Origin of the sequence: Micromonospora sp. NPDC048930, assembly GCF_043197935.1 — a bacterium.
Taxonomy (GTDB): domain Bacteria; phylum Actinomycetota; class Actinomycetes; order Mycobacteriales; family Micromonosporaceae; genus Micromonospora.
This window is the reverse complement of the sequence record NZ_JBICUB010000014.1, coordinates 1-57671: the sequence shown is the minus strand read 5'-3', so window position 1 is coordinate 57671 and position 57671 is coordinate 1. Positions and strand designations below refer to the sequence as shown.

Annotated in this window: 41 protein-coding genes, 1 tRNA gene, 1 rRNA gene and 2 pseudogenes (1 of these 45 running past the window's edge); 12 read left to right on the top strand and 33 right to left on the bottom strand. The window is 73.4% G+C overall.

What is annotated here, in order from left to right:
• The 5 genes in view from ACGFI9_RS29105 to ACGFI9_RS29085 are tightly spaced (at most 31 nt apart) and all read right to left on the bottom strand, a layout consistent with a single transcriptional unit that may run on beyond the window.
• Nucleotides 1-10267, bottom strand: the 5' portion of a protein-coding gene (locus ACGFI9_RS29105) for an amino acid adenylation domain-containing protein (RefSeq protein WP_393182907.1). It extends 1385 nt beyond the left edge of the window; 10267 of the gene's 11652 nt are visible here — the first part of the coding sequence; its start codon is at nucleotides 10265-10267; the stop codon falls past the left edge of the window.
• Nucleotides 10264-10596 carry a phosphopantetheine-binding protein gene (locus tag ACGFI9_RS29100; protein WP_393182905.1) on the bottom strand — a complete coding sequence of 111 codons (333 nt, stop codon included), beginning with the start codon at nucleotides 10594-10596 and terminating at the stop codon, nucleotides 10264-10266. The genes ACGFI9_RS29105 and ACGFI9_RS29100 overlap by 4 nt, the downstream gene beginning before the upstream one ends.
• 31 nt (nucleotides 10597-10627) lie before the next feature.
• The gene (locus ACGFI9_RS29095) at nucleotides 10628-11341 is read right to left on the bottom strand and encodes a hypothetical protein (RefSeq protein WP_393182903.1); all 714 of its coding nucleotides are present in this window, start codon (nucleotides 11339-11341) and stop codon (nucleotides 10628-10630) included.
• Complete coding sequence (locus tag ACGFI9_RS29090; RefSeq protein WP_393182901.1) at nucleotides 11338-11475, bottom strand: hypothetical protein; 138 nt, start codon at nucleotides 11473-11475, stop codon at nucleotides 11338-11340. The genes ACGFI9_RS29095 and ACGFI9_RS29090 overlap by 4 nt, the downstream gene beginning before the upstream one ends.
• A complete protein-coding gene (locus ACGFI9_RS29085) occupies nucleotides 11472-13232 on the bottom strand; it encodes a non-ribosomal peptide synthetase (RefSeq protein ID WP_393182899.1) in 1761 nt (586 codons plus the stop codon). Before ACGFI9_RS29085 ends, ACGFI9_RS29090 begins: the two co-directional genes overlap by 4 nt.
• A gap of 563 nt (nucleotides 13233-13795) precedes the next feature.
• Here ACGFI9_RS29085 and ACGFI9_RS29080 point away from each other — a divergent pair.
• From ACGFI9_RS29080 to ACGFI9_RS29060, 5 genes are all read left to right on the top strand, one after another.
• Entirely contained in the window at nucleotides 13796-15007 is a 1212-nt protein-coding gene (locus ACGFI9_RS29080) for an acetyl-CoA carboxylase biotin carboxylase subunit family protein (RefSeq protein ID WP_393182897.1), read from the top strand.
• A 362-nt stretch (nucleotides 15008-15369) separates the two neighbouring features.
• Nucleotides 15370-16332, top strand: a complete 963-nt coding sequence (sbnA, locus tag ACGFI9_RS29075; protein WP_393182895.1) for a 2,3-diaminopropionate biosynthesis protein SbnA — start codon at nucleotides 15370-15372, stop codon at nucleotides 16330-16332.
• Nucleotide 16333: 1 nt separating this feature from the next.
• On the top strand, nucleotides 16334-17335 hold the full coding sequence (gene sbnB, locus ACGFI9_RS29070) for a 2,3-diaminopropionate biosynthesis protein SbnB (protein WP_393182893.1): 1002 nt from the start codon (nucleotides 16334-16336) through the stop codon (nucleotides 17333-17335).
• A gap of 41 nt (nucleotides 17336-17376) precedes the next feature.
• A complete protein-coding gene (locus tag ACGFI9_RS29065; protein WP_393182891.1) occupies nucleotides 17377-18324 on the top strand; it encodes an ornithine carbamoyltransferase in 948 nt (315 codons plus the stop codon).
• 466 nt (nucleotides 18325-18790) lie between these two features.
• Nucleotides 18791-19669, top strand: coding sequence for a hypothetical protein (locus tag ACGFI9_RS29060; RefSeq protein ID WP_393182889.1), 879 nt, complete (start codon nucleotides 18791-18793; stop codon nucleotides 19667-19669).
• A gap of 342 nt (nucleotides 19670-20011) precedes the next feature.
• On the opposite strand, the gene ACGFI9_RS29055 is transcribed toward ACGFI9_RS29060, so the two are convergent.
• Nucleotides 20012-20575 (bottom strand): dihydrofolate reductase family protein, encoded by a 564-nt coding sequence (locus ACGFI9_RS29055; RefSeq protein ID WP_393182888.1) that lies wholly within the window; start codon nucleotides 20573-20575, stop codon nucleotides 20012-20014.
• 456 nt (nucleotides 20576-21031) lie between these two features.
• Here ACGFI9_RS29055 and ACGFI9_RS29050 point away from each other — a divergent pair, with 456 nt between their 5' ends.
• Together ACGFI9_RS29050 and ACGFI9_RS29045 are read left to right on the top strand one after the other, a co-directional pair.
• Complete coding sequence (locus ACGFI9_RS29050) at nucleotides 21032-22078, top strand: IS110 family transposase (RefSeq protein ID WP_393182886.1); 1047 nt, start codon at nucleotides 21032-21034, stop codon at nucleotides 22076-22078.
• Between the two features lie 131 nt (nucleotides 22079-22209).
• Nucleotides 22210-22644: a hypothetical protein gene (locus tag ACGFI9_RS29045; RefSeq protein WP_393182884.1), complete on the top strand. Its 435-nt coding sequence runs from the start codon at nucleotides 22210-22212 to the stop codon at nucleotides 22642-22644.
• 51 nt (nucleotides 22645-22695) lie between these two features.
• On the opposite strand, the gene ACGFI9_RS29040 is transcribed toward ACGFI9_RS29045, so the two are convergent.
• Nucleotides 22696-22941, bottom strand: a complete 246-nt coding sequence (locus ACGFI9_RS29040; protein WP_393183104.1) for a DUF6086 family protein — start codon at nucleotides 22939-22941, stop codon at nucleotides 22696-22698.
• 44 nt (nucleotides 22942-22985) lie between these two features.
• Here ACGFI9_RS29040 and ACGFI9_RS29035 point away from each other — a divergent pair.
• Nucleotides 22986-23231, top strand: a pseudogene (locus ACGFI9_RS29035) (tyrosine-type recombinase/integrase); the annotation flags it as partial.
• A 69-nt stretch (nucleotides 23232-23300) separates the two neighbouring features.
• On the opposite strand, the gene ACGFI9_RS29030 reads toward ACGFI9_RS29035, so the two are convergent.
• The 9 genes from ACGFI9_RS29030 to ald form a co-directional block, all read right to left on the bottom strand.
• Nucleotides 23301-23374 (bottom strand) — tRNA-Pro (locus ACGFI9_RS29030).
• A 169-nt stretch (nucleotides 23375-23543) separates the two neighbouring features.
• Nucleotides 23544-24938 (bottom strand): ribosome biogenesis GTPase Der, encoded by a 1395-nt coding sequence (gene der / locus ACGFI9_RS29025; RefSeq protein ID WP_393183102.1) that lies wholly within the window; start codon nucleotides 24936-24938, stop codon nucleotides 23544-23546.
• Between the two features lie 8 nt (nucleotides 24939-24946).
• Nucleotides 24947-25627, bottom strand: coding sequence for a (d)CMP kinase (gene cmk / locus ACGFI9_RS29020; protein WP_393182882.1), 681 nt, complete (start codon nucleotides 25625-25627; stop codon nucleotides 24947-24949).
• Between the two features lie 188 nt (nucleotides 25628-25815).
• A complete protein-coding gene (locus tag ACGFI9_RS29015) occupies nucleotides 25816-26586 on the bottom strand; it encodes a pseudouridine synthase (protein ID WP_393182880.1) in 771 nt (256 codons plus the stop codon).
• Nucleotides 26576-27604: an SMC-Scp complex subunit ScpB gene (gene scpB, locus ACGFI9_RS29010; protein ID WP_393182878.1), complete on the bottom strand. Its 1029-nt coding sequence runs from the start codon at nucleotides 27602-27604 to the stop codon at nucleotides 26576-26578. Before scpB ends, ACGFI9_RS29015 begins: the two co-directional genes overlap by 11 nt.
• Before the next feature lie 5 nt (nucleotides 27605-27609).
• Complete coding sequence (locus ACGFI9_RS29005; protein WP_393182876.1) at nucleotides 27610-28614, bottom strand: segregation and condensation protein A; 1005 nt, start codon at nucleotides 28612-28614, stop codon at nucleotides 27610-27612.
• Between the two features lie 41 nt (nucleotides 28615-28655).
• Nucleotides 28656-29579: a ParA family protein gene (locus tag ACGFI9_RS29000; RefSeq protein ID WP_393182874.1), complete on the bottom strand. Its 924-nt coding sequence runs from the start codon at nucleotides 29577-29579 to the stop codon at nucleotides 28656-28658.
• Between the two features lie 194 nt (nucleotides 29580-29773).
• A complete protein-coding gene (locus tag ACGFI9_RS28995; protein WP_393183101.1) occupies nucleotides 29774-30754 on the bottom strand; it encodes a site-specific tyrosine recombinase XerD in 981 nt (326 codons plus the stop codon).
• 11 nt (nucleotides 30755-30765) lie between these two features.
• Nucleotides 30766-31881 carry an alanine dehydrogenase gene (ald, locus tag ACGFI9_RS28990; protein WP_393182872.1) on the bottom strand — a complete coding sequence of 372 codons (1116 nt, stop codon included), beginning with the start codon at nucleotides 31879-31881 and terminating at the stop codon, nucleotides 30766-30768.
• A gap of 291 nt (nucleotides 31882-32172) precedes the next feature.
• On the opposite strand from ald, the gene ACGFI9_RS28985 reads away from it, so the two are divergent.
• Nucleotides 32173-32427: a TM2 domain-containing protein gene (locus ACGFI9_RS28985; RefSeq protein WP_393182871.1), complete on the top strand. Its 255-nt coding sequence runs from the start codon at nucleotides 32173-32175 to the stop codon at nucleotides 32425-32427.
• A gap of 68 nt (nucleotides 32428-32495) precedes the next feature.
• Here the strand turns inward: ACGFI9_RS28985 and ACGFI9_RS28980 are convergent, their stop codons facing one another.
• The 9 genes from ACGFI9_RS28980 to recN form a co-directional block, all read right to left on the bottom strand.
• The gene (locus ACGFI9_RS28980; RefSeq protein WP_393182869.1) at nucleotides 32496-33101 is read right to left on the bottom strand and encodes an NUDIX domain-containing protein; all 606 of its coding nucleotides are present in this window, start codon (nucleotides 33099-33101) and stop codon (nucleotides 32496-32498) included.
• A 76-nt stretch (nucleotides 33102-33177) separates the two neighbouring features.
• Complete coding sequence (locus ACGFI9_RS28975) at nucleotides 33178-34938, bottom strand: CTP synthase (RefSeq protein WP_393182867.1); 1761 nt, start codon at nucleotides 34936-34938, stop codon at nucleotides 33178-33180.
• A 150-nt stretch (nucleotides 34939-35088) separates the two neighbouring features.
• Nucleotides 35089-37437 carry a hypothetical protein gene (locus ACGFI9_RS28970; protein ID WP_393182866.1) on the bottom strand — a complete coding sequence of 783 codons (2349 nt, stop codon included), beginning with the start codon at nucleotides 37435-37437 and terminating at the stop codon, nucleotides 35089-35091.
• Nucleotides 37437-38570, bottom strand: coding sequence for a glycosyltransferase family 4 protein (locus tag ACGFI9_RS28965; RefSeq protein WP_393182864.1), 1134 nt, complete (start codon nucleotides 38568-38570; stop codon nucleotides 37437-37439). The genes ACGFI9_RS28970 and ACGFI9_RS28965 overlap by 1 nt, the downstream gene beginning before the upstream one ends.
• The gene (gene murJ, locus ACGFI9_RS28960) at nucleotides 38567-40249 is read right to left on the bottom strand and encodes a murein biosynthesis integral membrane protein MurJ (RefSeq protein ID WP_393182862.1); all 1683 of its coding nucleotides are present in this window, start codon (nucleotides 40247-40249) and stop codon (nucleotides 38567-38569) included. Before murJ ends, ACGFI9_RS28965 begins: the two co-directional genes overlap by 4 nt.
• A gap of 1 nt (nucleotide 40250) precedes the next feature.
• Nucleotides 40251-41114, bottom strand: coding sequence for a hypothetical protein (locus ACGFI9_RS28955; RefSeq protein WP_393182860.1), 864 nt, complete (start codon nucleotides 41112-41114; stop codon nucleotides 40251-40253).
• A 52-nt stretch (nucleotides 41115-41166) separates the two neighbouring features.
• A complete protein-coding gene (locus ACGFI9_RS28950) occupies nucleotides 41167-42090 on the bottom strand; it encodes a copper transporter (protein WP_393182858.1) in 924 nt (307 codons plus the stop codon).
• A gap of 27 nt (nucleotides 42091-42117) precedes the next feature.
• On the bottom strand, nucleotides 42118-43296 hold the full coding sequence (gene steA / locus ACGFI9_RS28945; protein ID WP_393182856.1) for a putative cytokinetic ring protein SteA: 1179 nt from the start codon (nucleotides 43294-43296) through the stop codon (nucleotides 42118-42120).
• 118 nt (nucleotides 43297-43414) lie between these two features.
• On the bottom strand, nucleotides 43415-45172 hold the full coding sequence (recN, locus tag ACGFI9_RS28940; RefSeq protein ID WP_393182854.1) for a DNA repair protein RecN: 1758 nt from the start codon (nucleotides 45170-45172) through the stop codon (nucleotides 43415-43417).
• Between the two features lie 102 nt (nucleotides 45173-45274).
• Here recN and ACGFI9_RS28935 point away from each other — a divergent pair, with 102 nt between their 5' ends.
• On the top strand, nucleotides 45275-46249 hold the full coding sequence (locus tag ACGFI9_RS28935) for a helix-turn-helix domain-containing protein (RefSeq protein ID WP_393183099.1): 975 nt from the start codon (nucleotides 45275-45277) through the stop codon (nucleotides 46247-46249).
• Between the two features lie 175 nt (nucleotides 46250-46424).
• On the opposite strand, the gene ACGFI9_RS28930 is transcribed toward ACGFI9_RS28935, so the two are convergent.
• From ACGFI9_RS28930 to ACGFI9_RS28910, 5 genes are all read right to left on the bottom strand, one after another.
• Entirely contained in the window at nucleotides 46425-50159 is a 3735-nt protein-coding gene (locus tag ACGFI9_RS28930) for a S8 family serine peptidase (protein WP_393182852.1), read from the bottom strand.
• Between the two features lie 698 nt (nucleotides 50160-50857).
• Complete coding sequence (locus ACGFI9_RS28925; protein WP_393182850.1) at nucleotides 50858-51742, bottom strand: NAD kinase; 885 nt, start codon at nucleotides 51740-51742, stop codon at nucleotides 50858-50860.
• A complete protein-coding gene (locus ACGFI9_RS28920; RefSeq protein WP_393182848.1) occupies nucleotides 51739-52584 on the bottom strand; it encodes a TlyA family RNA methyltransferase in 846 nt (281 codons plus the stop codon). The genes ACGFI9_RS28925 and ACGFI9_RS28920 overlap by 4 nt, the downstream gene beginning before the upstream one ends.
• A 22-nt stretch (nucleotides 52585-52606) precedes the next feature.
• Nucleotides 52607-52864 (bottom strand): hypothetical protein, encoded by a 258-nt coding sequence (locus ACGFI9_RS28915; protein ID WP_393182847.1) that lies wholly within the window; start codon nucleotides 52862-52864, stop codon nucleotides 52607-52609.
• Complete coding sequence (locus tag ACGFI9_RS28910) at nucleotides 52861-53490, bottom strand: hypothetical protein (RefSeq protein ID WP_393182845.1); 630 nt, start codon at nucleotides 53488-53490, stop codon at nucleotides 52861-52863. Before ACGFI9_RS28910 ends, ACGFI9_RS28915 begins: the two co-directional genes overlap by 4 nt.
• Before the next feature lie 113 nt (nucleotides 53491-53603).
• Here ACGFI9_RS28910 and ACGFI9_RS28905 point away from each other — a divergent pair, with 113 nt between their 5' ends.
• Entirely contained in the window at nucleotides 53604-53939 is a 336-nt protein-coding gene (locus ACGFI9_RS28905; RefSeq protein WP_393182843.1) for an SCP2 sterol-binding domain-containing protein, read from the top strand.
• A gap of 10 nt (nucleotides 53940-53949) precedes the next feature.
• Here the strand turns inward: ACGFI9_RS28905 and ACGFI9_RS28900 are convergent, their stop codons facing one another.
• Both ACGFI9_RS28900 and ACGFI9_RS28895 read right to left on the bottom strand, forming a co-directional pair.
• Complete coding sequence (locus ACGFI9_RS28900; protein ID WP_393183097.1) at nucleotides 53950-54945, bottom strand: HAD-IIA family hydrolase; 996 nt, start codon at nucleotides 54943-54945, stop codon at nucleotides 53950-53952.
• A gap of 473 nt (nucleotides 54946-55418) precedes the next feature.
• Nucleotides 55419-56153: pseudogene (locus ACGFI9_RS28895) on the bottom strand (hypothetical protein); the annotation flags it as partial.
• A gap of 150 nt (nucleotides 56154-56303) precedes the next feature.
• On the opposite strand from ACGFI9_RS28895, the gene ACGFI9_RS28890 reads away from it, so the two are divergent.
• Nucleotides 56304-57497, top strand: a complete 1194-nt coding sequence (locus ACGFI9_RS28890; protein WP_393182842.1) for a hypothetical protein — start codon at nucleotides 56304-56306, stop codon at nucleotides 57495-57497.
• 92 nt (nucleotides 57498-57589) lie between these two features.
• Here the strand turns inward: ACGFI9_RS28890 and rrf are convergent.
• Nucleotides 57590-57671, bottom strand: a 5S ribosomal RNA gene (rrf, locus tag ACGFI9_RS28885); the annotation flags it as partial.

Genomic DNA, 57671 nt, shown 5'->3' with positions numbered 1-57671 from the left:
CCTGGGCCCGTCGGGCCGGTGGGCGCTGCGTGGGCGCTGGCACCGCCGGCGGGTCACCCGGAGCCGCCGTGGCGGCCCGTGGCGCGGGCACAGTCGGCATCCCGGCCGCCGGGGACACGGCAAGCGCCGGCGCCGGTACGACGACAGCCTCGGCCGCCGACCGCCGGGCGGTACGGACGATGATGTCAGCGAGCTCGCGGGGCTGGTTCTTCGCGAAGTAGTGCCCGGCGGACTCGATCACCTCCAGCGACACCCGGTCGGCGAAGAACTCCCACTCCAGGTACCGCTCCTCGAACAGTTCCGTGGCCCGGTCGCCGTCGCCGATCACGCAGACGATCGGCGCGCGCAGTTTGCCCGGCAGCCCATCGGCGTAGGCGTCGGTGTAGTAGTCCTCCCCGACCGCCCAGTCGGAGAGGGCCACCCGCATGACGAACTCCTTCTCCCGTTTGTCGAGGACGTCGGTGAAGAAGCCGAGGGCGCGCAGGTTCTCCAGGGCGGTGCGTTTGGACGTCCAGCGCTCCGCCGGGAACAACCGGTGCCACCATCGGGCCAGCCGGCCGGGCAGCCGGGGCGCCGGGAAGTGGGCGCCGATGACGACCTGGACCAGGTCGACGCCGGCCTCCTCCAGCTGGCGGCCCAGCTCGACGGCGATGGCGCCACCAATGCAGTGTCCGTACACGACGACCGGGCCGCTGATCTCCTCGACCACCTCCGCCACGCACCGCGCGGTGATCTCGTCCATGGACAGCTGCCGCTCGTCCGCCCGGTTCAGGTCGTGGCCGGGCCGCTCCAGGGCGTACAGCGCCACGTCTCCAGGCATCGCCTCGGCGAGCGGCCGGAAGGTCGCCGCGCCACCACCGGCGAACGGTATGCCGATCACGGTCAAGGTGGCCGGCCGGCCGGACCGCGGTGGGGTGAGCTCGTGCAGGAGCCGATCGTCCGAGCCGTCCGAGCTCTCGACGTGCTCGGTCAGCGAACGGATGGTGGAAAAGCGGAACAGGTCCAGCACGCTGATCGGGGTGTCGAGGCCGCGCAGCGCGTTGATGGCCTTGAACGAGTCGCCGCCGAGGTCGAAGAAGTCGTCATCGATGCCGACGGTGTCGTACCCGAGCACCTGCGCCCAGCGGGACGCCAAGGCCTGCTGCAGCGGGGTCTGCGGCGCGGCCCCGCCGGCCGCGGCGCCGGCGCGCTGCCACGCCGGCAGCGCCTTCCGGTCCACCTTCCGGTTGTCCGTCAGCGGCAGGGCCTCCAGCACGACGAACGCCACCGGCACCATGTAGTCCGGCAGGTAGGTCCGCAGGTGGGCCCGCCACTGCGAGGTGCCGGCCTCATCGGCGTCGGGCTGCAGGGCCAGGTAGGCCACGATGGCCGGCTCACCGCCGTCCTCGCGTACGACGACGGCGCACTCCCGCACGGTCGGATGGCGCTGCAACACCGCTTCGATCTCGCCCAGCTCGATGCGGTACCCGTGCACCTTCACCTGCGAGTCGTTGCGGCCGAGGAACTCGATCCTGCCGTCGCGCCGGTACCGGCCCAGATCGCCGGTGCGGTAGAGCCGCCCGCCGGGGTGGAACGGGTCGGGCACGAAGCGCTCGGCGGTGAGCTCCGGTCTGCCGAGGTAGTCGCGGGCCAATCCGAGACCGCCCAGGTAGAGTTCGCCCACCACGCCGACCGGTACCGGGCGCATCGCCGCGTCGAGCAGGTACGCCTGGGTGTTGGCGATCGGCCGCCCGATCGTCACCTCCGGCGCGCCGCGTTCGATGCGCTCCGCCGTCGACCAGACCGTCGCTTCGGTCGGGCCGTACAGGTTCCACAGCTCGGCCACCCGCTCGGCCAGGTCCCGGGCCAGCGCCGCCGGCATCGCCTCGCCACCGCAGAACGCCCGCAAGCCAGGGTTGCCGGCCCACCCGGAGCCGAGCAGCAACCGCCAGGTCGCCGGGGTCGCCTGCATGACCGTAACGGTCTCCGCCTCGATCAGGGCGGCCAGCCGGCTCGCGTCGTACGCCGCCTCCCGCGAGGCCATCACCACGTGGGCACCCACGATCAGCGGCAGGAACAGCTCCAGGGTGGAGATGTCGAACGCGTAGCTGGTGATGGCGAGCATCGTGTCGTCGGCGCCGAGACCCGGTTCGTCCCGCATCGCCGCGAGCAGGTTGACCAGGCTGGCCTGCTCGATGCGTACCCCCTTGGGGCGACCGGTGGACCCGGAGGTGTAGATCACGTACGCCAGGTGCTGGAGTGTGGCCACCGGCTCCGGGTTGTCGTCCGGCACGTCGGTGTCCGGCGCGGTCAGCTCCGGTCCGTCGCAGAACACCACCTCGCCGACGAAGTCCGGGAACTGCCCGACCAGGCCAGTCTCGGTGACCAGCACGGTCGCCCCGCTGTCCTCCAGCACGTACCGCTGCCGTTCCAACGGGTACGAAGGGTCCAGGGGCACGTACGCGCCGCCGGCCTTGAGCACGCCCAGCAGCGCCACGAGCAACCGGTCGGAGCGCTCCAGCGAGACGGCCACCGGCAGGTCCGGGCCGACTCCGGCCCGGCGCAGGCGATGGGCCAGCCGGTTGGCCCGGGCGTTGAGCTGGGCGTAGCTGAGCGTTCTGCCCTCGAACGTGACGGCGGGCCGGTCCGGGGCCGCGTCGACCTGCTGCTCGAAGAGTTGAACCAGGCCGAGGGTCGGCGCGGGCCGGGCGGTGTCATTCCACTCGACCAACTGCCGGTGCCGGTCTGCGGGGGTCAGGATGTCCAGGTGGGACAGCCGGACCGACGGGTCGGCCACCACCGCGGCCAGCAGGGCCTCCAGGTGCGCCATCATCTGTTCGGCGGTCGCCGCGTCGAACAGCGCGCAGTTGTACTCCAAGCGCAGGCGGAGCCCCTCGTCGAGCTCGTACGCGTACAGCGCCAGGTCCTGCTGGGTGATGCCCGGTTCGATGTCGAGCGGCGCCACCCGCAGACCGCCCATCCGCAGTTTCCCCTGCTCGGGAACGTTCAGCAGGTTGAACATGACCTGGAACAGCGGGTTGCGGCTCAGGTCGCGCGGCACGTTGATCGCGTCGACCACCCGCTCGAACGGCACCTCCTGGCGGTCGTACGCCTCCAGCGACGTCCGGCGCACCTGGGCCAGCAGGTCGGTGAAGCTCCAGCTCTCGTCGACCGTGGTGCGCAGCGCCAGCATGTTGACGAAGAAGCCGACCATCGGCTCCAGTTCCGCCCGGACCCGCCCCGCCACCGGGGTGCCGACGCAGATGTCGCGCTGCCCGCTGTAGCGGAACATCAGTGTCTGGAACGCCGCCAGGAGCGTCATGAACAAGGTGGCCTCGGCCTGCTGACCGAGCCGGCGCAGCCCGTCGGTCAGCGGTTGTCCCAGCTCCCGGACGCAGACCGCGCCCTTGAACGTCTGCACCGGCGGGCGCGGACGGTCGGTGGGCAGCTCCAGCGTGGTGGCCACCCCGTCGAGCTGGCGCAGCCAGTAGCGCATGTCGTCGTGGTCGGCCAGCGACGCCAACCGCTCACGTTGCCACCGCGCGAAGTCGTGGTACTGGATGGCCAGCTCGGGCAGCGGCGACGGACGACCGGCCAGGAACGCGTCGTACAGCGCGGCCAGCTCGGTGTTGATGAGCCCGAGGGACCAGCCGTCGGAGACGTTGTGGTGCATGGTCAGCGACAGGATGTGCCGGTCCGGGGCGAGCCGGAAGAGCACCGGGCGGAACAGTGGACCGCTCGCCAGGTCGAACGGGCGGTGGATCTCGGCGAGCAGCGCCGCGTACACCGGATCCGCCGGCTCGACGCCCGGTTCGACGGGCGCGTCCGCCGGCAGGTCGACCACGGGCATCTCGATGGCGCTGGTCGGCAGCACCACCTGCACCGGATCGCCGTCTCCGTCGGCGACGAAGACGGTGCGCAGCACCTCGTGCCGGCGGACGAGTTCGGCCACCGCGGCGCGCAGGACCGCCACGTCGAGGTCGCCGTCGAGCCGCAGCCCGGTCCCCATCGTGTACGCCACCTCGTCGTACACCCGGTCCAGGAACCACAGTCGGTGCTGTCCGGAGGAGAGCGGGGCGGGCCCGGCGTCCGCCGCGGCGCGTGGGATCGGCGCCAGCACCGGCGCCGGGGTGCCCGGCAACGCGGCGGCGACACCGGCGGCGGTCGGATGCGCGAAGACCGTCTCGATCCGCAGTGCCACGCCGAGCCGGTCGTGCACGCGCGCCACGAAGCGGGTGACGAGCAGTGAGTCAGCGCCGAGTTCGAAGACGTTGTCGTCCACGCCGATCGGCGCGATGCCCAGCAGTTCCTGCCAGATCGCCACGACCTGCGACTCGACTTCGTCGCGGGGCGACACGTAGGCGCTGCCAAGGGCCGGCCGGTTGCCGACGGCGTCGAGGACGGGCGGGGCCCCGGTGACGTGGTCGGCGTGCGGTGCGGTGTCGCCGCCCGGCACCAGGCTGCCGGCGGCGCCGCCCACGGTCGTGCCGGCGGTGGGGCGATCCACCCAGTAGCGCTGCCGTTCGAACGGGTAGCTGGGCAGTTCCAGCCGCTGGCGCGGGACACCGCCGTGCAGGCATGCCCCGTCGATCGGTACGCCGGCCAGCCACAGCCGGCCCACCGCGTCCAGCAGGGTCGCCACGTCGTCGGCGTCGGCGTCCGGGTCGGGTATCAGCCGCACGACCTGGCCGGGCGCGACGCCGGCCTGCCGGGCCAGCTCGCCGAGCGCCTGCCCCGGCCCCACCTCGGCGACCGCCAGGTCATCCTGCGCGAGCAGCGCGGCGCAGTCGGCGAAGCTCCCGGACTCCCGCAGGTGCCGCACCCAGTACTCGGGGTCGGTGACGGTGCCCGGGGTGACCGGCTCGCCGGTCAGGCTCGACAGGAGGGGTACCTGGGGCTCCCGATAGTCCACCCGGCGCGCCTCGTCGCGGAACTCGGCGAGGACGGCCTCCGGCGGTGCGTCGTCGCGCCCGTCGGTGAGCCGCCCCCACGCGCACACCAGCCGCAGCGCATCCGCAGGCGCGAAGACACCGGCGAGGCACGCGGCGACGTACTCCCCGACGCCGTGGCCGACCAGCAGTGCCGGCCGTACCCCACGGTCCATCAGCAGCCGGGCCAGCGCGTACTCGGTGACCACGAGCGCGGGCACAGCCAGCCGGGGTTCCTCCAGCAGCCGCTCCGCCTCGGCCAGGCCGGCCGGTGCGGGGCAGAGCAGCGGCCGCAGGTCGAGACCGAGCGTGGGCAGCAGCAGCTCGGCGCATTCGTCGACCACCGCCCGGTACGCCGGCTCGGCCCGGTACAGGCCGGCGCCCATGCCCGCGTGCTGCGCGCCGTATCCGGGGAAGGTGAAGGCGAGGCCGCGGTCGGCCCCCTCATGCGTCGCGGTGCGCAGCCGGGGCGTGGTCGGGTCGCCGAGAACGGTGCGGGCGTCCTCGCGGTCGGCGGTGACCAGGAACCGCCGGTGGCTCATCGGCTGGCGTCGGGCCAGCGTGGCGGCGACATCGCCGAGGTCGGCCTCCGGGTGGGCGTCGAGGTACTCGCGCAGGTGCTCGGTGCGGTGGTGCAGTGCGCCGGCCGTGCGGGCGGAGAGGACGAGCAGCCGGGGGCCGGTCTGCGATGGCGGCGGCGTGAGCTGCGCCGGCGCTTCCTCCAGGACGACGTGGACGTTGGTCCCACCGATGCCGAACGAGTTCACCCCCGCCCGCCGTGGCGCGTCCTCGGCCGGCCACGGACGGGCGGCATCGTTGAGGTAGAACGGGCTCGACCCGAAGTCGATGCTCGGGTTGGGTCGGGTGACGTTGACGGCAGGCGGGAGTGTCCGGTGGCGCAGCGCCAGCACGGCCTTGATCAGCCCCGCCACGCCGGCGGCGGCGTCGGTGTGCCCGATGCTCGCCTTGACCGAGCCGAGGGCGCAGAACTGCCGGTCCGTGGTGCCGCGGCGGAACGCCTCGGTCAGCGCCGTGACCTCGATCGGGTCGCCGAGCTGGGTGCCCGTGCCGTGCGCCTCCAGATAGCCGATCGACCGCGGGTCGACACCGGCCGTCGCCAACGCCCGGCTGACCACCTCGACCTGGCCGTGCACGCCCGGTGCCGCGTACCCGGCGCGCCGGGCGCCGTCGTTGTTGACCGCCGAGCCGCGGATCACGGCGTGGATGAGGTCGCCGTCGGCGATCGCGTCCTCGAGCCGCTTGAGCACCACGACGCCGGCACCGCTGGAGGCGATGGCGCCGCGCGCGTCGACGTCGAACGGCCGGCAGTGACCGTCCGGGGAGAGCAGGCCGCCGTCGTGGTGGAGGTAGCCGCGCCGCTGCGCGGGGAAGACGGTCGCCCCGCCGGCCACCGCGATGTCCGACTCGCCGGTCAGCAGGCTCTGCCGGGCCATGTGTACGGCGACCAGCGAGGTGGCGCACGCCGCGCTGACGGTGATGCTCGGGCCGGTCAGGTTGAGCTTGTACGAGATCCGGGTGGCCAGGAAGTCCTTGTCGTTGCTCATGGCCAGCTGGTGGTCGCCGACGGCCCGGACCAGTTCCGGTGTCGTGCTGAGGTGCTCGAGGTAGTAGGTGTTGCGGCCGGAGCCGGCGAACAGGCCGATCTGGCCGGCGTACGCCTGCGGATCGCAGCCGGCGTGCTCCAGCGCCTCCCACGCGCACTCGATCAGCAGCCGGTGCTGCGGGTCGAGGATCTGCGCCTCGCGGGGGGTGAGGCCGAAGAACGCCGCGTCGAAGCGGTCGATGTCCGGCAGCACGGTCCCGGCGCGGACGTACGCCGGGTCGGCGAGCAGGCCGGGATCCGCGCCGTCGGCGAGGGCCTCCTCGACCGTGAACTCGCGCACCGCCTCGGCCCCGTCGCGGATCAGGCGCCAGTACTCCTCGACGGTCCGAGCCTCGGGGAAGCGGCAGGCGAGTCCGACCACCGCGACCGCGCCGCTCGGCGCGCCGGCGCGGACCGGCGCGGTGGCCGGCGTGGCGGCAGCGGCGGCCGGCGCGGCGGTGGTGACGTGCCCGCGTTGCGTCCCGCCGGTCCGCTCGGTCAGGAAGCGCGCCAACGAGTCGACGGTGGGGTGTCGGAACAGGTCGGTGACCGTGATCAGGTCACCGAGCTGCTCCCGCAGCCGGCGGTGCACGGCGAGCAGCCGCATCGAGTGGCCGCCGAGGTCGAAGAAGTTGTCCTGTACCCCGACCCGGGGCACGTCCAGCACCTCCTGCCACGCCTCGACCACGAGCTGCGACAGGTCGGCGCGCGCGCCGGCTGGCGCACCGACGGCCACGACAGGCGCAGCCGGCACGGCGGCGGCGGGCGTGTGTGTGGCCGGTGGGGGCAGCGCCCGCCGGTCCAGCTTGCCGTTGGGGGTCAGCGGCAACGCGTCCAGGGTGACGAACGCGTTCGGCACCATGTACTCCGGCAGCCTGTCCTTCAGCGCTGCCTTCAGCGCAGCGGCCGGTGCCGGGCCGACGAGGTAGGCGACCAGCAGCTTGTCGCCGGGGGTGTCCTCCCGGACGATCACCGCCGCGTCGGTGACCCCGTCCTGCTCGCGTAGCGCACTCTCGATCTCGCCCAGTTCGATCCGCAGGCCGCGCAGTTTGACCTGATGGTCGATCCGGCCGAGGAACTCGATCACCCCGGCGCCGTCCCGGTCGACCCGCCACCGGGCCAGGTCCCCGGTGCGGTAGAGCCGGGCGCCCGGATCGTCGGTGAAGGAGTCCGGAACGAACCGCTCCGCGGTCAGCGCGGGCCGCCGGTGGTAGCCGCGAGCGAGCCCGATCCCGCCGATGTGCAGTTCCCCGGCGACGCCGATCGGCACCGGGTTGCCGTGCGGGTCGAGCACGTGCAGCCGCAGGTTGCTGATCGGCGCGCCGATCGGCACGCTGCTGAGACCTTCCAGCGCCTGCGGGGTGCAGTGCCAGGCGGACACGTCGATGGCCGCCTCGGTCGGGCCGTACAGGTTGTGCAGCTCACAACCCGGGAAGCGCCGGGTGAAGTCGACCGCGCACGCCAGCGGCAGTTCCTCACCGCTGCAGATCACCCGCCGCAGACCCGTGCACGCCTCGACACCCTCCTCGGCGAGGAAGACGGCCAGCATCGACGGCACGAAGTGTGTTGTGGTGACCCGTTCCGCGACCAGCAGGTCCCGCAGGTAGGCCGGGTCCCTGTGGCCACCCGGCTTCGCCAGCACCAGCCGTGCGCCGGTCTGCAACGGCCAGAAGAACTCCCACACCGACACGTCGAAGCTGGCCGGCGTCTTCTGCAGCACCGCGTCATCGCCGCCGAGGCGGTACGTCCGCTGCATCCAGTCCAGTCGGTTCACGACACCCCGGTGCGTGTTCGGCACGCCCTTCGGCCGCCCCGTCGAGCCGGAGGTGTAGATGACGTACGCCAGATCGGCCGCTCCGGCCGACGCCGGCGGGTCACCGGTCGGCTGGCCCGCCCAGGTGTCCGCGTCGTCCAGCACGAGCACGGTGGCCGCCGTGTGCGGGAGCACCTCACGCAGGTGCCCCTGCACCAGCACCACCGGCGCCGCCGCATCGTCGACCATGAACCGCAGCCGCTCGGCCGGGTACTCCGGGTCCAGCGGCACATACGCGCCGCCGGCCTTGAGCAGGCCCAGCAGCCCGACGACCAGCTCCACCGAGCGTTCGGCACAGACACCGACCAGCGTCTCCGGCCCCACCCCCGCCGCACGCAGCCGGTGCGCGACCTGGTTCGCCCGCGCGTTCAACTCCGCGTACGACACCGTACGCCCGTCGAACGTCACCGCCGGCGCCTCCGGAGTCCGGACCACCTGCCGCTCGACCAGCCCATGCACGGTGGCCTCGTGCGGGAAATCACCGCCCGTGTCGTTCCACGTCGCCAACAGCGCCCGCTCGTCGGCGGTGAGCAGGTCAGCGCTCCCGACCGGGGCGGTCGGGTCGGCGAGCAGCGCGGTGAGCAGGGTCCGGTAGTGACCGGCGAGTCGCTCGATGGCCGCGGTGTCGAACAGGTCGGTGCGGTACTCGACCGCCATGCCGAGGCCGTCCGGCCCGGTGCGGACCAGGAGGGTCAGGTCGAACTGGGCGGTGCCGAGCGGCACCTCGATCCGGCTGACGTCCAGTGCGGACAGTCGCGGCGACGCGGGCTCCTCGCCGTAGAGGAACATCACCTGGAACAGCGGGCTGTGGCTGGGGTCCCGGACCGGCCGCAGCGTCTCCACCAGCTTTTCGAAGGGCAGCTCCTGGTGCTCCTGCGCATCGAGCACGGCGGCCCGGACCCGGTGCAGCAGCGCCTCGAACGACGGGTTGTCCGCCAGCGCGGTGCGGATCGGGACGGTGTTGACGAAAAGCCCGATGAGGTGCTCGGTCTCGTCGCGACGGCGGTTGGCCATCGGCGTGCCGACCACCACGTCCCGCTCTCCGGTGTAGCGGGACAGCAACACCTGAAAGGCGGCGAGCAGCGCCATGTACGGCGTGACGTGCAGGCGCTGGCAGAGCGCGAGCAGCGCGTCCTGCGGGACGTCGAGCGGGAAGGGCCGGGTGACCCCGGCGGCCGACTGGACGGCGGGACGCGGCCAGGTGGTGGGCAGTTCCAGCACCGCCGGCGCGCCGGCCAGCCGGTCACGCCAGTGGTCGAGCTGCGCGGCGGCCTCCGGCCCGGTCAGCCAGTCGTGCTGCCAGGCGGCGTAGTCGCCGTACCCGATCGGCAGCTCCGGCAGGTTCGGCCGGCGGTCGTCCAGCCGCGCGGCGTACAGCTCGGCCAGCTCGGCGTTCAAAATCCGCAGCGACCACTCGTCGACCGCGACGTGGTGGAAGGTGAGCAGCAGCACGTGCTCGTCCGGCGCGATCCGCAGCAGGGTGGCCCGGAACACCGGGCCGTGCGCGAGGTCGATCGGGGTGGTCGACTCGGCGGTCAGCCGGGCCTGCACCTCCGCCTCCCGCTGGGCCGCCGGCACGTCGGCGAGGTCCACCACCTGCAGCAGCCCGGTCCCGGGCTCGGCGACGGCCTGCGTCAGGCGGTCGCCGTCGGCGGCGAGCGTGGTACGCAGCGGCGTGTGCCGGGCCGCCAGCGCGTCCACCGCCCACCCCAGGGCGGCGGCGTCCAGCGGGCCGCGCAGCCGGTACGCGGTGGGCACCAGGTACGTCGCAGCGCCGGGCGACAGCTGGCTGAGGTACCACATCTGCCGCTGGGCGTACGACGCGACGGCGCCGTCGGTCGCGCCTCGCGACGGGATGCGGTCGGCCTCGGACTCCGACGCCTTGCGTCGGGCGCGCAGGGCGGCCAGCAACGCGGCCTTCTCCGGCGTGAGCAACTCGGTCACTCCAGCCGCCCGAGGATCGACGCGGCGTCGGATTCGGAGTAACCGAGGACGGTGAGGTACTGCTCGGCTGCCTCGTCCAAGGCGGGCCCGTGCTCGGCACGCAGCGCGGCGGTCAGTTCGGCCACCGTGGGATGTTCGAAGACCGCGCTCATCGGCACCCGGACGTCGAGCGCGGTACGCAGCGTGGCGGCCAGCCGGGCGGCGGTGAGCGAGTCCCCGCCGAGCCGGAAGAAGTTGTCGTCGTCGCCGACCCGCTCGACGCGCAGCGCGTCGCGCCACGCCGCCGTGACGACGTCGCGCACCGCCGTCCCCGGCTCGTAGTTCGTCACAGGTCCCCCAGTTGCTCGTGCTTTTCGGTGTTCAGGCGTGGCGTGTGGCGTGCGGCGCCAGATCGAGGTCGAGGTCGCCCGGATCGGCGACCTCGGTCGCCGGGCAGCCGACGGGTGGCGTGTCGGAGGCGGCCGCCTGCAGCAGGAACCAGAGCCATGCCTGGTAGCGGCCGACGATCTCGTCCACCGCCGCGCCCGCCTCCGCGGTCCCGAAGTCCTGCTCGTCGACGAAGGCCCGGGTGTGGCCGGTCAATTCCGCCCGCAGCCAGCCGATCGTCGCGTCCGGGTCGTCCAGCAGCGGGAAGGGCGGCTCGCTCGGGCCGGCGGCGCCGAGCTTTCGGCGCAGGTCGTCGTACTCGGTCCAGACCGTCCGTTCGTCCGGGACGGTTCCGGCGACCAGGATCAGCGCCCGCGGCGCGTATCCCAGCGCGGTGAGCGCCCCGGTGACGTGGTACGCGAACCGGGCAGCGCTGCAGTAGCCGACGACGGTCAGGGGCGTATCGCTGTCCGGCCGCAACCGGTCGAACTCGGCGACGCAGCGCGCGGCCAGAGCGTCGTAGTCGCACAGGTCCGGGCCGAGGTCCAGGGTGGTGACCGGGTCGAGTCGCCAGACCTCCCGCCCGGGGGCGGTCTCGGCGAGCATGGCGGCGAGTTCGCGGCCTGCGGAGTCGCCGGGGAACTCGACGGTCAGCAGGCAGCCCGCGCCGGTCCCCGCCGCGATCTGTCGGAGCGCAATCCGGCTCATCGAACCCTCTCCATCGTGGTCTCCAGGTGGCCGGTTACCGCGGTGGCGAGTGCCTCGGCGGCGGCCCGGAACACGACCGTGTCCGGGGCGCATCCGCCGGCGCCCAGCGGCGGGGTGACCAGTGCGCCGTTCACCCCGCCGCCTCGGCGTGCAGCGCGGTGACGGCGGCGAGGTAGTCGGCGAAGCGGCGGTGCTCGTAGAGGAGCGACGACCTCACCTGCACGTCGAGGCCGCGCCGCACCTGTGTGGTGAGTCGTACGGCCAGCAGGGAGTCACCGCCGGCGAGGAAGAAGTCGTCGTCCGGGCCGGGCTCGACCCCCAACACCGCCTGCCAGGCGGCGGCGACGGCGCCCGCCACACCCGTCCCGCCCGCGGCGGAGCTGTCCGTGGCGGGCGGCTCGTCGACGGCCTGCGGTCCGCGCCGCTCGGCTGCGGCACGGAGCGCGGCCCGGTCCAGCTTTCCGTTCACCGTCAACGGCAGGGCGGCCAGGACGTCGACCCGGTGCGGCACCATCGAGGCGGGAAGGCGTTCCCGCAGCCAGGCGCGTACCCCGTCGGCGTCGACCGGGCCGACCACCCACGTGGCGAGCAGCGCCGTATCCGCGTCGTCCAGCACGTCGGCGGCCGCCTGGGTGATCCCGGGCATGGCGAGCAGCGCCAGCTCGATCTCCCGCAGCTCGACACGGTTGCCGCGGATCTTGACCTGCCCGTCGGTCCGGCCGACGTAGCTCAGTTCACCCCGATCGGTCCAGCCGCAGATGTCACCGGTGCGGTAGTGGCGGTCGGACGGTTCCGGGCCGGTGACGAAGGCCGCGGCGGTCTCGGCGGGTGCGGTGCGGTAGCCCCGGGCCAGTACCGGCCCGGCGATGAGCAGCTCACCCGGGTCGCCGGGGCGGGCGGGGGGCGGGTCGAGCAGCAGCCGCGCGCCGGCCACCGGCCGGCCGATCGGCGGCGCGACCGAGGGGTCCTGGTCCCGGCGCAGGTCGTCGGTCGCGGTGACCAGGATGGTCGCCTCGGTCGGCCCGTAGAGGTTGTGCACCGCCGCGCCGAAATCCGCCGGCGGCCAGACCCGGAGCCGATCGCCGCCGGTGGCGAGGCTTCGCAGCCGACCCGTGTCGGCCCCGCTCCGGAGGAGCTGCTCAGTCAGCGGGGTGGCGAGGAAGCAGTGGTCGACCTCGCGCAGGGTGGCGGCGATCCGGTCCGGGTCGCGGACCACGGTCTCGTCGGCGAGCAGCACGGTGGCGCCGCGCATCAGCGGTGCCCACAGGTCGAGCAGACAGGCGTCGAAGGCGAGCCCCGCGAAGGCGGCGGTACGCGTACCCGGGCCGAGGCGGAAGAACTCGGCATACCAGTCGAGGGTGTTCACCAGGCTGCCGTGCTCGACCTCGACCTGCTTCGGCCGGCCGGTGGAGCCGGAGGTGGAGATCACGTAGGCGAGCCGGTCGGCCGGTGCGAGGGCGACGTGCTGGCCCGGTCCGCTCCGCACCACTGTCACGCCGTCCGGCAGCCGGTCGACCAGGCTTTCGTCGGCGAGCGCGACGCGGCAGTCCGCCTCGGCGAGGATCTGCGCGAGGCGGGCCGCCGGCAGCGCGGCGTCCAGCGGCAGAAAAGCCGCGCCACCGAGCCAGGCGGCGAGGTGGGCCACCACGACGGCGGCGGTGCGCGGTTGGAGTACCGCGACGACCGGCTCGGCGGGCCGGTCCGGTGTGTCGAGCTCCGCCTGGAGGCCGGCGGCGAGGGCGGCGGCCCGATCGACCAGATCGCGGTAGCTGAGCGCCCCGTCCCGATCGACGACGGCCGGCTGGTCGGGGGCCACTTCGGCCTGGCGGAGTATGGCGGCGGGGATGGTCGTGGGACGACCCCTGGCGGCAGCGGTGGCGGTGGCGGTCACGGCTGCGTGCCTGGTCGGATCACGGAGTAAGGCTCCATCGGGTGCGCGGCGACGGTGACAGGCAGCGACGTCCGGCGTCGTTGCCTATCGCCCATCTTGGCATCGGTCTGCCTCGTTCGGCCACTGTGGAGGTCGACATCCGGTGATCTTTTGGTGCCGGAGTTGATATACGTTCGCCTATTGACAGCGTGTCGGCACCCCGGCTAAGGGACCCGCGTCAGGCGGCCTCGGCGGGGCGAGCACCTGACGCCTCCTGGAGCGTGCTGACGTCTTCGGGGATCAGTCAGGCGCGAATGCGGTCGGGGCCGCGTCGCCCCGTCCAATCAGGACGTGCGGACGCTCACGACGGCCACCCACCAACCTCCCTCACTCACCGTGACGCTCGGCAGCACCGTTCGGGCACTCTGTGCCCGCTGCCGATTAGGCTGAGGCGGTTGGCCCAGAAGCCGGTGGGTGACTGGTGAGCCGGGGAACGAGTTGACGTCGCAAGCCATGTGTCGGCACAAGGAATTCGTGGAACTGGGGGCATTGGAGTGCTCGGGCAAGAATCTCGTGTTCTGTTGGTGGCCTACGACCTGGGCGCCGCTTCTCCGCTCGGCATCGCTTCTGCCGCACGCGGCCTCTGCAGGATCGTCTTTCTCGCCGATCGTTCGCGGCCGCACGTCGCGGATCAGTACGACGCCATGTGCGAGTGGGCCGATGTCGTGGACATCACCGGGCTGGACGAGGACGAGGTCTACCACAAGGTGTCGGGTATCGGTGCCGCCGGCGTCGTCACGTTCAGCGAGTTTCAGCAGCGACTGGTCGCTCATCTCGCACACAGGGCGGGATGGCGGGGCCACGGAACACAGACCGCGGCTCTGCTCACCGACAAGCACCTCCAACGGCGGTGCCTGTCGGATGCGGGAGTCGAGTCGACGCGTAGCGCGTTGATCGCCGCCGAATCCGATATCGAGAAGGCGGCCGTCGAGGTCGGGTTTCCCGCCGTGTTCAAGCCGCGCCACGGTGCCGCGAGTGCGCACACCCGACTGGTCGAATCCGTCGAGGAATGCCGATCAGCGTTTGCCGACTCCCCGGCCAGCGAGGGCTTGCCGTTCGTACTGGAAGAGTTTCTCGTGGGCGACCCACGTGCTGCTGGCGCCGGCTGGGGCGACTTCGTCGCGGTGTCGTCGGTCGTGCAGGACGGTGTGGTCCAGACCGCCTGCGTGACCGGGAAGCACCCGCTCGCGGAGCCCTTCCGCGAAACCGGTGACGTCATCCCGCACACCCTGGACGACTCCCTCGCCGAAGACGTCGTACGGCTGGAGCGCGCGGCGTTGACTGCGCTCGGCGTACGGGAGGGGGTGTGCGAAACCGAGATCAAGCTGACCGCTGCCGGACCGCGCATCATCGAGGTCAACGGGCGGTTGGCGGGATACCTGCACGGACTGCTCCGGCTGGCAACCGGGGCCAACATGATCCGGACCGTTCTCCAGGTCGCCCTCGGCGAGCCCGTGACCGTCTCCCCGCCTGCCGTCGACGGAGTCGCGTACCAGCGGTTCATCGCGCCTCCGTTCGGAAGCCGCGAGGTCGTGTCGCTGTCTCCGCTCGAGGAGTTGGAAAACCTGCCCGGGGTCGAATGGGTGGACGTACGGGCCGAGGTCGGCCAGCGGGTGACCTGGCAAGAGGGCACCCAGAGCATGCTCGCCATCGTCCACGGCTCAGCCAGAAGCCATGCGGAGGTCCTGTCCCTGATCGGGCACTTCGAAGACGCTGCGAAAGAGTGCTGCGCCTGACCGGCTGATCGCGTCCGCGCTCGCCCCCGACCGGCCGCCGACGCCGGCAGACACGCCGTCACCGGCCGGATCCGGGGGCGTGCGGGCGCGGGAGATCGGGCTGCTGCGTGGCTGGCAACGCGCGGCCCGCCGGCGGCCGTCTACAGTGGTCAGCAGCAAGCCGCTACCAGGTGCGGAGGAGGACCGAGGTAGTTCGACGGCAACGTCCCGGCGCGGCCGCCCCGGTGTCCGCCAGGCAAGCTGCCGGTCTGTTGCCTGGTCGACAAGGTCGATGTAACGTTCGCTCTCGCCGTCGGCGGTGATCCACTTGCGACGAAGGGCGATGGGCGAACGTGATATACGAACATGCTCACGACATCGTCGTGGACAACGTTTTTCTGCGTCTTGGTGATGCGATTCCGAAAGTCGACGTCTACCTCAAGCTCGAGGGTTTGAACCCCGCGGGTTCAGTCAAGCTGAAATCGGCGGTGAGCATGGTCCGCGACGCCGAGGAGCGGGGAGTGTTACGGCCGGGGGCCACTGTCGTCGAGTCCTCCTCGGGCAGCCTCGGCATCGCGCTGGCCATGATCTGCGCCGCCAGAGGCTACCGGTTCCGTTGCGTGACCGACCCGAACATCTCGGCGCAGAGCCGCGATGTGATGCGGGCCCTCGGCGCCGAGGTCGTGCAGGTCGACCAGCGCGACTCGAACGGCGGCTACCTCGGCGTGCGAATCGCCTACATTCGACAGCTCATCGACAAGGATCCGCACATCGTCTGGCTGAACCAGTACGCGAACCCGGCCAACTGGATCGTGCACGACCACACCACCGCCGCGGCGATCGCCGCCGAGATTCCCGACCTCGACTTCCTGTTCGTCGGCACGGGCACGGCCGGCACGCTGATGGGCTGCGTCAGGCACTTCCGACGAGTCTCCCCGGGAACGAAGATCGTCGCGGTCGACGCGGCCGGTTCGGTGAGTTTCGGCGGACCGGCCGGACGGCGGTTCATACCCGGCATCGGCACCAGTCGCCGTCCCGAAATCCTGCGTCCCGAGGCCGTCGACGACCTGGTGCTGGTGCCCGAGCCGGACGCCGTCCGTACCTGCCGCTGGCTCGCGCGCGAGCACGGCATCTTCGCCGGCGGCTCCACGGGCTCGGTGGTGTACGCCATCCTCCGGTACGCCGCCCAACTGCCCCCCGGCTCACGAGTGGTCGGTATCGCCCCTGACTTCGGTGACCGCTACGCGCAGACGGTCTACGACGACGCGTGGGTGGCCGAACGGCTCGGTGCGCAATGGCTGTCGACATCCACCGCCGACCTGGCTGCGGCCACTGCGGGGCGCTGAGATGTTCGACTTTCACGTCATGACCGGCCCGGACATCCGTGCCATCATCACCGAGTCACGACCGGCACTGATCGAACGGGTCCGGCAGACCTACCTCGCCCACCACCGCGGCGAGACGGTCAATCCGTCCAGCCACTGGCTGCGTTTCCCGGACGATCCCACGGCGCGGATCATCGCCCTGCCGGCGCTGCTGCCCGGCGAGACGCCGGTCGCCGGCATCAAGTGGATCAGCAGCTTCCCGGCCAACGTGTCTCGCAACGTGCCGCGAGCATCGGCGGTGTTGATCCTCAACGACGCCGAGACCGGTTATCCGTTCGCGTGCCTCGAGGCCGCGCAGATCAGCGCCGCCCGGACGGCCGCCTCGGCGGCGCTCGCCGCCGAAAGACTGCAGGGCGGGCGGGAGGCCGACAAGATCGCGGTGGTGGGGGCGGGCGTGATCTCCCGCAACGTGCTGGAGTTCCTGCACGCCGCCGACTGGAGGATCGGCCACATCGCCGTCTACGACACCGTTCCGACGTACGCCGACAACGCCGCAGCCCTCGCCGGACGGCTGGGCTATGGTGCATCCTCGGCGCCGTCGTTGCGTGCCGCCGCCGCCGGCGCGGACCTCGTGGTCCTGGCCACCACCGCGGCGACCCCGTACCTCGGCGCCGACATCCTGGCGCCCGGCCAGAATGTGCTGAACCTGTCCCTGCGCGACATCGACCCGGATGTGATCGCCGCGTCCCACAACATCCTGGACGATATCGATCATTGTCTGACCGCCAATACGTCCCCGCACCTGGCCGAGCAGCAACTGGGGCACCGCGACTTCATCGATGGGACCATCGGCCAGGTGCTCCTGGACCAGATCCAGCTCGGCGGCGACAAGCCGCGCATCTTCTCGCCATTCGGCCTGGGGGTGCTTGACATCGCGGTGGGCATCGAGCTGTTCCAGGCAGGTAGGCGACTCGGCCACCTGCGGACGGTGCCGGAATTCTTCGCCGAGACGGAGCGGTGGTAGGTGCCGTGACCGTCGCCCACCCTCCCCGAAAGGTGCAAGCCGTGCGCAGCGCCCCTGCAAGGCACCTCATCTCCCTGCGTGACCTGTCGGACTCTGACCTGCAGGGCATCGTCCAACGAGGGGCGGCCCTGGCCCGGCTGGCCGCGGACGGAACCCCCCTCGCGTCTGGTTCGCTGGCAGGCACGGTGGTGGGCATCTACTTCACCAAGACCTCGACCCGCACCAGAACGGCCTTCTCGGCCGGTGCGCTGCGCCTCGGCGCCGGCCTGACCACCTACGGTGCGCAGGACCTCCAGACGAACACCGGCGAGAGCAACGAGGACACCGGCCGGGTCCTGTCCCGGATGCTCACCGCACTGGTCGCCCGCACCGCCGGTGATCCGGCACAGATGCGTGCCTGGACCGACCAGAATCGGATGGCGGTCATCAACGCGATGAGCGCGGACGAGCATCCGACCCAGGCGCTGGCCGACCTGACAACCATGACGCTTCACTTCGGCGCGGTGGACGGCTTGCGCATCCTGTACGTCGGTGAGGGCAACAACACCGCCGCCGCGCTGGCGTTGGCCTTGAGCCGCTACCGCGGCGTGCACCTGGAGCTGCGTACGCCAGCCGGCTACGGACTCGCCACCGACATCCTCGAGTCGGCGGTGGCCCAGGCGCGAGCCAACGGCTCGGTGGTGCACGAGCGGCACGATCTCGCCGACCTGCCGACGGGTCTGGACGTCGTCTACACGGCGCGCTGGCAGACGACCGGCACCAGCAAGCCGGATCCCGGCTGGCGGGCCGCCTTCACCCCGTTCCAGGTGAACTCGGCACTGATGGACCACGCCCGGAAGGCGGTGTTCATGCACGACCTGCCGGCACATCGCGGCGAGGAAGTGACCGGCGATGTGCTGGACGGGCCGGCGAGCATCGCGTTCCCGCAGGCCGAAAACAAGATGTACAGCGCCATGGCGGTCCTGGAGTGGTGCCACGGGGTCTGGTGACCATCAGCGGATGAGGGAGGAGGCTACGGCACGCGCGAGGAGCAGACCGGCCGGGCCGTGACGGCCGGGCGCTCGCGCGTCCGACCCGCCCATGGCCATGGTGGTCCGCTGCGGTGGTTGGGCCCGCCACACCCGACTCCGGCAGGGTGTCGTCCGACGCGTCGCCAGCCCCGTCTCGACAGGACTACGTGCAGCCCGGCGTGGGCGGCTGCCGGTTCGGCCACCGGTCGAGCGTGTTCACGAGCGATCCGCCCGGTATGTGATCCTGTCCGTGACCGTGTCGTTGAAGCGGTCGGCTCTCGCCAAGCCGGTCAGCTGAGCGCGGACGAGCACCGCAGGTGACATCCGGCCCAGGCACCTCGTCGGGCTTCCCGGCAACGGTCAGCAGACACTCCTTCTTCCATCCGGCGTGGGTTGTCCGGAAGGCCCGTGCGTGGGCCGGACGTACGAGGAGGAGAAGTTGGGAGTGAGTGCGATCACGACAGCTGGCTTCCGGGCGGGGAACGCGACCGTCGGCGAATCGGTCGACGGCTCGGCGACGGTGACACTGGTGGTCAACGACGGGCCCGAATTCACGGCAGCCAGCCTCTCATCGCTGGCTCCGGCCGCACTCGGCAAAATTCCGTGGAGGCCGGCGCCGCTGTACGCCGGGCCGTTGCGTGCTGTCGTGCTCGATCCTGCAAGCGGCACAAGGGACCTGCGAGACACGCACATCGTTGCCGCACACGCGGCCCGGGCGCTGCGAGGTGTCGGAGTGATCGGGCTCCACTTCGACGCCAGCCAGGTCGCGGTGTGCCGAACGGGGCGGGTCGCCGGCGACCTCTCGACCGATACGCTCGTGGCGGCGGTGGACGCCGCCAAAGCTGCCTTGCCACCGGTCGGTGCTGTTCACGCCGACGACGCCGACCCGCCCTGCGATGATGGGCTGCGGGCGACCCACGTGACAACCGGAGCCTGGTCGGTGACAGGGTGGGGCCACATCTTCGCCGCACCGACTCACCCCGGCGTTGGCATGTTGTCCATTCTCACCACCGATGCGGTCGCTGGCATCAGGACGCTTGCGAGCGCGGTAGCCGCTGGGACGACAGCAGTTCACGGGAGCCCGGGGCTGCATCATGATCCGAACGGCGATACCGTACTGCTGTTGGCCAGCGGTGCATCGGGCGTGGCGGTCGCCGACGCCGCGCTCGCCGAGGCGGTTGCCGCAGTCTATGCCGACCTCGACCGGCAACGCTCCCTCATCGCCGACCATCACCGGCTGCGACCAGTGACGTGCACTGATCTACCTTCAATCGCAGTCAACGCCGGTCCGGCATCATGCCAGAACTCGACGCGCAGGCGGTGAGATGGAGTTTGAGCGAGCTGAGGCGTACTCGGGTCTGTGGCCGTCGCAGCGGTCGGCGGGCACTCGACATGTATGTGCGGCCGACGGCTTCCCGCGCACGCGGGGGTGATCCCCGCGCTGGCTCTACGGCCGGCACCCCCAGGGGGCTGGCGTCCGGATCCGGGGACGACTCTCCCAGGTACCGACCCCAATGCGCGGCAGCGAGGAGGTAGTTGTGGCGGGTGGTCTCCGGGTAGTTCCCGGCCCGCAGCGATCGGTCCCAGTCCCGCAGGAACCCAGCCCATCGCTACCGAACGTTGATCGGGCGGCCCGTAGCCCGGGCCCATCCGAGGTTGGGGGTACTCAGCGCCTGGTCTCGTACCTGGTCAGGACCACGCCGTCAGGGAACGTCCGGGTCTCCACCAGGGTCAGGTTCACCCAGTTGTCCAGGGCCGCAAAGAACGGCGTACCGCCACCTACCAGGACCGGATGGGTGACGATCGCGTACTCGTCGATCAGCCCGTCCCGCATGGCCACTGCGGCGAGTGTGGCGCCGCCGATATCCATGGGGCCGCCGTCCTCGGCCTTGAGCCGGGTGATCTCGGTGACCGCGTCGCCGGTGACCAGGCGGGTGTTCCAGTCGACCGTGCTGGTCCTCGAGGAGAACACCACCTTCGGCATGTCCCGCCAGCGGCGGGCGAACTCGATTTCCGCCGGTGTGGCACCCGGCTGCTGGTCGGCGGTCGGCCAGTGGGAGCTCATCGTCTCCCACAGTTTGCGCCCGTACAGCGCCATGCCTGTCGCCCTCACCCGGTCGGACCACCACTGGAACAGCTCGTCGCTCGGCACACTCCAGCCGAGGTCGTCGCCGGGCGCGGCGATGTAGCCGTCCAGGCTCAGGTTCATGCCGAAGGTCAGTTTTCGCATGGTGTCAGCCTCCCGTGAGTCGGTACTCGGCGTACAGACCAGCACGGCGCGGAAGAATCATCGGTCAGGCCACACCGAGGGCCGGTTCACCACCGCCAGGACCCCGTAGCGCCAGGACGGCGATACGATCTCCGCACTTATCTCTAGACCAACCGTCAAGCAACACCTGGGACGGATTCGTCACGCATCTGTGAGGCTCGCGGTGGTGGTCCTGGGTGGACTGTTGCCAGGATCGGTGCCGGTGATCAGGGCTGACTCATCAACCATCTGGCCGCTTCTGGCGTGCCTTGCGCTTGACCTGTCGTCTTGATCGCCGGCACCGGCCTGGCCCACCGTCTGGCCTGATCAGAAGCTTGCCCGCCCTTGCGGCGTGGCTCATCACAGATGTGCCGTAGGTGTCTCCACCCAGGCCGGTGCCAACGTCAACCACCGCCCCTGGGAAGGAGCAACGGTGTAATGCCCATGCTCGCAGAATCGGTCGATGCCGTCATCGGCGTGGACACTCACACCGACACGCACACCGCCTGCCTGCTCGATCACGCTGGGCGGAAGATTGCGACCATCACCATCGAGGCGAGCCCTGGCGGGTGCAGCGACCTTATCGCCTGGGCCGTGCAGCAGGCGCCAGGTCCGCGGTTGATCTGGGCGGTCGAAGGCCGCCGTTCGCACGGAGCCGGGCTGCTGCGCACGCTCCTGGCTGCAGGACAGCAGGTGATCGAGGCCGGGCGGCCGCAGCGCGTCGGTCGGCGGCCAGGCAAGTCTGACCCGTCCGATGCGCTTCTGGCCGCCCGCACCGCCCTGGCCGCAGGACATCACGCTCAGCCGCGTAGCGACGGCGACCGGGAAGCGTTACGCATCCTGCTCGTAGCCCGCGAACACGCCAATGCCACCCGCACCGCCGCGATCAACGTATTCAAGGCACTGCTGACCGCACCGGACCAGCTGCGCGAGCCGCTACGCCGACAGTCAACGCCGCGGCAGACCGCCGCGTGCGCCCTGCTACGCGTTCACCCCCGCCACACGCCCGCCGAACGGGTCCTGCGGCAGACCCTGCGCAGCCTGGCCCAACGCATCCGTCTGCTGGATAAAGAGATCCGCGCCAACGAGCGTCAACTTCACGACCTGGTCGACGCGATCATGCCCGCGTTACTGGCCGAGCCCGGCGTCGGCCCGGTCAGCGCGGCACACCTGGTCATCGCCTGGTCCCACCCCGGCCGCTGCCGCTCGGAGGCCGCCTTTGCCGCCCTCGCCGGCGTCAGCCCGCTGCAGGCGTCCTCCGACCGCATCACCCGTCACCGGCTCAACCGCTTCGGCGACCGCCAGCTCAACCGAGCTCTCCACACGATCGTGAACTGGCGCATGATCCACGGCCACGAACCCACCCAGCACTACCTCACCCGCCGACGCGCACAACGGAAATCCGACACCGAAATCCGCCGCTGCCTCAAGCGCTACACCGCCCGGCACATGTTCCGGCTCATGGAAACCGCCGGAAGGACTTGACGAGCCATAGAAGCGTCAAGTGGGACTCGACACGCGGCAGCCGCCTGTCCTGCGCCGGTTGGTGGTTGACGCGGCGGCCTCGGCTGATCCTCGACGCTCGGCCCGTCTCCGATCGTGTAACGATGATGCCCGTGTCGAGCAGCGAGGCAGACAACTCCCGGACTTTGCGACTGATCGGCTACTGGTGTGGACCAGGCGAAGAGCACTGGCCCGACCCCGCGCTGTTCGTAGACCGCGAGGCCGATGCGGCGAGCCAGCGACGGGTAAGCGACTACCTGCGTGCCGGCACATGGTTCGTGGCTACAGCGGGCCACTCACTGTGTCGGCTGTGTGGCACCCGCAACGGATCCACTGAACTGACCGACGGCAAGTACTTCGTATGGCCAGAGGGGCTCGCACACTACATCGACGCGCACCACGTGCGACTACCCGACGAGGTCACCGACCTGATGGATCAGCCGCCGGCGCCCGTCGACGTGGAAGCGTTCGAGCGTGACGTCCTCGAAACGGAACAGATCGTCATCGACACAGCCTGGTGGCATTCGGTGCGTGGCTCACAGTCCTGAACCCGATTGCAGCTCTAGCGTCAGCATCCTGCGACGCCACTTCGTCAACCGTCATGCGAGACCAGGCATCGCCGGCAGCCGGCCGTCGGTGTCGCCGCACATGGACTTCGCCAGCGCCCCTGCCTGTTCAATGATGGCCACCTGCGCCTCGTCTGACGGCGTGACCGGAATGCCCACCCGGTCGAGCAGAACCAGGCAGATGAGGAGCACCCCTCGGATCTGCTCGTGGGATACCGGATGCCTTGTAGAAAAGTACGAGTCCCAGAGCTGCTCAACGAACATGGCGAAGGTTCGCAGGTCTTCCCGCAGGCGAGCTCCGGCGGTCAGATCATCGTGATCATGATCGGCACAACGTACTGCGGGCCTTCCGCCCGGTCCTCGCCAAAGCGGGCCTTGACCCGCGCGACTGGACTCCCCGCGAGCTGCGGCACAGCTTCGTGTCCGTGCTGTCCGACAGCGGCACGAGCATCGAGCAGATTGCCGACCTCTGCGGCCACTCCGGCACGACCGTCTACCGGCACCAGCTGCGGCCGGTGGTCCTGCGCGGTGCAGTCGCCATGGATCGGATCTTCGGCACTGAGGCGTAGTCACTCAGTTAGACACCCAGCTACGACGAGAGGGCATATCCATCCATCGGATATGCCCCCTGAGCTGCGTCGGGACGGCCGGATTTGAACCGACGACCCCTTGACCCCCAGTCAAGTGCGCTACCAAACTGCGCCACGTCCCGATGCCCCCGCGCGGTGTTCCCCGCGGCAGCCGGTACAGCTTAGCGCAGGATCTTCGCACCTGCGCACAGGCCCCTCCCGTGCCGCGCGTGCCCCGCGCCACTCCCCCTAGAGCGTCCTAGGAAGTGTGAAGCCGCCGGGGGTGAGCCCGGCGGCTTCAGGGACAGCGGGTCAGCCGTGGGCCTTGCCGCGACCGCCCGGGCCGACCTTCTTGCGGGCGCGTACCGAGATGTCGATCGGGGTGCCCTCGAAGCCGAACTCCTCGCGGAGCTTGCGCTCGACGAAGCGCTGGTAGCCGGCGTCCAGCGGCCCGGTGGTGAAGAGCACGAAGCGCGGCGGGGCCACCCCGGCCTGGGTGGCGAAGAGGATGCGCGGCGCCCGGCCACCGCGCACCGGGTGCGGGGTGGCCTGGACCAGGGCGGTGAGCCACTGGTTGAGCTGCGCGGTCGGGATCCGGGTCTCCCAGCTCGCCAGGGCCTTGCGCAGCGCCGGGGCGAGCTTGTCGACGGCCCGGCCGGTCTTGGCCGACAGGTTCAGCCGCAGCGCCCACGGGATGCGCCGCAGCTCCCGGTCGATCTCCTTGTCCAGGTAGTACCGGCGCTCGCCGTCGACCAGGTCCCACTTGTTGAAGGCGATGACCAGGGCGCGGCCCGCCTCCACGACCATGGAGAGGATCCGCTGATCCTGCTCGCTGATCACCTCGCTGGCGTCGAGCAGCACCACGGCCACCTCGGCCGCCTCGATCGCCGACGCGGTCCGCAGGCTGGCGTAGTACTCGGTGCCGCTGGCCTTGCCGACCCGCTTGCGCAGGCCGGCGGTGTCCACCAGCTGCCAGGTCTCCCCGCCGATCTCCACCAGGCTGTCGACCGGGTCGACGGTGGTGCCGGCGACCGAGTCGACCACCGCCCGCTCCTCTCCCGAGAAGCGGTTGAGCAGGCTGGACTTGCCGACGTTCGGGCGGCCGACCAGGGCCACCCGGCGCGGGCCGCGCGGCCGGTGCTCCACCACCTTGGGAGCCTCGGGCAGGACGTCCATGATGGCGTCCAGCAGGTCGCCGGAGCCCCGGCCGTGCAGCGCCGACACCGGGTACGGCTCACCGAGGCCGAGCGACCAGAGCGCCGTCGCCTCCATCTCGATGGTCGTGTTGTCGGCCTTGTTGGCCACCAGGATGACCGGCTTGGCGCTGCGCCGCAGCATCTTCACCGCGGCCTCGTCCACATCGGTCGAACCGACCATGGCGTCGACCACGAAGAGCACCACGTCGGCCGTGGCCACGGCCGCCTCGGCCTGCGCGGCGATCGCCGCGGCGCGGTCCTTCGCGTCGGGCTCCCAACCGCCGGTGTCCACCACGGTGAACGCCCGGCCGTTCCACTGCGCGTCGTACGGGACCCGGTCGCGGGTCACCCCGGGAATGTCCTCGACGACCGCCTGGCGGCGGCCGATGATCCGGTTGACCAGGGTCGACTTGCCCACGTTGGGGCGGCCGACCACGGCCACCACGGGCTGCGGGCCGGACGGCTCCCCGGAGTCGAGCTCCGGCTCGCGCAGCTCGACCCAGCCGTTGATGTCGTCGGTCACGCCACGCCCCGCTCGGTGAGCAGCTCGCGCAGCCGGGCGACGACCTCGTCGATGCCGAGCTCGGTGGTGTCCAGCACCACCGCGTCGGGGGCCTGCTGGAGCGGGTTGACCTTGCGGGTCGAGTCGAGCTTGTCCCGGCGCGCCAGGTCGGCGGCGGTGGCGGCCACGTCGGCGGCGTCCTCGGCGCTGCGCCGCTGGGCACGCGCGGCCTCGGAGGCGGTCAGGTAGACCTTCAGGTCGGCGTCCGGCGCCACCACCGAGCCGATGTCGCGGCCCTCGACCACGATCCGGCCGGCGTTCTCGATCACCTGCCGCTGCCGGGCGACCAGCAGCTCGCGGACGGCCGGCACGGCGGCCACCGCGGAGACCGCGCCGGTCACCTCGGGACCCCGGATCTCCTTCTCCACGTTCACGCCGTCGGCGGTCACCGCGTACCCCTGGGGCTCGGTGCCGATGCGCAGGTCGACCTCGCCGGCGACCTTGGCCACCGACTCGGCGTCGGTCAGGTCGACGCCGGAGCGCAGCACCGCCCAGGTGAGCGCCCGGTACATCGCGCCGGTGTCGAGGTAGCGGGCACCGAGGCTGACCGCGAGCCGCCGCGACACGGTGGACTTACCCGAACCGGACGGCCCGTCCACAGCGACCACGCAGCGCCCGGCCGGTACGTTTTCCTCCACCGTTGTCCTCCTCAGCCCGTACCTCGCGGGTCGCCGGTGTCTCCGGCGCCGTTGAGCGGTTGTCCATCCTCAATCATGCCCGCACCGCGCGGGTCGGCCGCGCGCGACGCCGGCGGGGGCGACCCGCGCCACCCGTCGGCCGTGGGCCGCGTCGAAGCCTACCGGCAGCCGTACCCCGAAGGACGGGGTCAGTCACCCACCGCCTTGAACAGCGCGGCGACCTCCGCGTTGGTCAGCCGCCGCAGCCGCCCGGTGCGCAGGTCGCCGAGCTTGATCGGCCCGATCGAGGTACGGATCAGCCGGGACACCGGGTGTCCCATCTCGGCCATCAGGCGCCGGACGATGTGCTTGCGCCCCTCGTGCAGGGTCAGCTCCACCTGGGCGGTTTTGCCCAGGCTGTCCACCACCTTGAACGAGTCGACCTTGACCGGCCCGTCCTCCAGCTCGACGCCAGCCGTCAGGCGCTTGCCCAGGTTGCGCGGGATCGGCCCGGCCACCTCGGCGAGGTAGGTCTTGAGCACCTCGTACGACGGGTGCATGAGCTTGTGGGCGAGGGTGCCGTCGTTGGTGAGCAGCAGCAGGCCCTCGCTGTCGGCGTCGAGCCGCCCGACGTGGTAGACCCGCTGCTCCAGCCGCGCGCCGATGAAGTCGGCGAGCTCGGTGCGGCCCTTCTCGTCGGCCATGGTGGTGACCACCCCGCGCGGCTTGTTCATCGCCACGTAAACCAGGCGGACGTCGGCCTGCAACCGCTCACCGTCGACGTGGATCACGTCGCGCGCCGGGTCGGCCTTGTCGCCGAGCTGGGCCACCCGGCCGTTGACAGTGACCCGGCGTCGGAAGATCAGGTCCTCGCAGGCGCGCCGCGATCCCACCCCCGCGGCGGCGAGCACCTTCTGCAGGCGCTCGGCACCCTCGTACACGGGGGCATCGGGCTTCGGGGCACGGTCGTCACGTCGCATCGGCAAGCTCTTCTACGTCGTCGGGGAGGAAGGGGGCCAGGGGCGGCAGGTCGTCCACCGAGTTCAGCCCCAGCTTCTCCAGGAACATCGTGGTGGTCCGGTAGAGGAAGGCCCCGCTGTCCGCTTCGGTGCCGCACTCCTCGACCAGGCCGCGGGAAACCAGGGTACGGATCACCCCGTCGCAGTTGACACCCCGGATGGCGGAGATCCGCGACCGGGTCACCGGCTGCTTGTAGGCGACCACGGCCAGGGTCTCCAGCGCGGCCTGGGTCAGCCGTACCGACTGCCCGTCCAGTACGAACCGCTCGACGTAGGTGGCGTATTCCGGGCGGGTGTAGAGACGCCAGCCACCGGCGGCCCGACGCAGCTCGAAGCCGTGCCCGGCGGCGGTGTAGCCGGCCGCGATCTCGTCGAGCATCGGTCCGATCCGCTCCGGTGCCTGTTCGAGGACCTGGGCCAGGGTCAGCTCGCTGACCGGCTGGTCCACCACCAGCAGGATCGCCTCCAGCGCGCCGCGCAGCTCGGCGTCATCCAGCTCGGGCGCGGGCTCCGGCGCGGGCGCCGCCCGCCGCCGCCCCCGGTTTCCGGGTACGCCGACCGGGGCGCTCTCCTCCGCCGCGTCCCCCGGCTCCCCCGCGCCGCTCGGCTCCACCGCCCCGGTCAGCTCCGTGGCGTCGGTGGGCTCCATCGCACTGGCCAGCTCGGCCGCAGCGGTCGGCTCCGCCGCACCGGTCAGCTCTGCCGCCACCTCGCCGCCGGCCTCCGCCGCCGTCTCAGGCGTAAAGATCTTGGAAGAATTCGGCCCCTCCAGGGGCCATTTCCGCCCAAGATCCGCGGAGGGTTCCGGCGCCACGTCGGCGGGTGGAGCGTCGGCGGGGGGCCCGGCGTCGACGGGGGGCTCGGCATTGGCGGCGGGGTCGGTGTCGGCGCGCGGCTTGGGCGGGGCGGGGCGCTCCCACGGGGGGATCCAGGCGGCGGCCTGGTCGGCCAGCGAGTCGCGGCGCTCCTCGTCGCTCATCGGGGTCACTCCTGCGTCGGTGCGGGCTCGTCCGCCAGGGCGGGCGGGGCGTCGGCCGGGCTGGGCGGGGCGTCAGCCGCCGGGGCGGGTGGGGCGTCGGCGGGCGGCTCCGGGGAGCCGGCGTACTCGTCGATGGTCAGCTCGGTGCCGCCCTCGGCGGGACCGGTCCAGCGGACCGTCAGCTCCTCCAGGGCCTGCTCCTGCACGAAGGCGACCAGCCCCTGCCGGTAGAGCTCCAGCAGGGCGAGGAAGCGGGCCACCACCTCCAGGGTGATCTCGCAGTCGGCGCAGAGCAGGGAGAAGGTGGCGGTGCCGGCGCGGCGCAGCCGCCCGGTGATGATCTCGGCGTGCTCCCGGACGCTGACCCGGACCATGTGCACGTGGGCGATCGACACCTCGGGCACCGGCTTCGGGGTCATCGCCTTGAGGGCGAGCTTGAGCAGCCGCTCCGGGCCGATCCCGAGCACCAGGTCGGGCAGGGCCTCGGCGTACCGGGGCTCCAGGGTGACCGCGCGGGGGTAGCGGCGACCGCCGACCGATTCCAGCTCGGCCAGGTGCGCCGCCGCCTCCTTGTACGCCTTGTACTGCAGCAGCCGGGCGAAGAGCAGGTCCCGCGCCTCCAGCAGGGCCAGGTCCTCCTCGTCCTCCACCTCGGCGGCGGGCAGCAGCCGGGCCGCCTTGAGGTCGAGCAGGGTGGCGGCGATCAGCAGGAACTCGCTGGTCTCGTCCAGGTCCCACTGGTCGCCCATGGCCCGGATGTACGCGATGAACTCGTCGGTGACCTTGTGCAGGGCCACCTCGGTCACGTCGAGCTTGTGCTTGCTGATCAGCTGGAGCAGCAGGTCGAACGGGCCGGTGAAGTTGTCCAGCCGTACGGTGAAGCCGCTGGCCTCCTCGACGGTGGCCGCCGCGGCGGGCACCACGCCGTCGACCTCGGCGGCCAGCTCGGCGGCGGCCACGGGATCGCCGGCGCCGTGCGGCGCGGGCGGGTCGAGGGGCGGTGCGGTCACCGGCAAACCGTAATCCACGGTCCGGAACCCCGGCGTTCGGCCTACCGGTCGGCCTCGGCGGCGATCACCTCTCGGGCCAGCTGGCGGTAGTTGCGCGCGCCCGAGGAGGCCGGGTCGAGGGTGGTGATCGGGGCGCCGGCCACGGTCGACTCGGGGAACTTCACGGTCTTGGTGATCACGGTCTGGTAGACCTTGTCGCCGAACGCCTCCACCACCCGCTGCAGCACCTGCCGGCAGTGGGTGGTGCGGCTGTCGTACATGGTGGCGAGGATGCCCTCGAGCTCCAGGTCGAAGTTGAGCCGCTCGCGCACCTTGTCGATGGTGTCCAGCAGCAGCGCGACCCCGCGCAGGCTGAAGAACTCGCACTCCAGCGGGATGAGCACGCCGTGCGCCACGGTGAGCGCGTTGATCGCCAGCAGGCCCAGCGAGGGCTGGCAGTCGATCAGGATGAAGTCGTACTCCTTGCGGACCGACTTGAGCACCCGGGCCAGGGCCATCTCCCGGGCGACCTCGTTGACCAGCTGGATCTCGGCGGCGGAGAGGTCGATGTTGGCCGGCAGCAGGTGCAGCCCGGCCACGTCGGTCTTGATCAGGACGTCCTCGGCGGTGACGTCGTCCTGCATGAGCAGGTTGTAGACCGACAGGTCGAGGTTGTGCGGGTTGACGCCGAGGCCCACGGAGAGGGCGCCCTGCGGGTCGAAGTCGACCAGCAGCACCTTGCGGCCGTACTCGGCGAGGGCGGCACCCAGGTTGATGGTGGTCGTGGTCTTGCCGACGCCACCCTTCTGGTTGGCCATCGCGATGATCCGCGCCGGGCCGTGCCGGTCGGTCGGCATCGGCTCGGGGATCGGCTTGCGCATGGTGTAGGCGGACGGGTCGGCCGGACCGAGGTCGGCGCCGAGCGTCGCCTGCTGCTCGCGGAGCTCCGACGTCCAGGTCTCGGCACGGTCCTCGTTGCCTGCCATGTCCTCGTTGCCCCCTCCCGACGACCACCCGGCGTCGGAGCCGTCCGACGTCCCTCGCGGCGCCGTTGCGCACCCTGCGGTTCGTCGCCCCTTGAGGTCCGCGCCGATGCCGACTGTACGCCACACGCCAGCAGCGCGTTCGGTACCGGGTCGGCGTGTCGGGCGGGCCGGGACACCGGCCCGGTCCGAAGAGGTCAGCCGCGGGCCCGCGGGTGGGCCGTCGCGTACACCTCACGCAGCCGTTCCACGGTGACCAACGTGTACACCTGGGTGGTGGTGACCGAGGCGTGGCCGAGCAGTTCCTGCACCACCCGGACGTCGGCGCCGCCGTCGAGCAGGTGGGTGGCGTACGAGTGGCGCAGGGTGTGCGGGGAGACGGCGTCCGCTCCGGTCACCGGCAGGCCGGCCCGCTCGGCGGCGCCGCGCAGCACCGCCCAGGCGCCCTGCCGGGTCAGCGGGCCGCCCCGGGCGTTGACGAAGACGGCCGGGGTGCCCCGGCCTGCGGCGAGCAGCGCCGGGCGGCCCCGGACCAGCCAGGCGCGCACCGCCTCGACGGCGTACCCGCCGATCGGGACCAGCCGGGTCTTCCCGCCCTTGCCGCGCAGCAGCACGGCGCCCTCGTCGAGGTCCAGGTCGTCCAGCACGGCGCCGACCGCCTCGGAGATGCGGGCGCCGGTCCCGTACAGGAACTCCAGCAGCGCCCGGTCGCGCAGCGCGCGGGGCGCCCCGTCGCCGGTGGCGGTGACCGGGCCGGCGGTCTCCAGCAGCCGGAGCACGTCGTCGACGGGGAGGGCCCGCGGCAGCCGGCGCGCCGGGGTGGGCGGGCGGACGTCCCGGGCCGGGTCGACGCCGGCCATCCCCTCGCGCAGCGCGAACCGGTGCAGGCCGCGGACGGCGCTGGCCGCGCGGGCGGCGGAGGAGACCGCGAGCGGCGGGTGGTCGGCGTCGCCGGCGCGCAGCCGGGCCAGGTGTCCCTCGATCTCGGCGGGCCCGACGGCGGCCAGCTCGGTCACCCCGGCGGCGGCCAGGGTGGCGAGGTAGCGGTCCAGGTCCCGGCGGTACGCGGCGAGGGTGTTCGCGGAAAGTCCACGCTCGACGGTGAGGTGGTCCAGGTAGCCCCGGACGGCACGGCGCAGGGCCGGCGCGGGTTCCGCGCCGGCCCCTACCGTGGTCAGGGTGTCGCCCGTCAGGCCAGCACCTCGGACAGCGGCAGCACGCCCATGCCGTGCGCCTCGGCGACCGGGCCGTAGACGACCTGGCCGGCGTGGGTGTTCAGGCCCAGCGCCAGGGCGGGGTCGTTGCGCAGCGCCTGCCGCCAGCCCTGGTTGGCCAGTTCGAGGGCGTACGGGAGGGTGACGTTGGTCAGCGCGTGGGTGCTGGTATTCGGCACCGCGCCCGGCATGTTCGCCACGCAGTAGAAGATCGACTCGTGCACCTTGTAGACCGGGTCGGCGTGGGTGGTGGGACGCGAGTCCTCGAAGCAGCCGCCCTGGTCGATGGCGATGTCGACGAGCACGCTGCCCGGCTTCATCCGGGAGACCAGCTCGTTGGAGATGAGCTTCGGGGCCTTCGCGCCGGGCACCAGCACCGCGCCGATGACCAGGTCGGCGTCGAGCACGGCCCGCTCGATCTCGTACGCGTTGGAGGCCACGGTCTGCAGGTGGCCGCGGTAGATGGCGTCGGCCTGGCGCAGCCGGGCCACGTTCTTGTCCAGCAGCAGCACCTCGGACTGCAGGCCGAGGGCGATGGCGGCGGCGTTCATACCGGAGACGCCGGCGCCGATCACCACGGTCTTGGCCGCGTACACGCCGGAGACGCCGCCGGGCAGCACGCCCCGGCCCCCGCCGGTGCGCATCATGTAGAAGGCGCCCACCTGCGGGGCGAGTCGGCCGGCCACCTCGGACATCGGGGCGAGCAGCGGCAGGGAGCGGTCGGGCAGCTCCACCGTCTCGTACGCGATGCCGGTGACCTTGCGGTCCAGCAGCGCGTCGGTGCACTCCTTGGAGGCGGCCAGGTGCAGGTAGGTGAAGAGCACCTGCCCCTCGCGCATCCGGTGGTACTCCTCGGCGATCGGCTCCTTGACCTTGAGCACCAGCTCGGCGGCGTCCCAGACCTCGTCGGCGGTGGCGAGGATCTTCGCGCCGGCGGCGGCGAACTCGTCGTCGGTGATGCTGGAACCGACGCCCGCGCCGGACTCGACGAACACCTCGTGGCCGTGGCGGGTGAACTCGTTGACGCCCGCGGGCGTGATCGCCACGCGGTACTCGTGGTTCTTGACCTCGCGTGGGATTCCGACCTTCACGATGCAGACACCTTCCTTCGGGGCTGCTCACCCCCGACTGCTCGGTGCCGCGACGGCCCCATTGCCGACGCGGTCCACCGGTCCCGCCGGCGGCAGTCTAGGCCCGTGGAAAGTCGCCGGAGGCCAGCACAGTGACATCCGGTGCCCGGTCGTCCTGACGATGTGTCAGGCATGAACCGGGCTGGGCGGTGGAGACCGCCTCAGCCGTCAGGACACTATTGGGTAAACATCGTCCCACCGTTGGAGCGGCGGTGCGGACAGGACGGCAGTGGATCACTAAGGTGTCCGCTCATGACCACTCCTCAGTACCAGCAGTACCCGCAGGGCGTTTCGGACAAGAGCAAGACCATCGCGGGTATCCTCGGCATCCTGCTCGGCAGCTTCGGTGCCGGGCGTTTCTACATGGGCGACACCAAGACCGGCGTGCTCCAGCTCGTGGTGAGCATCGTGACCTGCGGTCTCGGCGGCATCTGGGGCCTGATCGACGGCATCCTGATCCTGGTCAACGGCGGCGTCGACGGCCAGGGACGCCCGCTGCGCGACTGAGCGCCGACAGACGGAAAGGGGCCGCGCGGTGTCCGCACCGCGCGGCCCCTTCGTCGTCGGACCCCGGCTCAGCGGGGCAGCGGCGCCTCCGGGCGGCGCAGCTCGGCGAAGCCGGTCTCCCGGGCCCGGGCGGCGGCGAGCAGCCCGGCCACGCAGGAGGCGTTGGTGATCTCCCCGGCGAGGACCATCCGGACCGCCTCGTCGAGGTCGACCCGGACGACCTGGAGGTCGGCCTCCTCGTCGCGGCGGTCGTGCCGCTGGTCGGCGGGCACGTCGGCGAGGTCGCGGGCCAGGAAGACCCGGACCACCTCGTTGGTGAAGCCCGGCGAGCTGTGCAGGTCGACCAGGACGTCGACGGTGCCGGCGGTCAGGTCGGCCTCCTCGGCCAGCTCCCGCACCGCGGCGGCGGCGAGGTCCTCGCCGCGGACGTCCATCAGCCCGGCCGGCAGCTCCCACAGGTGCCGGCCGACCGGGTGCCGGTACTGCCGGATCAGCACCACCTGACCGGCGTCGTCCAGCGCCACCACCGCCACCGCGCCGACGTGCGTCACGTAGTCCCGGGAGGCGGTGCCGCCACCGGGCATGGTGACGTCGTCGCTGACCACCGAGAAGATCCGGCCGGACCAGATCTCCCGGTGGTCTTTCACCTCGTACCGGTGCTCGACACCGCTCACGCCGCCACCTCGCTCCGCTCGATGGCGGCGCGAGGCGCCGCGCTGCTGAGCCAAGTGGTTCGCTCGCTCCGCTCGCTCACGACGCGGACGCCGCCTTCGCCGCGGCGGGGGTGCCGTTGCGGCTCGCCTTCTTCGCCGCCGGGGCCTCCGCCGCCGCCTCCGGGAGGTCGACCGGGAGCTGGTCGGCCTCGGAGTACGCGATGGCGGCCTTGACGAACGAGGCGAACAGCGGGTGCGGCCGGGTCGGCCGGCTCTTCAGCTCCGGGTGCGCCTGGGTGGCCACGAAGAACGGGTGCAGGTTGCGGTCCAGCTCGACGAACTCGACCAGGCGGCCGTCCGGCGAGGTGCCGGAGATGTGCAGGCCGGCCTTGGTGAGCTGGTCGCGGTAGGCGTTGTTCACCTCGTACCGGTGCCGGTGCCGCTCGCTGACCTCGGTGCTGCCGTACGCCTCGGCGACCAGGGAGCCCTCGGCCAGCTTCGCCGGGTACGCCCCGAGCCGCATGGTGCCGCCCAGGTCGCCCTTGCCGGCGACGATGTCCTCCTGGTCGGCCATGGTGGCGATGACCGGGTGCTTGGCCTCCTCGTCGAACTCCAGCGAGTTCGCCCCGTCCAGGCCGGCCAGGTGGCGGGCCACCTCGATGGTCATGCACTGCAGGCCGAGGCAGAGGCCGAGCAGCGGGATGCCGTTCTCCCGGGCGTACCGGGCGGTGCCGATCTTGCCCTCGATGCCACGCACGCCGAAGCCGCCGGGGATGACGATGCCGTCCACGCCGGCCAGGGCGGCCGCCGCGCCGGCCGGGGTGACGCAGTCGTCGCTGGGCACCCAGCGCAGCTGCACCCGGGCCCGGTGGCCGAAGCCGGCCGCGCGGATCGCCTCGCTCACCGACAGGTACGCGTCGGGCAGGTCGACGTACTTGCCGACCAGCGCCACGGTCACCGTGTGGCGGGGCTGGTGCACCCGGTCCAGCAGGTCGTCCCAGCGGGTCCAGTCGACGTCCCGGAACGAGACGCCGAGCCGCCGCACCACGTACGCGTCGAGGCCCTCGCGGTGCAGCACCTTCGGGATGTCGTAGATGCTCGGCGCGTCCGGGGCGGCGGTGACCGCCTCCCGGTCCACGTCGCAGTAGAGGGAGAGCTTCTCCTTGACCTTGTCCGGGATCTCCCGGTCGCAGCGCAGCACCAGGGCGTCCGGCTGGATACCGATGCTGCGCAGCTGCGCCACCGAGTGCTGGGTCGGCTTGGTCTTCAGCTCGCCGGACGGCGCCAGGTAGGGCACCAGCGAGACGTGCAGGTAGAAGCAGTTGTCCCGGCCCAGGTCGTGGCGGACCTGGCGGATCGCCTCCAGGAACGGCAGCGACTCGATGTCGCCGACCGTGCCGCCGACCTCGGTGATCACGATGTCGGGGACCTGGCCGTCGGCGTCCGGCTCGCCCATGCCGAGGATCCGCGACTTGATCTCGTTGGTGATGTGCGGGATGACCTGGACGGTGTCGCCCAGGTACTCGCCGCGCCGCTCCTTGGCGATCACCGCCGAGTAGATCTGCCCGGTGGTGACGTTCGCCTTGCCGGACAGGTCCCGGTCGAGGAAGCGCTCGTAGTGACCGACGTCCAGGTCGGTCTCCGCGCCGTCCTCGGTCACGAAGACCTCGCCGTGCTGGAACGGGTTCATCGTCCCGGGATCGACGTTGAGGTACGGGTCGAGCTTCTGCATCACCACGCGCAGCCCGCGCGCGGTCAGCAGGTTGCCGAGGCTGGAGGCGGTGAGGCCCTTACCCAGCGAGGAGGCGACGCCCCCGGTGACGAAAATGTGCCTGGTCGTCCGTGCTGAAGGGGCCAAGGCCTGCTCCCGTGTCGTCCGTAGCGGTCGTGCGAACCGCCGTGCCGATCAGCCAACTGATCACGCGATCCACGGGATTCCACGGTAACACCTTTCCCGGCCCGGGCCGGCGTCGCACCCGCCGTCACCGCACGTGAATCCGGCTCCGGCTCAGCCGGCGGGGACCTCCGTCGATGCCGGACGGGCCTGGGCGGGCACCGTCGCCGGGCGGTCGGCGCCGGTCGGCGCGCGCCTCGCCGTACCCTCTTCGGCCTCGACCGGACCGTCCGGCGCCCCGTCCGGGTCGGTGTCGGCGTCCGGCCGCCCGGGTCCGGCCGGGCCGGCGGAGCGACCCCCGTCCGGGTGGTCCCCGCCGCCGGTGGGGCCGCCGGCCGGCCCCTCCTCGCCCGGCCGTCCGCTGCCGGGCTGGGTGCGGTCGGTGGAGTGGTCGAGCACCCGCAGCGCGGCCAGGGCCGCCATCGGCACCACCAGGGCGGCCGCCGCCCCCGCCACGTCCAGGGCCGAGCCGCCGAGCAGGCCGCCCAGGCCGGCCGCCACCGCGGTGCCGGCCATCGCGGCCCGGATGGCCGGGTAGATGCCGAACAGCCGCATCAGCCCGCCCCAGGGCTGGTAGAGGGCGAGCCAGACCAGCGCCGCGCCGGCCAGGGCCAGCACGGTGAGCGGGCTGTTGACCAGGGTCTCCACGTTGGCGCTGCTGGCCCGGTGGACGGTGAGCCCGCCCGTGCCGTCGCCCAGGGCGGCGAGGAACCGCCCGACGCTGCCCCGCTCGGCCTCCGGCCGGCGCAGGTCCACCACCGCGAAGCCGATGGTGACCGCCAGGCCGGCCATGGTGGCCCAGGCCAGCCGGCTGATGGTCAACCAGCCTCCGGAGCAGATCGCGGCCGCGACGCTCACCCCGGCGGTGAGCGCGATCGCGCCGATCGAGTCCGCCCCCAGGTACGGGCTGCCCACGATCACCACCGCGGCGCCGCCGACGGCCACCATCACCATCGGCCGCCAGGGCCGGCGCACCCGCTGGGCCAGCCAGCCGCCGCAGAGCAGCGACCCGGCGATGAACACGCCCAGCCCGACGGTGCCCAGGCCGGCGTACCGGCCGCCCTCCAGCGCCGAGTAGCCGACCACGCCGTTGAGCTGCAACCGGGAACCGGTCACCACGTCCACGCCGACCACCAGGGTGGCCAGGCCGGCGACCGCGCCGAGCGGGCCGAGGGTGCTGCCGTGCCCGGGACTGAACCGGACGGCCGCCGTGCCGCCGACGATCAGCAGCGCGGTGACCACGCCGAACCACCAGCCGGCGTGCGACCCCCGCCACCAGGGCGCCGCGTCGGCGAGCAGGGCGGCCGGCACGGCCAGCGCGGCGGCGATCAGCAGCAGTTCCACCACCGCCACCACCCGCCGGGACACCGGTTCGGGGCCGTGCGGGCCGGCGTGCCGGCGGGCCCGGCGCAGCAGCGGCAGCACCGCGATGGCGAGGGCCACCTGGGCGGCGGCGAGCAGGGTGAAGAACCAGCCGGCCACCCGGCGCTGCGCGCCGGCCTCCCGGTCGGCGTCGGCCGGCTGGTCGATCGCGGCCCACAGGTCGGCCGGTCGGCCGCCGACGGAGACCGCGGGACGGCCGAGGAAGAGTTGTTCGGGCATCGGCCGGCCGAGCGCGGCCAGCGCGGTGGGCGCCAGGTCGGCCAGTTGCAGGTAGCCCTCGCGGGCGGTGCTCGGCGAGGTCAGCCAGCCGCGCTCCCAGCCGGGGCCGTCGGCGACCGCCACGTGCAGCCGGGACGGCTCGTCGGTGTCCGAGACGCCGGCGACCAGGACCAGCGAGCGGGGTGGCCGGGCGGCGAGCACCCGGGCGAGCTGGGCGTCGGCCTGCCGGGCCTGGGCCGCCCGGACCGTCGGGTCCGTGCCGTCGACGGTGCCCAGGTCGACGATGCTGAGCACGCAGGAGCCGAGCAGGCCGGCCGGGTCGGCGGGCAGGACCGGCGCGTACCGGTCGACCCGGCCGAACGGCCGGGCGGCGGCCACCGCCGCGCCCGGACCGACCGCGACCGAGCAGCGGACGGACTCGGAGAGCGCCCCCGGCGTCGCACCCCAGGCGAGCTTGTCCTGGTTGTAGGCCACGACGCTCTCCTGGTCGGGCAGGTTGGCGCCGATCCCGTCGGGCTGCTCGACGGTCACCCCGGCGGCCGGACAGTCGCCCACCCGGCCGCTGCCCTGCCAGGCGGCGAAGTTGCCCGCGCCGAGGGTGAGCCAGCCGTCGACCGGGCAGGTGGGCCGGTGCGCGGAGCGTACCGAGAGGGAGCCGATGGACCCCTGCTCGGCCATCCGCCACAGCGTGGGGGTGGTCTGCGGGTCCACGTCCTCCCAGCGCAGCCCGGCCACCCCGGCCAGCACCACGAAGTCGGCGCTGCGCTTCGCGCCGCCGGTGTCCGGCCGGGCGGCCAGCGCCGTGACCCCGAGCGCCACCACGAGCAGCGTCAGCAGGACCGGGGTGAGTCGGCGCAGCATCACCGCGTCCTCGTCGACGGCTCGGGCGCCAGTTCGGCGTAGAGGTCGGCCAGCGCGGCCACGGTGTCCGTCTCGGTGGGCCAGGTCGCGGCCCGGGCGGCGGCCCGGCGGGCCAGGTCGGTCCGGCGGGCCTCGTCGTCCAGCAGGTCGCGCACGGCCGCGTCGACCGCGTCGACGTCGCCGGGCGGGATCAGCACCGCGGCGTCACCGACCAGCTCCGGCAGCCCGCCCACGGCGGTCGCCACCAGGGGTACGCCGGCGCGCATCGCCTCCTGGGCGAACAGCTGCCGGGCCTCCCAGTCGCTGGTGACCAGGGCCAGGTCGGCGCCGGCGAGCAGGTCGGCCACGTCGGTGCGGTGCCCGAGCAGGGTCACCGGGGCGCGGGTCGCCGAGATCCGGGCGGCCAGTTGCAGGTACGCGGGCCCGCTGCCGGCGATCACCACGACCGGCGCCGGGTTCCGGGTACGCCAGCGGGCGGCGGCGTCCACCAGCACGTCGTACCGCTTCTGCGGGTGCAGCCGGCCCACGGAGACGATCAGCGGGCGGTCCGGGGCGACCCCGAACTCGGCGCGGACGGCGGGCCGGCGGCGGCGCGGCGGGGGCAGCGTCGGCGCGGCGACCGGGGCGAGGCGGGCGTCGGCGGCGCCCAGCGCGGCGGCCCGCTCCACCAGGTCGGCGGAGGCGCCCAGGGCGACCCGCACGTTCCGGGCGACGATCCGCTCGGCGAGCCGGGACATCTGGCCCCGCAGCCCCCCGGACAGGACGGCGTTGTGCCAGGTCACCACGAGCGGCGCGGCCGGGCGGGCGAGGACGGCGACGAGGCCGGCCCGCAGCCCGTGCGCGTGCACCACGTCCACCGGCGTGTCGGCCAGGGCCCGGCGCAGCACGGCGACCGCCCGGCCGTCGGCCGGGGTGGGACTGGCGGGGATCTCCACCGGGGCGAACCGGGCCCCCACCGCGGTGAAGTTCCACTGGTCCTGGGTGGCGGCCGGGCCGCAGACCAGCACGGACGCGCCGGCCTCGGTCAGCCCCCGGGCGAGCGAGCGGACGTGCTGTCCCACGCCGCCGGTGCTGGAGGCGAGCACCAGGGCCACCGAGCCGGGCCAGTGCGGCGCCGACGAGGCGTCCGTCATGAGGACATGCTCTCCTTCCCGTCGCCCCGTCCCGAAGCTTGGTCGGTCGGCGTGTCGTCGGATCCGCCCGGTGGGCGGCGCCGCCGGAGCCGGCGGGCCACGGCGGCGAGCAGCGGCCGGACGTCCCGTTCGTCGGTCAGCCAGGCGACGGCGAGGAACAGGGCGCCGACCACGACCCCGGACAGCATGCCCTGTACGAGCGCCTCCGATGCCGTCGGGGTCCCGGCGAGCCGGGCGAACCACCGGGAGACGGCCACGCCGCCGAGCGCGGCTACGGCGGCGGCGACCAGCCCGGCGCCGCCGGCCCGGCCGATCCCGGCCAGGGCGGCCCGGCCGGCGGAGCGCAGCACGGCGGCGATCAGCAGGCCGCCGAGCAGCAGCATGCCGACCGAGTTGGCCAGGGTCACCGCGAGCACCCGGTCGTCCCGGGGCAGCAGGGCCGCCAACGGTACGGCCGTCAGCGGGACCGCCAGCCAGCCGACGGTGATGGCGGCGGTGGCCACCCGGGTGGCACCCCGCGCGTAGAGGGCGCGGGACAGGACGGCGAACAGTCCGTAACCGATCAGACCGGGCGCGAAGCCGACGATCGCCGCAGCGGTCTCCGTGGCCCCGAGCGGGAAGAAGTGGCCGACCGCCTCGGCCGTGCCGACCAGGGCCGCCACGCCGAGGAAGCTGAACAGCAGGACGCCCCGGGTGGCCGGGGCCAGGGTCCGGCGGTAGCCGTCGGCGTCCCCGCCGGCGGCGGTGGCGGCGAGGCTCGGATAGGCGGCGACCGCCAGCGGTACGGCCAGCACCGACCACGGCAGCAGGTACATCGTCTGCGCCAGGTTGAAGACCTGGGGCGAGCCGGTCGGCCCGCCCGACACCCGGCTGAGGATCACCGCCAGCGCCAGTTGCTGCGCGGTCACCGTCACGGCGCCCGCGGTGGCCAGACCGCCGACCTTGGCGCGCGCCTCGGCCGGGAAGGCGTAGCCGGGGCGCAACGTCAGCCGCAGCGGGCGCAGCGGCACCAGCAGTGACAGCGACAGCACCACCACGCCGAGCGTGGTGCCGCCGGAGAGGATCAACTCGCCGCCGCGGCTCACCTGGGCGATCGTCGCGCCGTGTCCCTGGCTGGCGCCGAACGTCAGGTAGACGGCGATCACCGTGACGCTGGACAGCAGCGGGGCGATGACCGGCCAGGCGAACCGCCGGTGCGCCTGGAGCACGCCGGTCAGCACGATGCCGACGCCGTACAGCGGCAACTGCGGGGCGAAGACCCGCAGCATCCGGGCGCCGGCGGCCAACTCCGCGGGCGAGCGGCCCTCGCCGAGCAGGCCGATGATCGGCTCGGCCAGCAGGGCCACCAGCACGGCGAGCGGCACCAGCAGGGTCAGCGTCCAGGTCAGGAGGGCACCGGTGATCGCGCCCACCTCACGGCGGTCGCCGGCCTCGACCGGCCGGGCCAGCAGCGGCACGACGAGGCTGGCGAGCGCGCCACCCGCCACGATCTCGAAGATGATGTTCGGGACAGTGTTGGCGATGACGTACATGCCGCCGAGATCGCTGCGCTGGACGACCCAGGTGAAGACGGCGGTACGGCCGAAGCCGGCGAGCCGGCTGACCACGGTGAGGACGGCGATGAGGACGGCTGCTCCGGCCACACGGCCGGCGCCGGCGAGGGGTGCCGGTTTCGTCACGTCAGTCGTCGAGCCGGCCCAGCGCGTCGAGTTCCCGCAGCCCCGGGGTCCGCTGGATCACCTGGGTGAAGCTGACCTTCTCGCTGGCCGCGGTGAGCGCGGCGACCACGGCGAGGATGCCGGCCCGGCCGAGGGGGCCGGTCCGCGCGGCCAGGCTGACGCCGAGCAGCGCGCCGAGGGCGTTGGCGCCGCTGTCGCCGAGCATCACCCGCTCGTCGAGGTCCTCCCGGACCAGCCCGGCGGCGGCCCCGACCGCACCGGCGGCGATGCCGCCGTACGGGCCCCGGCTGAGTGGCGCGCCGAGCAGCATGCCGGCCTTGAGCGCCCGGCCGGGGCGCAGGTCGAGCAGGTTGAGCAGGTTGGCGGTGCCGGCCACCACGCCGGCGCCGAGCAGCAGGTCGAGCCCGCGGCCGAGGGTGCCGGCGCGCTGCCGGCGCGGGTGGGCGGCGACCCGCTGGTCGGCGGCGAGCAGCGCGGCCGCGCCGAGCCCGGCCGCGCCCACCCCGGCGATCTTCACCAGGCCGGCGGTGACCCGGCCCTCGCGCAGCGCGGCGAGGTGCCCGGCGAAGCCCTTGGCGGCCTTCTGCTCGGGACGCGCGCCGACGACGTCGTCGTACAGCCCGACGGTGCCGGCGCCCACCCCGGCGAGCAGCGCGGCGGCGCCGGCCGGTGCGCTGCCCGCGCCGAGGGCGCCGGCGGTGGCGGCCCCGACGGCCAGGGCCGGCCCGGCGGCCAGGGTGACCGTGCGGCCCCGGAAGTTGGTCCGCTCCAGGGCCGGCGCGCCCGGGGACGCGCACACCTCCCGCAGCACATAGCGGGCGGCGACCGCCCCCGCGCCGACGGCCAGCAGCCGACCCAGTCTCACGCGACCCCTCCGATCCGGATGTCCAGCGCGACCCGGTGCAGACCGGACAGCGTCACTGGGGCAGTTTAGGCAGCAGCGACGCGGCGTTGTCACCGACGCCGTACTGGCCGGCCTTCTTCTCGGTCACCTGCTGCACCAGGGCGAGCGTGGTGACCAGTTGGCCCTGCACGGTGTTGGCGTTGTCGACGGTCGAGATGGTCTGGGAGAGCACCGGGTCGCCGCGGACCACGGCCACCACGTTGCCGCCGGCCGAACCCATGCCGCCGACCACGATCGCACCGGTCCGGTCGAACTGCTCGGCGACCTTCACCACCGACTCGTCCTTCTTCGCCGAGTCCTTGTCCACGTACGGCTGCCCGCTGACCAGCACCACCGCCTCGGCGACCCCGGAGATCTTGTCCTCCGGGGTGAGGTAGCCGGCGGTCGCGTACGCCTGGAGCACCGCCCGGCGCTCGGCGTCGGTGACCGCCGCGCTGCCCTGCGGGCGGTCCAGCAGGACGCTGGCGAGCAGGGCGCTGGACGTCTCCACCCCGTGCCCGTTGCCGGGCAGACCGGACATCTGGACGTTGTTGGCCAGCTCCAGCAGGTTGTTGTTGCTGTCCGGGTTGATGAACTTGTCCTGGATGTCGATCCGCCCGGTGACGTTGGCACCGGCGAGCTGGAGCATCTTCACCACGCCCTCGGTGTGGTCGCGCCCGCTGGGCAGGCTGAGCACCAGCACCCGGCGGCCGGCCAGCTTGCCGGGGAGGACGACCTGCGCCATCTCGGCGGCGAAGTCCTCCTCCATGTCCAGTTCCTTCTGCAGGCTGTTGACCGACTGGCGCATCTGCGAGTTGTCCTTGCGCAGCGCGTTGACGTTCTCCTTGAGCGAGTCGGCGACCGGCCCGTTGAGGGCGGCCGTGCCGACCACCAGGCCGATCGCCAACGCCAGGAAGACCGCGGTCAGGGACACCACGTGGTAGCGGAAGTTGATCACGCTTGCAGCCTCTTGATCGTCGGGGAGCTAGAAGAGCTGGCCGAGCTGGAACACGAAATTGTCCCACCATTCGGAGACCACGCCCAAATACGCCTTCCCGACGGTGGAGACCGCCACGGCCGAGGCCATCGCGGCCACCGCCGAGAGGACCAGCAGCAGCAGCGAGGAGCCGGAGATGCTCTGCCGGTAGAGCCGGCTCACCCCCTTGGCGTCGACCAGCTTGCCGCCCACCTTCAACCGGGTCAGGAAGGTCGAGGCCATGCCGCCCCGGCCCTTGTCCAGGAACTCCACCAGGGTGGCGTGGGTGCCGACGGCGACCAGCAGCGAGGCGCCCTTCTCGTCGGCCAGCAGCATGGCCAGGTCCTCGCTGGTCGCGGCGGCCGGGAAGGTGACCGCGGGCACACCCAGCCCGTTCACCCGGGCCAGGCCGGGCGCCCGGCCGTCCGGGTAGGCGTGCACGATCACCTCGGCGCCGCAGCGCAGCACGTCGTCGGTGACCGAGTCCATGTCGCCGATGATCATGTCGGGCGTGTAGCCCGCCTCGACCAGGGCGTCCGCGCCGCCGTCCACGCCGATCAGCACCGGCTTGAACTCCCGGATGTACGGGCGCAGCACGTCCAGGTCGGCCTTGTAGTCGTACCCCCGGACCACGATCAGGCAGTGCCGGCCCTGGATCTGGGTCTGGATCTCCGGCACGCCGACCCCGTCGAGCAGCAGGTCGCGCTCCTGCTTGAGGTAGTCCATGGTGTTGGCGGCGAACGCCTCCAGCTGGACCGACAGCCCCTCCCGGGCGTCCGCCATCGACTTGGCCACGGTCTCGGCGTCCTGGAGCGTGCCGTGCGCGACCGGTTCCTCGCCGACGAAGACCGTGTTGCCCTCGATCCGCACCAGATCACCCTCGCGGACCTGCTCGAAGACGCTCTCACCCAGGTCGTCCAGGAGCGGGATGCCGGCGGCGATCAGCACCTCGGGGCCGAGGTTCGGGTACCGCCCGGAGACCGACGGCTTGGCGTTGAGCACGGCGGCGACCCCGACGGCGACCAGCGAGTCGGCGGCCACCCGGTCCAGGTCGACGTGGTCGATGACCGCGATGTCCCCCGGCCGGAGCCGGCCGACCAGCCGCTTCGTCCGGCGGTCGAGGCGCGCGGTGCCGAGGATCGAGCCCGGTTCCGCGTTCCGGTTCCGGCGCAACGTGGGTAGACGCATCGTGACCATCCTGGCATGTGAGGCAGGTTTTGCTGTCGCGACATGCCTGAGCAGGGCCGCCTACCCAGGGAAGCACACCGGAGCGCACGCTGGTGTGCTTGCGCTCACAAACCCGGGGTCACGGACGCCTTTCCTTGGCCGCCACGGCCAGGAGTTCCTCGGCATGGGCGATACCCAGGTCGGAATCGGGCAAACCTGCCAGCATCCGGGCCAGCTCCCGGGCCCGCTCGGTGTCCTCCACCACCCGCACCCCGCTGGTGGTCACCGCTCCCCCGGTGTCCTTCGCCACCACCAGGTGCCGGTCGGCGAACGCGGCCACCTGCGGCAGGTGGGTGACCACCAGGACCTGGTGGCTGCGGGCCAACCGGGCCAGCCGCCGGCCGATCTCCACCGCCGCCTGGCCGCCGACGCCCGCGTCGACCTCGTCGAAGACCAGGGTGGGCGGCCCGCCCGAGCCGGCGAAGACCACCTCGATGGCGAGCATCACCCGGGACAGCTCGCCGCCGGAGGCGCCCCGCTGCAACGGCAGCGCCGGCGCGCCGGGGTGGGCCAGCAGGCGCAGCTCCACCTCGTCGGCGCCGTCCGGGCCGACGCCGGCCTCGACGCCGTTGACGGTCAGGCTCGGCTCGGTCTTGCCGGCCGGCCGGGGCAGCACCGCCACCTCGATCCGGGCGTGCGGCATGGCCAGCCCGGCCAACTCGACGGTGACCTGCTCGGCGAAGCGGACCGCCGCCTCCTGCCGGGAGGTGGAGACCCGGCCGGCCAGCTCGGCCACCTCGCCCGCCAGCCGGGCCGCCTCCCGGTCCAGCTCGTCGAGGAGCTCGTCGGAGGTGTCCAGGTCGGACAGTCGGGTACGGGCCCGCTCGGCCCAGGCGATCACCCCGTCGACGTCGTCGGCGTACTTGCGGGTCAGCCCGCGCAGCGCGGCCCGCCGCTCGTAGACGGCCTGCAGCCGGGCCGGGTCGGCGTCCAGCCCGGCCAGGTAGGTCGACAGCTCGGCGGAGACGTCGCTGACCAGGGTGGCCGCCTCCTCCAGCCGCAGGGCCAGCTCGCCCAGCGCCGGGTCGGTGCCGGCCTGCGCCTCCAGGGTGCGCCGGGCGGTGCCGAGCAGCGCGCCGGCGTCGGGGGTGTCGTCGGCCGCCTCCACCCCGCCGGCCACGCACTGCTGGGCGAGCTGGGCCGCGGTGCGCAGCCCCTCGGCGTGCTCCAGGCGCTGCGCCTCCGCCTTCAGCTCGTCGTCCTCGCCGGGCTGCGGGTCGACCCGGGTGATCTCGTCGAGGCCGAGCCGGAGCAGGTCGGCCTCCTGGTTGCGCTCGCGGGCGTTGCGCCGCCGGTCGGCCAGGTCGTCGACCACGGCCCGCCACCGGGTGTACGCCTCGCGCAACGCGTCGAGCAGCTTCTCGTGCTCCGGCCCGGCGAACCGGTCCAGCGACGCCCGCTGCTCGGCCGGGCGCAGCAGCCGCAGCTGGTCGGACTGGCCGTGCACGGCCACCACCTGCTCACCGACCTCGCCCAGCATCGACACCGGCATGCTCCGGCCGCCCAGGTGGGCCCGGGACCGACCCTCCACCGTGACCGTGCGGCTCAGCAGCAGCGACCCGTCCTCGTCGGGCTCGCCACCGGCGTCGGTGATCCGGGCGTGCACCGCCTCGGCCACCCGGCCGAGCAGGCGCAGCCGCCCCTCCACCACCGCGCGACCCGGTTGCGCCCGGACCCGGCCCGCGTCGGCCCGGCCGCCGAAGAGCAGGCCGAGGCCGGTCACCACCATGGTCTTGCCGGCACCGGTCTCGCCGGTGATGACGTTCATCCCGCCCGTCAACGGGAGCGTGGTGTCCTCGATGACGCCCAGTCCGGTGATGCGCAGCTCTTCCAGCACAGCACCTGACAGTAGACGCGCCCTGCGACAGTTGACCAGCCGGCGCGGGCGGGGCTGTGGACAACCGCTGGTGACGTCGTACAGTTCTGCCCCGTGCTGGACATGATCGGCCTGGACCCGGGCGAGGAGCAGCTCTACCGCTGCCTGGTGCGGCTCACCACGGCTCGGGCGGCGGAACTGGCCGAGCGGCTGGGCCGACCGCGCGAGGAGATCCTCGTACAGCTCGAGGCCCTGCGGGGCAAGGGACTGGTGCTGCCGACCGGGCCGGAGCCGGACGCCCCGCTGCGGCCGCTGGCGCCGGACGTCCCGCTCGGTGCGGCGCTGCTGCGCCGGCAGGAGGCGCTGGAGGTGGCCCGCGCGGCGGTCACCCAGCTCACCGAGGAGTACCGGGCGGGGATGCGCCGGCGCTCCGCCGACCACCTGGTCGAGGTGATCACCGGTGCCCGGGCGCTCCGCGAGCGCCTGCGGGACCTGCAGAACGCCGCCCGGGTCGAGGTGTTGTGGTTCTGCCGGGCGAACCCGCTGGCCATGCCCGGCCAGGAGAACGTCGAGGAGTTCGACGCGCTGGCCCGCGGGGTCCACTACCGGGCCATCTACGAACGGGAGATGCTCCTCGAACCGGGCGCGTTGGCGGACGTCGAGCAGGGCGTACGCGCCGGCGAGCAGGCCCGCGTCCTCGACCGGCTGCCGGTCCGGCTGGCCATCGTCGACGGCCGGACGGCCGTCTGCCCGCTGGTACGGGACAACAGCAGCGGCGAACCGACCGCCGCGGTGATCGGCCGCAGCCAGCTGCTGGACGCCCTGCTCGCCCTCTTCGAGAGCCACTGGCTGATGGCGACACCGCTGCGCTCGTCCGCCCCACCGGTCGACCCCGGCGCGGACGGCTACCGGCCGGACGCCGAGGAGGTCCGCCTGCTGTCGCTCTTCGTGGCCGGGGTGCCGGACAAGTCCATCGCCTCCCAGCTCGGCGTGAGCCGCCGTACCGTCCAGCGGCGCCTCGCCGACCTGATGACCCTGGCCGGGGTCGACACCCGGCCGGGTCTGGCCTACCAGGCCGCCCGCCACGGCTGGCTCTGACCTGCCCGGCACCCCCGCCACCGGCCGCGCTGCCGCCGCCTCCGGAGGATGGTGCCGGCGGCAGCGACGGCCGCGGCGCCGTCAGGGTGCCCACCACCCCCTGGCAGGCACCCCGGACGGACCGAGGGTGACGTCCGCGCGGGCGAGGGGGGATTCGTCCCGCGCGGACGTCGGCTCAGCGCAACCCGTACGCGTCGAGCACGGTCTGGTCGACGGTGTTGCCGGCCCCGTCACCGGCATGCACCCGCAGCGACACCGCGCCGTGTCCGGCCGGCACCACGGCGGTGAACCGGGTGCCCGAGCCGTTCACCGGCACCGCCTGCCAGTGCTGCCCGCCGTCGAAGGACACCTCGACCCGGACGCCCGTGCCGGTCGGCGCCGGTACGCCCGCCGGCTGGCGCAGCGTCAGCCCCAGCTGGTGCGGGTGGCCGCCGGGCACCTGGCCGCGCAGGTCCGCCGGGACCTGGTAGTCCACCTGCAGCAGCGGCAGCGGCTGGGCGGCCTCCCCGGCCGGCCGAGCCGAGGCGAACTGCCACGCCGTCTCGGTGCGGGTGGCGTAGCACCACTCCTCGGAGGACCGCGCGGTGGTGACGTCCAGCCGGTAGCGGGCCGCACCCGGGGTGGTCGCCACCGGCGCCCAGCCGCCGGAGAGGTCGGCGAGCTGCTGCCCGTCCCGGCTCAGCCGGCGCTCGACGGTGTCCTGCTCCTCGCCCCAGCCGGCCGAGGCGTAGTGACCATCGGCGTCGACGAACTCGGCCACCCGCAGGTTCAGCGTGTCGCCGGTGCGCGTGGGCACCGGCGCTCCGGCACCCGCCGGAACGGCCGGCCGGACCACCGGGGCGTGCCAGGTCTCGGTGACCCGGTCGTCGGCCGCGTACCGCCGGGGCTGCTGGGTGAGCCCGCCGAGCAGCGGCCCCCAGGACCAGGTGAGCCGGTGCAGCACCCGCTGCTGCCACCAGGAGTCCCCGGCGCTGACGAACTCCTCCCGGGAGGTGCCGGTACGCACCATCCGCTGGTCGTCGTTCCAGGAGTACTCCTGCCACGGGCGCCAGCCGAACCGCTGCTCGCTGGCCCAGTCGAACCCGCCGGTGTCCGCGTAGCGGGTGGTCACCTCGGCGGTGTTGTCCGCGCTGACCCGGTGCACGATCCGGTCCGGGACCCGCCCCTTCGACACCTGCCACACGTCGTACAGGTACGGGCTGTCGACGGTCAGCGTCAGGTCCAGCGTGGCGCGGCCACTCTTCGCCGCCCGGACCATCGGCTGCCCGTCGTCGTACGCGACCACCAGCGACGGGATCGGCAGGCGGTCCCCGTCGGGGCGCCAGACCGTCCACGCGCTCCGGTCCGCCGGGCGGACGATGAGCACCATCGCGGCGCCGGCCGCCGTGGCGTCGGCGATCTGGTCCTCCTCGGCGCGGTCGTAGCTGCCGGCGACCAGCGCGGCCGCACCTCGCACCCCGGCCCGGGCCAGCTCGGCGGCGGTGCCGTCGCCCGCCCAGACCAGCGGCAGCTTCCGCCGTCCGGCCGGTGCCGGCGACTGGCCCAGCAGGTTGATGTCGAGCGGACCGGACACGTCGCTGACCTGGGCGTCCACCATGGGCGCGACCAGCTGCCAGCGGGAGGAGAATTCGAACTCGCCCTGGCGCACCTGCCGCGTCGGCGTGACGTTCACCTGCTGGACCGTGCTGAAGGCCATCACGCCGTGGTCGACCTCCCGGCCGTTGCCGAAGATCCGGTGCTCGTAGAAGCTGAGCACCGCCCGCTGCTCGGTCGGCTTCGGCGTCTCGATCCGCACCGGGGTGCCCTTGCGCGGATCGAGCACCACGGTGAGGTCCCGGTCGACCGTCAGCTCGGGGTCGGTGACCAGGGTGAGCTGCTCGTCCAGCGGGGCACCGTGCTCGATCAGGCCCTCGAGCAGGTACGGGCCCTCTTCGACCTGCACCTGCCACTCCATGCCGGGGAAGAGGAAGCCGAGCCAATCGGACTCGGAGTGCTCGCCGAACAGGGTGACCACCGGTGCCGCGCCCGGCTGCCCCTGCATGTCCAGCGCCTTGACGGTGACGAGGTGCATCGGGCCGCTGAGGGTCAGGCCGACGGCGGTGCGTACCGCGACACCGTCCGCGCCGGTGGCCACCAGCCAGCCGCCGTGCACACCCCGGTCCAGCTTCGCCGGATCGGCATGCAGCGGGACGTTCACGCTGCCGCCGGCCGGCACGGTCACCTCGGTGGCGTCGAGCGACACCCCGTCCGGCTCCGCCGCGCCGCTGTCCAGGTTGCGCAGCTCCAGCGCCAGGCGCAGGGTGCGCGGGGAGGACGTGCCGTTGGTGTACGTCACCGTCCGCTCCGCCACCGCACCTCCGGTGTTCACCCGGCCGAAGTCGGCGGTGGCCGAGCCGTACACCCGCTGGCTCAGCGCGCGGGCCACGTCGACCCGGCCGCCGCCCTGCTCGAACACGGTCAGCGCGGGGTTCGACTTCGCCGTGCTGACCAGCGCGTCCTTGAGCTTCCCGGCGGTCCAGTCGGGGTGTTCCTGGGCGAGGATCGCGGCCGCGCCGGCGACGTGCGGGGTCGCCATCGAGGTGCCGGAAGCCCGCGTGTAGAGGTCGTCCACCGGCGTACCCATGGTGGTGCCGGCGGCCCGGGCGGCGACGATGCCGACGCCCGGCGCGGTGATCTCCGGCTTCAGGCCGTTGTCACCCAGGCGCGGACCGCGGCTGGAGAAGTCGGCCAGGTTGTCGTCGCGGTCCACCGCGCCGACGGTGAGCGCCGCGGCGGCCGCGCCCGGGGTGCCGACGGTACCGGCCGCACCCTCGTTGCCGGCCGCGATGACGAAGAGCGCGCCGGTCTCGGCGGTGAGGTCGTTGACCGCCTGGCTCATCGGGTCGGTGCCGTCGGTGGCCGGGCCGCCGAGGCTCATGCTGACCACCTTCGCGCCGGAGTGGGCGGCCCACTCCATGCCCGCGATGATCCCCGAGTCGTAGCCGCGGCCACCGTCGTCCAGCACCTTGCCGATCAGCAGCTGCGCGCCGGGCGCGACGCCCTTGCGCAGCCCGTCCGAGGCCGCGCCGCTGCCGGCGATGGTGGCCGCCACGTGGGTGCCGTGGCCGTGCCCGTCGCGGGCGCTGCCGGCGCCGGTGAAGTCCTGCGCCTCGGCGATCCGGCCGGCCAGGTCCGGGTGGGTGGCGTCGACGCCGGTGTCCAGCACCGCGACCCGGACGCCGCTGCCGTCCCGGCCGGCCGCCCAGGCCGCCGGGGCGCCGATCTGCGGCACGCTGTGCTCCAGCGCCGGGTGGACCCGCCCGTCCAGCCAGACGCGGGCGATGCCGCCGCCGAGCCGAGGCGTGCCGGCGGTGGTCCGGGCCTCCGACGTGCCGCGCAGGGTGGTCCACAGGCCGCCGAGGTCGGCCTTGCCGACCCGCAACGCCGCGCCGTTGATGCTCTCCAGCGGGCGGGCCGCGGTGGCGCCGGCGAGCGGCCGGACGCGTCCGGCGGCCGGTTGCTGGTAGCGGACGATCAGCGGCAGCGCGCCCTGCGCGGCGTCGCCGTAGCCCTCGGCGGCCAACTCCTCCACGTCGAACAGGTCGGCGTCGAGCACCCCGGCGGAGACGTACGGCACGACGTCGCTGGGCAGCACCCGCAGCCCGCCGTCGGCCTCCACGGTGTGGAAGGTGATCCGCTCGCGGCCCGGGCCGGGGTGGACGGTGGCGGCGACCCGGCCGGGCGCGGCCTGGGCCAGGTCGACCCGGTCGCCGGTGATCAGGGTGATACGGACGGGCGCGCCGCCCGGGGCGGGGGCGGCCGGGATCGAGCCGGTGGGCCGGGCGGGCAGGGCGGCGGACGCCGGTGCGGCGAGTCCGACGACCAGTGCGCCGACCGCGCCGGCGGTCAGCCAGCGTGGGGGCCAGTGCATGCGATGCGCTCCTTCACTCCAGGGTTCGGCCGGGGGAGGTCGACCGATCGGAGTCTGCGACGGAGATCATCAACGGTCACTAGCTGCGGCGCGCCGCATCGGCGACATGTCGCCAGGTGGACATGGGCGGGCCGCGACCGGTCCGCCGGGTGTCCGGCCGGTTGCCGCCGCACGGCGGTCCATGGGGGACGGGCTGCTGGCGTGCGGGGAACGACCGGGGCGGTCGATGGTCGGGGTGCCGGACGAGTCGCTCGCCACTCAGCCCGTGAGCCGCCGCTTCCTCCGGCGGCGGCTCGCCGACCTGACCGACCTGACCGGGGTCGAAACCCGGTCCGGTCCGGCACACCGGTCCGCCCGCCGCGGCCGGCCGCGACTCCTCCGGCACCCCGACCGTCGTGGTCCCGACCACCCCCTGGCCAGGGCCACGACCGCCGGACCGCGCGTCCGGGCGACACGGGCCTCACCGCCCGCCCGGACTCCACCTCAGCGCAGCCCGCACGCTCCGATGGCCACCCGATCGGCGGCCGGCCGGCCCCGCGGCGACCGGCCCACGGCAGGCGCTCCCCGGCATTCCGGGGACGCCCCGCCGGCACGTCGTCGTCGGGGGAGGCTCCTACCGTAACCCGATCGGCCCGCCACCCGGGTACCCCGAACCGCCGACCTGGGGTCGGCCCCACGGGCCACCGCTGACTGTGGGGTCAGCGGCGGCTGCCCCGCCAGCCCTGCACCGGCAGGTCGAACTTGGCCACCAGCCGGTCGGTGAACGGGCGGGCCTTGAGCCGGACGATCCGCACCGGCAGCGCGCCCCGGCGGACCGTGACCCGGGCGCCCGGTGGCAGGTCGTAGACCCGCCGGCCGTCGCAGCAGAGCACCGCCAGGGTGGTGAACGGGTCCACGGTGATCGCGAAGGTGGACGTCGGTGCGGTCACCAGCGGGCGGCTGAACAACGCGTGCGCGCTGATCGGCACCAGCAGCAGCGCCTCCACCTCCGGCCAGACCACCGGGCCGCCGCCGGAGAACGCGTACGCGGTGGAGCCGGTCGGGGTGGCGCAGACGACGCCGTCACAGCCGTACCGGGACAGCGGCCGGCCGTCGACGTCGACGAGCAGCTCCAGCATCTGGGCCCGCTCGCCCTTCTCCACGCTGATCTCGTTGAGCGCCCACGACTCGATGGTCGGGCCGCCGTCGAACTCGGCGGTCACGTCGAGGGTGAGCCGTTCGTCCACGGTGTAGTTACGCCCGACCACGTCGCGGACCGCGCTGTCCAGGTCGTCGATCTCGGCCTCGGCGAGGAAGCCGACCTTGCCGAGGTTGATGCCGAGCAGCGGGGCCTTCGCCGGGCGGGCCAGCTCGGCGGCGCGCAGGAAGGTGCCGTCGCCGCCCAGCGCGAAGACGATCTCGGCGCCCTCGGCTGCCTCCGGGCCGGTCACCGGCACCACGCCGGGCAGGTCCAGGTCGTCGGCCTCCTCGGCGACCACCCGCACCTCGAAGCCGGCCGCGATGAGGTCCGCCGCCACCGCCCGCGCGTGCTCGGTGCTGCGTCGACGGCCGGTGTGGGTCACCAGCAGAGCGGTCCGGCTCACCCGGACACCTCCTCGTTCGTGGGCTCCGACGGGAATCCCTGCGGGCCGGCCGCCACCACCGCGCGTACCCGCTCGGGGTCCGCGGCGGGCGCGTCCCGGCGTAACCATACGAAGAACTCGACGTTGCCGCTCGGCCCCGGCAGCGGGCTGGCGGCCACGTCCGCCAGGCCCAGGCCGAGCTGCGCCGCCGCGGCGGCCACGTCGAGCACGGCCTCCGCGCGCAGCTCCGGATCGCGGACCACGCCGCCCGCGCCGACCCGCTCCCGGCCCACCTCGAACTGCGGCTTGACCATCAACGCCAGGTCGCCGTCGGGCCGCGTGCAGGCCGAGAGGGCCGGCAGCACCAGGCGCAGCGAGATGAACGACAGGTCGGCGACCGTGAGATCCACCTCCCCGCCGATGGCCTCGGGGGTGAGGGTACGCACGTTGGTGCGCTCGAAGACGTGCACCCGGTCGTCGTTGCGCAGCGACCAGGCGAGCTGCCCGTACCCGACGTCGACGGCCACCACCTCGGCGGCGCCGGCGCGCAGCAGCACGTCGGTGAAGCCGCCGGTGGAGGCGCCCGCGTCCAGGCAGCGCCGGCCGGCGACGGTCAGGCCGCCGGGGGTGAACGCCGCGAGGGCGCCGGCCAGCTTGTGGCCGCCCCGGGAGACGTACTCCTCGGTCGGGTCCGCGCCGGTGACCAGCAGCGGGTCGGCGGGGTCGACCATCGCGGCGGGCTTGCGGGCCGGCACCCCGCGCAGCTGGACGCGGCCGGCCTCCACCAGCGCGGCGGCCTGCTCGCGGGAGCGGGCCAGGCCGCGGCGGACGAGTTCGGCATCCAGCCGGGTACGACGTGCCATCGGTGGTTCTTCTCCGGTCGGTTCAGGCCTGGTCGATGCTGGCCAGGGTCTCGCGCAGCGTCTCGTACGCCGCCTCGTACTGGGCGATCTGGTCGGCCGGGGAAAGTCCTTCGGCGTTGATCATGGCTTGCACGGCCGCGTCCACGGCCGGGTGCCGGGCCTCGCCGACCTCCTCCGGCGGCGCCGGGCGTACCCCCGGGGGCGGGCCGGGACGGGGGCCACCCGGCGGCGGCCCGGGGCGCGGACCCGGCGGCGGGCCGGGGCGGTAGGGGGTCGTCACGACGCGGCACCTCCGGCCTGCTTGCGGCCGGTGGCCTTCTTCGCCCGCCGGACCGCCGGCGTGGGCGACTCCTCCGCCGGGGTACGCGACACCGTCGCCGGCGGCTTCTTCGCGATCGCCTTCTTCGCCACGGTCCGCTTCGCCACGGCCTTCGTCGGTTCGGCCTTCGTCGGCGAGGCCCCGGTCGGCTCCGTCCCGGTCGGCGCGGCCCCGGTCGGGGCGGGCTGGGCGGCGGCCGGCTCCGCGCCGCCCGGCGCGGCGGCGGGGCCGGTCGGCGCGGCGGCGGGGCCGGTCGGCGCGGCGGCGGGGCCGGTCGGCGCGGCGGCCTTCGCCTCGCGCAGTTGCCGTTCCAGCTCGTGCACCCGGCGGGTCAGCTCGGCCACCTCGTCGGCGGTGGCCAGCCCGACCGCGCCCAGGGCGCGGTCCACCTCGAAGCGGACCAACTTGGTCAGCGCCTCCCGGTTCGCCGTCCCGGTGGCGACGAGTTCCTCCGCGAGCGCCTGGAGCTGGGCGGCGGTCGCGCCGCCCTGGCCGACCACGCGCCGCACGGCGTCCTGGGCCCTCTTCCGGGGCGCCTCCGTCAGGCCCATGGCCAGCTCGAGGTAGGCGCGCCACGCGTCCTGCATGCCTGAGTCCTTCCGCGGGGCGGGGATGTGCAGGTGTCACGCTACCGGGCGCCTGGGACGCCCCATTGCGGTACGGTGCCGGGGAACGGCGTGGCGCGTGACGAGGAGATGATGTGGCCAGCGTGGACGAGTGCCGGCAGGCGTTGCAGGAGCTGGCCACCCGGCTGGACCGGCACGCCGAGCTGCAGGGGCGGATCGACCTGGACCGCACCCTGGCCTGCCGGATCACCGACCTGGACACCGCGTTCCACGGCCGCATCGAGGGCGGGCGGCTGGTCGACCTGAGCGACGGCGACGACCCGAAGGCGAAGATCGCGCTCTCCACCAGCAGCGACGACCTGGTGGCGCTGGTGCACGGTCAGCTCGACATCGCCAAGGCGGTCGGCTCCCGCCGGGTGTCCATCAAGGCCAACCCGTTCGACCTGATGAAGCTCCGCAAGCTGCTCTGAACCGGCCCGGTCAGTCGGCCAGGCCCAGCGCGGACAGGGCCGGTCCCGCCGCCGCGGACGCCGCCCGCACCCGCCCGCCGACCCCCGTCGTCCAGGCCACCGCGCAGAGCGCGGCGAGAGCGTCGAGCGGGCGTCCGCTGCCGTCGAGGAGCAGCGCGTCGTCGGCCACCGTCGCCGACCAGCCGCCCGCGTCGGGGGCGCCCGGCACCCGCACCACGGCCGCCGGCTCGAAGAGCCCGGCCAGATCCAGCGACACGTACGTCGGCCGGCGCTCCTCGGGGGCGGTCAGCAGCTCGGGTACGTCGCTGACGCCGGTGAGCACCAGCAGACTGTCCAGCCCGGCCCGGCGGGCGCCCTCGATGTCGGTGTCCAGCCGGTCGCCGACCACCAGGGTCCGCCCCGCCCCGGCCCGGCGGGCGGCGGTGGCGAACAACGCCGGCTCGGGCTTGCCGACCACCACGTCCGGGTCGCGGCCCAGCGCGGTGCGCAGCACCGCCACCAGGGAGCCGTTGCCCGGCAGCGGACCACGCGGGCTGGGCAGGGTGCGGTCGGTGTTCGTCGCGTACCAGGGCGCGCCGTCTCGGACCGCCAGCGACGCCTCGGCGAGGTCGGCCCAGCAGACGTCGGGGCCGTACCCCTGGGCGACGGCGGCCGGCTTCTCCTCGACCGTGGTCACCGGCCGCAGGCCGACCGCGCGCAGTTCCGCGCGGAGCGCCTCCGCCCCGACCACCAGCACCGGCGCGCCCGCGGGCAGCCGGTCCCGCAGCAGCTCGGCGGTGGCCGCCGCGGAGGTGAGCACCTCCTCCGGCCGGGCCGGGACGCCCATGCCGGTGAGCAGCGCGGCCACCTCGCTGGAGCGCCGGGAGGCGTTGTTCGTCGCGTACGCCACGGACCGGCCCTCGGCGTGCAGCCGGCCCACCGCCTCGACGGCGCCGGGGATCGGCCGGTCGATCAGGTAGATCACCCCGTCCAGGTCGAAGACGACCAGGGTGTACCCGTCGACCAGCCGTCCGCGCGTGCCGGCCGGTCCGGCTGCCGCGTGGGCCGCCCCGGCACGCGCGTCCCCGGCGCTCCCGGTCACCGCTGGTCCGTCTCCGCCTCGCGGGTCTTCCCGTCCGCGCCCTCGCCCACGGCCTCACCGTCGCCCACGGCCTCACCGTCGGTCACGGCGCCACCCGCGGTCGCGGAGGCACTGTCGGTCGCGGCGGCACGGGTGTCGTCGGCGAGTGACCGCGCCTGCGCGTCGGTCAGCTCGTCGTCGGCGAGGTCCGCGGCGTCCCGGTCCCGGTACCCGGTCGGCTCGCCGCCCCGCTCCTCGCGGTCGAGGTCCCCGCCGACCCGGTCCTCGTCGTCACGCAGCCGCGCGTCGCCGTCCAGGTCGTCGTCCTCGTCCTCGAACTCGTCGTCCTCGTCGTCGTCCTCGAACTCGTCGTCCGTGTCGAGGTCGTCGTCCTCGTCGTCGGCGTAGCGGGCGTCGAGCTCGTCCGCGTCGAGGTCGCTGTCCTCGTCGTCGCCGTCGAGGTCGTCGTCCTCGTCGTCGCCGGTGAGGTCGGCGTTCGGGCGGGCCGGCACGGCCCCCGGCGCACCGGGTCCGGCCGCGAACTCCTCGTCCTCGTCCTCGTCGCCCTCGATGATCACGCCATCGAGCTCCAGCAGCCGCTCGGCGGCGTCCGTCTCACCCTCGGCGTCCACGTCGGCGGCCCGGGAGAACCACTCCCGCGCCTCCTCGCGCCGCCCCACGGCGAGCAGCGCGTCCGCGTACGCGTAGCGCAGCCGCGCCGCCCACGACTCGGACGAGTCGGCGGTCAGCTCGGGGACCTGCAGCATCGCCACGGCCGCGTCCTTCTGCCCGAGGTCGCCACGCGCGCCGGCCGCCACGATGAGCAGCTCGACCGCCACGGACTGGTCGAGCTTCTCCCGGTCCGCGCCGCGGAACAGGTCGATCGCCCGCTCCGGCCGGCCCAGCGCCCGCTCGCAGTCCGCCAGCACCGCCAGGTGGCTCTGCAGCCCGGTCATCCGGTGGTACGTCCGCAGCTCGGCGATCGCCGTCTGCCACTCCCCGGCGTGGTACGCCGCCAGCCCGACAGCCTCCCGCACCGCGGCGATCCGCGAAGCGAGCCGACGCGCCGCCATGGCGTGCGCCAGCGCCTCCGCCGGGTCGTCGTCGATCAGCAGGCCGGTCGCCACCAGGTGCCGGGCGACGGACTCCGCCACCGGCTTGGCCAGCGACAGCAGCTCGGCCCGGACGCTGGAGTCGAGGTCGCTCGCCACCACCTCGTCCGGCAGCGCCGGCGCGGCGACCCGCTCGCCCTCACGACCCTCGGCGCGCTCGCGCCGGTCGTCCCGCCACTCCCGCTGCGGCCCGTGGCCGCCCGGCCGGCCGTCGTCCCGGCGGGGACGTTCGCCGTAACCGCGACGCTCACCGCCCCGCTCGGTGCGCTCCCGGCCACCCCGGAAGCCACCCTCACGGTCCTCCCGGCGGAAGCCCTCCCGGCGCTCCCCGCCGGCGAAACCGCCCTCGCGGCGCTCACCGCCACGGAAGCCGCCCTGGCGGTCGTCGCGGCGGAAGCCCTCGCGGCGCTCGCCACCGGCGAAACCGCCTTCACGGCGCTCACCGCCACGGAAGCCGCCCTGGCGGTCGTCGCGGCGGAAGCCCTCGCGGCGCTCACCACCGCGGAAGCCACCCTCGCGACGCTCGCCGCCACGGAAGCCACCCTCGCGGTCACCACCACGGAAACCACCCTCGCGACGCTCGCCGCCACGGAAGCCACCCTCGCGGTCACCACCACGGAAACCACCCTCGCGACGCTCGCCGCCACGGAAACCGCCCTCGCGGTCACCACCGCGGAAGCCACCCTCGCGACGCTCACCACCACGGAAACCGCCCTCGCGACGCTCGCCGCCACGGAAGCCACCCTCGCGGTCACCACCGCGGAAGCCACCCTCGCGACGCTCACCACCACGGAAACCGCCCTCGCGGTCCTCGCGACGGAAGCCACCCTCGCGACGTTCCCCGCCCTGACGGTCATCGCGGCGGAAGCCCTCACGGCGCTCCCCGCCTCGGAAACCACCCTCGCGGTCACCACCGCGGAAGCCACCCTCACGGCGCTCACCACCACGGAAACCGCCCTCGCGGTCCTCGCGACGGAAGCCACCCTCGCGACGTTCCCCGCCCTGACGGTCATCGCGGCGGAAGCCCTCACGGCGCTCCCCGCCACGGAAACCACTCTCACGGTCGCCGCCACGGAAACCACCCTCGCGGCGGTCGTCGCCGCGGAAGCCGCCCTGGCGGTCATCGCGGCGGAAGCCGCCCTGGCGGTCATCGCGGCGGAAGCCGCCCTCACGGCGCTCCCCGCCACGGAAGCCGCCCTCGCGGTCGTCACGGCGGGAGCCACCCTCGCGGCGGTCACCGCCGAAGCCGCCTCGCGGGCCGCCCGAGCGGTCGTCGCGGTTGCCCCGGTACGAGGGACGGTCGTCGCGGCGGGCGTCGTCGCGCCCCGGCCGGCGGTCGGCGCGGTCCTCGTAACGACGGGGGCGATCTCCGCCCTGCGGTCCTGAACTCACAGGTACATCCTTCCTGATTGCGTCCCCCAGGACGCTAACGCAGTCGAGGGCCGACCCTGCTGGGGCGGCCCTCGACTGGAAAGATTGTCCGGCGGTGTCCTACTCTCCCACACCCTCCCGAGTGCAGTACCATCGGCGCTGGAGGGCTTAGCTTCCGGGTTCGGAATG

Excerpts from the sequence above, each read along its gene's own strand:
- ACGFI9_RS28970 (WP_393182866.1), bottom strand. The coding sequence starts at position 37,437 with ATGCTGCGCCGACTCACCCCGGTCCTGCTGACGCTGCTCGTGGTGGCG.
- ACGFI9_RS28965 (WP_393182864.1), bottom strand. The coding sequence starts at position 38,570 with ATGACGGACGCCTCGTCGGCGCCGCACTGGCCCGGCTCGGTGGCCCTG.
- ACGFI9_RS29055 (WP_393182888.1), bottom strand. The coding sequence starts at position 20,575 with ATGCGAAAACTGACCTTCGGCATGAACCTGAGCCTGGACGGCTACATC.
- ACGFI9_RS29095 (WP_393182903.1), bottom strand. The coding sequence starts at position 11,341 with ATGAGCCGGATTGCGCTCCGACAGATCGCGGCGGGGACCGGCGCGGGC.
- ACGFI9_RS28920 (WP_393182848.1), bottom strand. The coding sequence starts at position 52,584 with ATGGCACGTCGTACCCGGCTGGATGCCGAACTCGTCCGCCGCGGCCTG.
- ACGFI9_RS29000 (WP_393182874.1), bottom strand. The coding sequence starts at position 29,579 with ATGGCAGGCAACGAGGACCGTGCCGAGACCTGGACGTCGGAGCTCCGC.
- steA (WP_393182856.1), bottom strand. The coding sequence starts at position 43,296 with ATGCGTCTACCCACGTTGCGCCGGAACCGGAACGCGGAACCGGGCTCG.
- ACGFI9_RS28985 (WP_393182871.1), top strand. The coding sequence starts at position 32,173 with ATGACCACTCCTCAGTACCAGCAGTACCCGCAGGGCGTTTCGGACAAG.
- scpB (WP_393182878.1), bottom strand. The coding sequence starts at position 27,604 with ATGAGCGACGAGGAGCGCCGCGACTCGCTGGCCGACCAGGCCGCCGCC.
- ACGFI9_RS29050 (WP_393182886.1), top strand. The coding sequence starts at position 21,032 with ATGCCCATGCTCGCAGAATCGGTCGATGCCGTCATCGGCGTGGACACT.
- ACGFI9_RS29015 (WP_393182880.1), bottom strand. The coding sequence starts at position 26,586 with ATGCGACGTGACGACCGTGCCCCGAAGCCCGATGCCCCCGTGTACGAG.
- ACGFI9_RS28910 (WP_393182845.1), bottom strand. The coding sequence starts at position 53,490 with ATGCAGGACGCGTGGCGCGCCTACCTCGAGCTGGCCATGGGCCTGACG.
- sbnB (WP_393182893.1), top strand. The coding sequence starts at position 16,334 with ATGTTCGACTTTCACGTCATGACCGGCCCGGACATCCGTGCCATCATC.
- ACGFI9_RS28930 (WP_393182852.1), bottom strand. The coding sequence starts at position 50,159 with ATGCACTGGCCCCCACGCTGGCTGACCGCCGGCGCGGTCGGCGCACTG.
- ACGFI9_RS28935 (WP_393183099.1), top strand. The coding sequence starts at position 45,275 with ATGATCGGCCTGGACCCGGGCGAGGAGCAGCTCTACCGCTGCCTGGTG.